This window comes from Mesorhizobium sp. M1163 (assembly GCF_040318415.1).
Lineage (GTDB): Bacteria > Pseudomonadota > Alphaproteobacteria > Rhizobiales > Rhizobiaceae > Mesorhizobium.
The window spans coordinates 225254-282924 of record NZ_JAMYMF010000002.1 but is presented as its reverse complement, the minus strand read 5'-3'; the positions used below and the strand labels follow the sequence as shown (position 1 = coordinate 282924).

Sequence of the window (57671 nt, the reverse complement as noted above, 5' to 3'; positions counted from 1 at the left end):
CCATACCGCCGGCGAGGTCGCGCCCAATCCCGGCGGCAAGGGCCTGGCTTGTCCGGTCGAGCTTCAGTTCGACCGTCGTAAAACGGCTCGTCGGATCGGCCCCAGCGAGAATGGTCCCCAGCCAGCGCCGGTCAAGATAGAATGACAGCGTCTTAGCGCGGCCTCCCTGAGGTAGCGAGACGCTATGAGATACAAACGGCGCGATGAGCGTAGCCCAATCTTGATCGAACCCGCCGCGTTTCGACGCTACACTTAGCTCGACCGGGTCCCCTTCGAGCCAGACGCTGAGATTGGCCATCGAGTGCGCGTGCTCGGCTAGCGGATCCGAAAGCTCCAATACGCTCACATGGCCGAACGAGCCGTAGTGAAGCTCATAGATCAAGGACACGGCTTCCTCCCAAGGCGTGACCGATTGCTTCGCAATCAATCTATTCGTCTATTCTTGAGCGAGCGACCAATAATAGGATTGACTCGGCAGCGCAAGTGATTGTTTATCGATCGACAAACAAAGTGCACGAGGAGACCATGATATGAACACGATGAAGGGGCCTGGCCTGATGCTCGCCCAATTCAGTGCCGATGCCGCACCATTCAACAGCCTCGAGGGCATTGCCGACTGGTGCGCCAATCTCGGCTTCAAGGGTGTCCAAATACCGGCTTGGGATCGGAGGCTGTTCGACGTGGAAAAGGCGGCGGAAAGCCAGGCCTATTGCGACGACATCAAGGGTATGCTCGCTGAGCGTGGCATCGTCATCACGGAACTCGCGACCCATCTTTTTGGGCAACTCGTCGCCGTGCACCCGGCCTATGACGCGATGTGCGACGGCTTTGCCCCAGAAGCTCTGCGCGGGAAGCCCAACGAGCGAAGCGCGTGGGCCGTGCAGCAGGTGAACCTAGCGGCAAGGGCTTCGAGGAGGCTCGGGCTTAGCGCGATGGGAACATTCTCGGGAGCGCTACTGTGGCCCTATTTTTTCCCTTTTCCTCAGCGTCCGGAAGGGATCGTAGACATTGCATTCGAAGAATTGGCGAAGCGATGGTTGCCAATCCTGGACGCTTGCGAGGAATCAGGCATCGACCTCTGCTACGAAATTCACCCGAGCGAAGACCTGCATGACGGCGAAACCTTCGAAATGTTCCTCGAAAAGGTCGGAGGCCATCGGCGCTGCAACATCCTCTACGATCCGAGCCACCTGCTGCTGCAACAACTGAAATACCTGGACTACATCGACATTTACCACGAGCGCATCCGGATGTTTCACGTCAAGGACGCGGAGTTCAATCCCACCGGTCGACAAGGCGTCTACGGCGGATATCGGGGCTGGACTGACCGGGCGGGCCGCTTCCGCTCGCTGGGAGATGGCCAGGTCGCGTTCCGACCGATCTTCTCAAAACTCGCGCAATACGGGTTCGAAGGCTGGGCGGTTCTGGAATGGGAATGCTGCCTGAAGAATCAGGAAGATGGAGCTGCCGAAGGTGCTGCGTTCATCCGTGACCACATCATCAGGGTCACCGACGAGGTCTTCGACGACTTCGCCGGAACGGGTGCCGATCGGGATGCCAATCGCCGGATGCTCGGGCTGGGCGTGTAGGAGGAAGTCATGCAACGCACAACTGTAGAGAACGACTCTGAGGCCGGCTTCGTTCACGGCTACAGCGAGGTCGGCGACGTTCGCCTGCACCATGTCTCGGTCGGCGATGGACTGCCGGTCCTGCTCATCCCCGGCTGGCCCCAGACCTGGTATGTCTGGCGGCATGTCATGAAAGGCCTCGCCGAGGCGGGTTTCAAGGCTATCGCGGTCGATCCCCGCGGCATCGGGCAGTCGAGCCGGCCGGCTCGAGGATATGATACCGCGACCGCAGCGGCGGATCTGCACCGCTTGATGCGTTTGCTCGGATATGCGCGGTTTCAGGTCGTTGGCCACGACATCGGCAAGTGGATCGGTTACGCGCTCGCAGCCGATTTCCCGGATGCGGTGGAGCGCGTCGCTCTCATGGATGCGAGCATTCCGGGGATCGCTCCAAATGCCGAAATCTTCGGCCCTGTCGAGAAACTCAAGTTCCGCTGGCATTTCATGTTCAACCAGCTCTCTGACCTCCCAGAGATGCTGATCCAGGGTCGCGAGGCGCAATACCTCACCTGGATGTTCGAACAGTGGTCGGTTCAGCGCGAGGCGGTCGCAGTTGACACCTACATCGCCGCCTATTCAAGCCCGGGCGCCCTCAGGGCGGGCTTTTCATACTATCGAGCTATCCCGGAAACGATCGCCCAGAACACGGAGCGCCGGAAAACTCGACTGAAGATGCCGGTTCTGGCGATGGGCGGGGAGTTTTCCGCCGGCGACGGATCGCGCGCGATCCTCGTCGACGTGACTGAACAACTGCGCGGCGTCGTCTTGAAAGGTAGTGGCCACATCGTTCCGGAAGAGGCGCCGGAAGCCGTGCTTCGCGATCTTGTTCCATTCCTTGCGGGTACCGACTGAAATCTTGGGAATCCCTTTGGAGTCCCTTGAGGCCGGTCAAGAGCGAGAGGTGCCGATACGATGAATCCTTCTGTTGGCGGTGTCGGTCGGCCATATTGGGGCCTCTCGATGGAATCAAGTTAGCATGTCCTTTAGCCGATAATAGGTGCCTACATCGGCAGGAACCACGGCCTGCCGGTATGCAGCGGGACTGCATTCCAGTGCATGCCATCGATTGGATTGGTATCCGTGCGGCCCATTGCAATGTCTGCTAAAACACTTCCGATCAGCGTCGATAATTGCGCGCCATGCTCCGAATAGCCCATGCCGTAGATCAGGCGGCACCGAGTAGCTGGGGGCTGGCGCCACCGGCCTCCGGAGCACGATGCCCGATGCTGGTCAGCATGTCGGCGAACCCATGCGCAAGGCCGGCTTCGTCACGCAGATCGCGTAGCGATGTTGCATCGACCGTTCCAGGACCTTGAGGAAGTTCATGTGCCGCGCCTGCGCGCGATGAATCGCGCCGAGCCGGGTGTCGACCACAGGTATTTCGAAGCCAGCCTCGACGAGAAGCGCGCAGACCTCGTCCGCTTTGGCGCCGTGCGAAAAGTGGAGCCGTGACAGGATGCTGCGATGGCGGCCCACCATCGCCTGATCCACTCCGTGGACTGGCCCGACTGTCCGGCCAACAGCCCTTTCCAGGACTTGTCGCAGAGGGGTTACCCAGGTCCTACTGACGAAATCACCATCAATGATCAGCAGCCGTCCGCCAGGCTTAAGCAGCGAGAACCATTCGGCGAACGCCGCTCGCGGATCCACCAACGTCCAGACGAGATGACGGGTGACGAGGACGTCGTAGCTTTCTCCTTTTTCAAGGGTGCGCTCGGCGTCGCCGATCAGAAACCGGATGCCGCTTTCCCTCTGCGTCGCCTTTGCACGCGCGCGGGCAAGCATGGCCTCTGACCAATCGAGCCCGGTCACGGCATAACCCAGGTCGTGCATGAGATGGGATACAACCCCGGTGCCGCAAGCGAGGTCGAGCGCGCGACGCCCATCCCCGGGGCCCAAGTGCTTGAGCATCAGCCTGTGCCAGGCCATGCGTTCCCGCTGTGAGAAGATTTCATGCCCCACCGAAAGGTCGAATGTTTCGGCGCGCGTCGACCAATAGTCGCGTATCTCGTCCCGCAGCGAATAATTGGGCTCGCCCGCCATTCCAGACCCCTTGTCGTCGTACCAGTCTGGAATTGCTCTAAAAGATATTTCTTGAGAATTGAAGTCATCTTTTATAAGGCACCTCTGGCTAATCCACTTCAAGAGAGGGCGCGATGAATTTCGGAAAGGTCCCAGCAGGGACAATGGCGGCCGCTATCGTCGCCCTGTCGATGACGCTGGCCGCCAGGGCCGAAATGGTTGCAGTGATTGACATCACGGGCCGCCAGGTCGAGGTGAACATCCCGGTCGAGAGGGTAATCCTAGGTGAGGGCCGGCAGGTCTATCTCGTCGCGGCGCTCGACACCGAGGACCCGTTCAAGCGCATCGCTGGCTGGCGCGAGGATTTTAGTCAAGCGGATCCGGACAACTACGCCGCCTATCTCGAAAAATTCCCCAGGATGGCGGAGATCCCCACCTTCGGCGGTTTCAAGGACGGCACTTTCGACGTCGAGCAGGCGGTGTCGCTCAAGCCCGACGTCATCCTGATGAACATCGAGTCGAAGCAGGCCACGGAAGACGCCAAATATATCGAGAAGCTCGCCGCCGCCGGCATTCCGTTGGTCTATGTCGATTTCCGCGAGCGTCCCTTTACCAACACCGAACCCAGCATGCGCCTGTTCGGCAAGCTGTTCGGCAAGGAGGAGCGCGCCGAGGAATTCATCACCTGGCGCGCCGCCGAGATCGCGCGCGTTACCGACTTCATCGAGAAGGCCAAGCCGGAAAGGCCCAAGGTCTTCATCGAACGCGCCGGCGGCTATTCGGACGATTGCTGCATGAGCTTCGGCGACGACAATTTCGGCAAGTTCGTCGAGATGGCGGGCGGCGACAACATCGCCAATGACATCATCCCCGGCACGTTCGGCACACTCAATCCCGAACAGATCATCGCCTCCGACCCGGATCAGATCATCGTCACCGGCGGCTCGTGGGAAGCCTATGTGCCGGGCGGTGCCTGGGTCGGCGTCGGCCCCGGCCGTGATGAGGCAGAGGCGCTGCGCAAGCTGAAGGCGCTGACCGAGCGGCCGGCGCTGACCGGCGTGAAGGCCGTCGAGGACGGCGCCGTGCATGCCATCTGGCATCAGTTCTACAACAGCCCCTATCAGTTCGTCGCCATCCAGCAGATGGCGAAGTGGCTGCATCCGGATCTTTTCGCCGATCTCGATCCCGAGGCGACCTTCAGGGAGTTGCACGAGAAATTCCTGCCCGTCGCATACAGGCCCGGCCACTGGGTCTCGCTGACCGATGTCGATTGAATCGACGGCCATCAGCACCGCGCTCGCCAGCACCGATGGACGAGGGCGTTACCGCGCTCTCGTCTGGCGGCGGCAGTTGATCCTTGCCGGCCTCGGCGCTGCCCTGCTCTTCAGCCTGTGCGTCGACCTTGCGGTCGGTCCCGCCCGCTACGGACTTGCCGAGGTCGTGCGGGCGCTTGTGTTTCCCGACACGGTGCCGCAGCAGGTGCGCGTGGTGCTCTGGGACATCCGCATGCCGGTAGCCCTGATGGCCATCGTCGTCGGGGCGGCGCTCGCCGTGGCCGGCGCACAGATGCAGACCATCCTCAACAACCCGCTGGCGAGCCCCTTCACGGTCGGCATATCCGCCGCCGCGAGCTTCGGCGCCGCGCTTGCACTTGCCTTCGGGGTGAGGCTTATCCCCGCCGCAGTCGAATATGTAGTGCCGATCAACGCCTTTGTGATGGCGATGCTGGCGGCCTTCCTCATTCACGTGCTGAGCGTAAAGCGCGGCGTCAGCGCGGAGACCATCGTGCTGCTCGGCATCGCGCTGGTTTTCACCTTCAATGCGCTGCTCGCGCTCGTCCAGTTTTTCGCGTCGGCGGAAGCGCTGGCGGCGGTCGTCTTCTGGACAATGGGCAGCTTCACCAACGCCACCTGGCCCAAGCTTGCAGTCACCACATTCATTCTCCTCGCAGTCTTACCCATTTTCGCCCGGCGCACCTGGGCGCTGACGGCGTTGAGGCTTGGTGAGGACAAGGCGGCCAGCTTCGGCGTCAAGGTCGGCCGCCTGCGGCTTGAGACGCTGATTCTGGTGAGCCTTCTCGCCGCCATCCCCGTTGCCTTCGTCGGCACCATAGGCTTTATCGGACTTGTGGGCCCGCACATCGCGCGCATGGTCATCGGCGAGGACCAACGCTTCTTCCTGCCCGCCTCGGCCCTGTCGGGTGCGCTCATCCTGTCGGCCAGTTCGGTCGTCAGCAAGTCGCTTATCCCGGGGACGGTCTTCCCGATCGGCATCGTCACCTCACTCATTGGCATCCCGTTCTTCATCTCGCTCATCCTGTCTAGCACGAGGCGCTCATGGTGACGATCCGGCTCGAGGCGCTCGGCGCGCGCTACGGCACGAGCCTCCGGCTTCGGGATGTGACGACGCCAGCGTTCGAGGGCGGAGACATCGTGGCGGTGATCGGTCCGAATGCCGCCGGGAAGTCGACGCTCTTCAGGCGCATCGCCGGCCTCCTGCACGGACCGGGAGCAATGCATGTCGAGGGGGCCATTCGCGGGAAGAGCGGCATCTGCTACATGCCACAGGAAACGTCCGCCAACGCGGTGCTCACCGTCTATGAGTCAGTGTTGCTCGCCCGCAAGCAGGGTATGGGCTGGTCTGTGAGCGACGATGATCTGGCTCGCATCGACGAGACCCTGGCGGCGCTCGGCATCGCCGATATCGCTTTCCGCAACATCGGCGAGCTTTCCGGCGGCCAGCGGCAACTCGCCAGCCTGGCACAAACGCTTGTGCGCGAGCCGGAGATCCTGCTGATGGACGAACCGACATCAGCACTCGATCTGTCGCGGCAGGTGGAAGTGCTCGGTCTCATGCGGGAACTTGCTCAGGCGCGAGGCATGGTCGTGCTGATCGCCCTGCACGACCTCAATCACGCCCTGCGCTTCAGCGATCAGACAATGGTCATCGCGGACGGCCGGCTGGTCGCATGCGGGTCATCGCCGGACGTCATCACATCCGATCTGCTGCGGGACATTTATCACCTCAACGCGCGCATCGAGCCGTGCTCGCGCGGCATCGGCCACGTCATCGTGGATGGCGTGGCGGATGGGCGTCGGACGCTCATAATGCCGGCAGCGGAAACCGAATCCGGGATTAGGGGCAGATTCGAAGCGGCAGCCGTTCCGGCCGCGTGACGGCAACCGCATTATGCCGGTTGATCGACGCGCGCACTGATCGACCTGATCCTCTGGCCGCTGGTTGAAGGCGACAGTGTGCTTGCATTCAACTCAAGGCGTGGCCGGCCAATCCATAGACCCAAGGCCCATTGTCTTCCCGGTTCAGAAAGCGGTGCCCTTTGGACATGGTCGTAACGGTCTCGGCGATGCCGAGGCCGCACTGCTGGAGAAACGCGGCAAACACGCCATCCTTCTCGCGCGTATCGACGCGGGCGAACCGTCCTGCCAGTTCCTTCAGATGCACGGCTGTGAGATGGACCGCGTCTAGATCGTTGCGCGCGACCATGGGGCCGATCACGTGGCCACGCCCGAACTCGCGACACATGGAATAGCCGACGATCTCGCCGCCACGGCTCAAAGTGCAGATTGAGGCATCGGCCGCGAGCAACGCGAGCAGCCTCTCGCGGTTTGTCCCAAACGCGCGCGTATCCAACGCCGTGATCTCCTTCAGCCTGTCGCTCGATAGCGCCTGCAATTGACCGTCCAGGGCCGGCATTGTTGGGGGTGTCTGTGGGACCTCCCCCTGGCGCATGTATACGATCGCCTCGGTCGTGAAACCGAGTGAGACATAAAGAGGATAGGCAGCATGGGTAGCATTGAGTGCCAAGTTGCGATCGCCGCATTGCTCGAGCACCAAGTCCATGAGCCATCGGCCGCCTCCTTGCGCTTGCGTGCGCGGCGTTGTGATCACTACGCCGATGGTGGCGAAATCGTCCCCGTGGGGAAACCACATCGCGCTCCCGAAAACGCGTCCAATACCATCAACGGCAACAATGCCGCGGCCGGCGCGGCGCAGAAAGTCCCAATCCTTCGGCCGATGAGGCCAGCGGACTGAGATCGACAGCGCGTGCAGTAGCTTGACGTCGACATCATCAATGTCCCGCGCGACCAGTTCGAAGGATTTCAGGCGTACTGATCTCTGCATCTCAGTCGATCCGGTCCTTCAACGAATGCGCAAGGCACGCGGTGCTAAGGCTCCGATTGCCATGTTTGCGACAGGCCTCTTTTGCAGCATCTTTACAGGGGAAAGCCAGCAGGTTTCGCTGGTTTGAGGTGCTTTTTCGCAATCTTCGGCCAAAGCACGGCGCGATTCGGCAGGGAACACTTCTCCATACGGGTAGGCTGGTCGCGACCGGTGATAGTGTGCAAGCAGAGCGACCGCCATGAACGTGGAAGAAATCCTCGCGACTCTGGTTGCTTTTCCCTCTGTTGTGGGCACGCCAAACAGCGCGATCGTCGATTGGATCCGCGACTACTGTCAGGCGGCAGGAGCCGAGGTGACAGTTCTCCCCGGACCCGAGGGTGACCGGTTCAACCTCTTCGTCACGATCGGCCCGCGCCAGGCTCGGGGCTATATCATCTCTGGACATATGGATGTCGTGCCGGCCGGCGAGCCGGAATGGAGCTCGGATCCGTTTGTCCTGCGCCGCGAGGGCGGCAGGCTTTACGGCCGCGGCACCACCGACATGAAGGGCTTTCTCGCCTGCGCATTGGCCGTGCTTCCCGAACTTTTGGCGATGAATCTGCGACAGCCAGTTCATCTCGCGTTCTCCTATGACGAAGAGGCGGGTTGCCGTGGCGTGCCGCACCTCTTAGCGGCGTTGCCGAGCTTATGCGAGAAGCCGCTTGGCGCGATTATCGGCGAGCCGAGCCGGATGCAGCCTGTGCGCGCGCACAAGGGGAAGGCGGCCGCACGGCTCGAGGTGATCGGGCGATCCGGCCATTCGTCACGCCCCGATCTCGGACTCAATGCGGTGCACGCCATGGCCGGTGTCATCACGCACGTCGTGGCCTATGGCCAATCCCTCGCCGACGGGCCGTTCGATGATAATTTCGAGCCCCCATATTCTTCCTTGCAGGTGGGCGTCATCGCCGGTGGACAAGCCGTCAACATCATCCCCGACCGTTGCACCGCTGACGTCGAGGTGCGTGCCGTGCCCGGCGTTTCTCCATCCTCCCTGCTTGAGCCGATCAAGGCCCGGCTTTTCGATCTGCGCGACAGTGGCTTTGATGTGGCGTGGCACGAGTTGAGTTCCTATCCCGCCCTTGCGCCCGCGAATGGGAGGGATCTAGCGGCCGTTATGACGGAGCTGACGGGGCAGGAGCCGCTGACAGCCGTCAGCTTCGGTACGGAGGCCGGGCTTTATCAGCAGGCCGGAATCGATGCGGTCATTTGCGGCCCCGGCGATATCGGCCGTGCCCATCGTGCCGACGAATATATCGAGATCGGTGAACTCGCCGCTTGCCGGAAGATGATCGAGGGGCTCGGCGCGCTTCTTGCGGCCTGAAGGAAGGGGCGGTCACCATGGCGTTTCTTTTCAATTCCGATGCCGCGCGTGCCGCGGTCTTCCGCGAGATATTTGCGCGCCAGATCCCGGATCTGGAATTCCTCCATTCCGGCGATGAAATGGAGCCAGAGAAGGTGCGCTATCTCATTACCTGGACGGTGCCGGACGAGATTTCGCGCTACCGCAATCTGGAAGTGCTGTTTTCCACCGGCGCGGGCGTCGACCAGTTCAAGCAGGACGTGGTGCCAAGCCATGTGAAGCTGGTGCGCATGGTCGAGGATGGCATCATACGCATGATGCAGGAATACGTCGCGCTCGGCGTGTTGGCGCTCCACCGGCAGATGCCCGCCTATCTCGAGCAGCAGAAAAGGTGCCTCTGGCAACCGATTGCCGGTCGACAGGCGGCCGAACGCCGGGTTGGCTTCCTCGGCCTTGGCATGCTGGCCCGCGCGGCTATCGAGCGCTTGAAGCCGTTCCAGTTTCCGCTTGCCGGGTGGAGCCGCAGCGAAAAGCGGATAGAGGCGTCGCCTGTTTTCACGGCAGGGACCAACTCGCGGGCTTTCTGAAGCAAACGGATATTCTCGTCTGCCTGCTCCCGCTCACGGAACAAACGCACGGCATGCTCGATGCAGAGTTCTTCGACTTACTGCCCGTCGGGGCGCAGCTGCTGCATGTCGGCAGAGGTCCGCAACTAGACCAGGCCGCGCTGATCAACGCGCTCGACATCGGTCATGTATCTGCGGCGATGCTTGATGTCACTGATCCAGAACCGCTCCCGGAAGACCATCCGCTCTGGTCGCATCCGAAGGTGATGATAACGCCGCATATCGCCTCGGTGACGCAACCGCATTCGGCGGCACAATGCGTCGTGGACAATATCCGGCGCCACCGCGCCGGAGAAGAACTGATCGGCCTCGTCGATCGGACACTCGGCTACTAACCAGGAAACATCACATGTCACTTCTGATCACGATCGACACAGTTCCAGACTTCGCGCCGAAGGAGGCATTACCGGCTCCGGAGCGGCTCATTTCCGGCACTCCATCCTTCAAGACCTGGGCGCAGGATGCCTCGAAAGGTGAGAAAGTTCTGACCGGCGTCTGGGAAGCGACGCCCGGCGAGACGCATTCGATCAAGGGAACTATCTACGAGTTCTGCCACATCGTTTCGGGTCTCGTCGAAATCGAGGAGAAGGGCGGTGAGACCAAGACCTACCGCGCCGGCGACAGTTTCGTGATGAAGCCGGGTTTCGTCGGCGTCTGGCGCACGATCGAGACCGTACGCAAGATCTACGTCAGCGTTTATGACTGAGTTCAGTGCTCAAGGTCCGGCCGAATAGAGCGCGCGGAGGTTCCAGAACAATCGGCTTTCCAAGTTCCGCCTGACGCGATTCGACGCCGTCGGGCGGCTCATCCTCGACCGAAAATGCGGCGGGCGATCCACTATTGTTCCGATGACGCTAGTGCGAACGAGGACCTCCATCAATGAAGACCTACAAGATAGCGCTCATCCCCGGCGACGGCATCGGCAAGAACGTGACGCAGGCGGCATGGCAGGTGCTGCAGGCGGCGGCTAAGCGGGGCGGTTTCGCCCTTGCTGACACAAGATTCCCATGGTCGTGCGCCTACTACCTGGAGACCGGTGCAATGATGCCGTCAGACGGCATCGAGACACTTCGAAACTTCGATGCGATCTATCTCGGCGCTGTGGGCTGGTCCGCAGAAGTGCCCGACTCAGTATCGCTTCACGGATTGCTCCTGCCGATCCGCAAAGGGTTCACGCAGTACGCCAACATACGACCGCACCGGCTGTTGCCGGGCGTTCAGGGGCCCCTCCGCTCCGATGGTTTCGACATCCTGTGCATCCGCGAGAATACGGAAGGCGAATATTCCGGCGCCGGCGGGCGCGTCCATTCCGGCACAGCCAATGAGGTCGCGATTGAGACAGCAATCTTCACGCGTGCGGGTGTCGAACGGATCATGCGTTTCGGTTTCGAACAGGCGCGGGCGCGCCGCAAGAAGCTGGCATCTGTCACCAAATCCAACGCGCAGAAACATTCCATGGTTTTCTGGGATGAGGTCACGCGCGAGATAGCGAAAGACTATTCCGATGTAGAGGTCTCGCACTACCACATCGACGCCATGGCTGCCCGCATGGTGCTGGCGCCGGAAAGCCTCGACGTAATCGTCGCCTCGAACCTGTTTGGCGACATCCTCACTGATATTGGAGCGGCCATCCAGGGCGGGCTGGGTTATGCCGCCTCTGCCAATATCAATCCCGATCGCAGCGCGCCTTCCATGTTCGAGCCGGTCCATGGTTCGGCGCCCGACATCGCGCATCTCGGCGTCGCCAATCCGATCGCCGCGATCTGGTCCGGTGCGATGATGCTCGGGCATCTGGGTGAGGGGCAGGCTGCGGCAGAAGTGATGTCGGCGATCGAGTCCGCAACCGCGCGGGGGATTGGCACGATCGCAGGCAAGGACAGGACTGAAACAATCACGCAGGCCGTGCTGGCAGGATTAACCTGAAAGGGCAGAGGAAAGACCATGAATGCGATGACGAAGATTGGTATGTTCAACGATTCCGACCTTTTCCGCCAGCAGGCGCTGATTGGCGGTGTCTGGTGGGATGCGGAAACGAAGGGCGTGGTCGAAGTCATTGACCCTGCCAGCCAAAGTGTTCTCGGCACCGTTCCCGAAATGGCGGAGAACGAGACGAGAGCCGCAATCGACGCTGCGGCTGAGGCCTTCAAAGGCTGGAAGAAAAGGACCCATGCCGAGCGTGCAGGATTTCTGGAGCGCTGGCACGACCTCATCCGCCAGCACGAACAGGATCTCGCGCTCCTGCTGACGCTGGAACAAGGCAAGCCGCTTGCCGAGGCGTTGGCGGAAATCCGCTACGGCGCATCTTTTGTGAAATGGTTTGCGGAGGAGGCGCGCCGGATCGGTGGCTCGACCATTCCGTCACCCACGGCCGATCGCCGCATTCTGGTGCTGAAAGAACCCGTCGGCGTCTGCGCCATCATCACGCCGTGGAATTTCCCCAACGCGATGATCACGCGCAAAGTAGCACCGGCGCTGGCCGCAGGTTGCACGGTTGTCATCAAGCCGTCGGAATTTACGCCATTCTCGGCGCTGGCGCTCGGCGTCCTGGCGGACCGAGCCGGCATCCCGGCAGGCGTTATCAACATCGTAACCGGCATGCCGGCGGAGATCGGCAAAGAGCTGATGGCCAACGAAACCGTCCGCAAGATCTCGTTCACCGGTTCGACCCGCGTCGGTGCGCTGCTCATGCGTGGCGCGGCCGATAGCATCAAGCGGCTGAGCCTGGAGCTTGGCGGCAACGCGCCCTTCATCGTCTTTGACGACGCCGATCTGGATAAGGCAATTGAAGGGGTGATCGCATCCAAGTTCCGCAATGGCGGTCAAACCTGCGTTTGCGCGAACCGGATTCTCGTGCAGGAAGGCGTTTACGCCGCTTTCGCCGAAAAGCTGAGCCAGCGCGTCACGCGGATGAGGGTTGGCGCAGGGACCGACGAGGGCACTGAGATCGGCCCGATGATCAACGCGGCCGCGATCGACAAGATCGAGCGTCACATCGCGGATGCACAGGCGAAAGGTGCGCAGATCATCGCCCAGAGCGAGACGGTGCCGGAGGGCAAGCAATATGCACGGCCCGTCGTGCTGGGAGAGGCTACTACCGAGATGCTCCTGGCATCGGAAGAGACGTTCGGTCCGGTGGCGCCGCTTTTTCGCTTCGAGACGGAGGAAGAGGCCATCGCCATCGCGAACGGTACGCCGTTCGGCCTTGCCGCCTACTTCTACACCGACAACCTCCAACGGTCATGGCGTGTTGCCGAGGCGCTGGAGTTCGGTATGGTCGGGCTCAACACAGGCATGATCTCGACCGAGGTTGCGCCTTTCGGCGGTGTCAAGCAGTCAGGAGTGGGGCGCGAAGGATCGCAGCTCGGCATCGAGGAATATCTCGAGGTCAAGACGCTTCATGTTGGCGGGCTTAACTAGTTATCTTGCAAGCAGGTGGAAACACTTGCAGCCCCTAAAGCGTTGGAACAACAAAGAAAGGGGCGGTGAAAACCGCCCCTTTCTCTATTGCGACCAGTGATTATTAACGTTTTGGGAGCACCTCAGTCTGGCGCGACTGCGCCAGCAAACAGACGTTCAGGCGAATTCCCGAACGGGCGCTCCAGTCCGACGGCGCCGGCCAGACCGCCGATATCCTTGATTTCGGTATATTCGTAGAAGGGGTTTGCAGGCTCGTGGCCGCGGTTCACCCAGACCTTGCTCTTGATACCGAGATCATAGGCGGTCATGAGATCATAGCGAAATGAGGACGACACGTGCGTAATGTCCTCCGGGCCGCAGCCGAGCTTCTCGAACATATATTCGAAGCCCTTCATCAAAGGCTTGTAGGCGCCGGTCTCCTCGGCCGTGATGACCATGTGGAACGGTGCGCCGAGTTTTTCCACGTTCGACATGATCAGGCTCTTCATGGAGTTCGATAGGATCACCAGCGGGATTTCCTTGGCGACCTTGGCCAGGCCCGCCGGGACATCCGGGTGCGGACCCCATGTCGGCACTTCCGCATAGATGCGCTGGGCATCCTCGGGCCGGAATGCGACGCCGTTGCGTTTGCAGGTCCGTTCCACAGAATTGTGCACGACCTCGCTGTACGGCTTCCAGGCGCCAAGAACCTCATCGAGGCGATAGGCCGAGAAATCCCTGATGAACTGCGCCATCCCAGCTGGGGAGAGCTGCGCGCCGTATACGCGTCTCGCCGCGCCGGCCATGTCGAAGTTGGTCAGTGTACCGTAGCAGTCGAAGGTGATGTATTTCGGTCTGAACTGGGTCATGAGCGTCGATCCTTCCAATCCTGTCGGCACAGCGTGCCTTTAACAGCAAGGATCATAGTGAGAACCGAGAAGACTAGTCGCCGCATTCGATGTGCCCTGAAGCAGATTGTTTTGTATTGCGTGAGAGCTTTGGCAGAGAGTTGCGCCTGAGTTCGTTTTCGAGCTTCGGCGGGAGCGCGACCTTTCAGCCGTGCGTCGGCATAAGATACGGCGCCAGCGGCAAAGGAAAGTCAAAACGCCTATCGCTCAGGTTCTGGTCGGGAGGAACTGCTGTCCGCGGCAGCCTATCTTGGGCCTACGAGAATTCAGGCCCGGAATGAACCATGACCGCGCAGCAGATCACGCTGGAAACGATGACAATGGCGCATCTGAGCGGTGCTGTCGAACTGTCGCGGCAGGTTGGTGGGCCGGTGGTGGCGAGAAGCAATTCCGAAGCACCGAACCTGATCTACTTCCTGCTGGCCGACAGTGCGGGCGAGTTTGTCCGTATCGACACCGAATCTACAGATCTCGGCGAATGGCTCACCCGTCCTGCCTGGCTCACGTCGTCGCTGGCATAATGATGCGACGAACCGCAGATGAGCTGAAGGACGAAACCACACCACACCGGACTTATGCTCTCGTCAGTCAGGCACTACGCTGAATCGGAGGAAGAAATGCTGGCAAACTCACTGATCGAACTCGATCGCGCACATCTGGTTCACCCGTTTTCATGCTATCGGAGCCACGAGGAGACGGGCGTGCGGGTGCTCAAATCCGCCAAGGGCGCAACAGTAACCGATGCAAGCGGGAAAACCCTGCTGGACGGATTCGCCGGTCTATGGTGTGTAAACATCGGATACGGCCAGGAAAGCGTCGTTGAAGCAGCCGCAAAGCAGCTAAGAGAGCTTCCCTATGCGACGGGATATTTCGGGCTGGGATCCGAGCCTGCCATTCGCCTTGCTGCCAGGCTTGCCGAACTGGCGCCCGGCGATTTGAACCATGTCTATTTCACGCTTGGCGGCTCCGACGCGATAGACAGTACGATCCGCTTCATTCGCTATTACTACCATGCCACGGGTACGCCGCAAAAGGACCAGTTCATCTCGGTCGAGTATGGCTACCATGGATCCTCGACGGCGGGGTCAGGTCTGACCGCGATCCCGGCTTTCCATGCGGGTTTCGGCGTGCCATACGACTGGCAGCACAAAATTCCTTCGCACTACGCCTATCGCAATCCGGTCGGTTCCGACCCGCAGGCGATCATCGACGCATCGGTCGCGGCCCTGCGGGCCAAAATCGCGGAACTCGGCGCGGGCCGCGTTGCGGCCTTCTACGCCGAACCCATCCAGGGTTCGGGCGGTGTCCTCGTTCCACCGACGGGTTGGCTGAAGGCTCTGCACGCCGTGTGCAAGGAACACGACATTCTGTTCGTTGCCGACGAAGTTATCACTGCCTTTGGCCGTACCGGCCCCCTCTTCGCCTGCGAGGAAGACGAGGTCGTGCCGGATTTGATGACCACGGCGAAGGGACTGACCTCGGGCTACGTGCCGATGGGCGCCGTCTTCATGTCGGACCACATCTACAATACCATCGCAGACGGAGCCGGCAAAGCGGCTGTCGGTCATGGCTATACTTATTCAGCCCATCCCGTGAGCGCGGCAGTCGGGCTCGAATGCCTGCGTCTCTATGAAGACAGCTTGCTCGAGAACGGGCGCAAGGCCGGGAAGCGCCTGATGGACGGCGTTCGCTCGCTCACCAACCACCCGCTGGTTGGCGACATCCGCGGTCGCGGCATGCTGGCAGCAATTGAGTTGGTCACGGACAAGGAGCGCAAAACGCCGCTGCCGGCGGCGGCCGATCCGGGGCGCCGCATCTTCGAGCGCGCGTGGGCGAACGGCCTTGTCATCCGCTCCTTCAACAGCGGCATCCTCGGCTTTGCGCCGCCGCTCTGCTGCACCGAGGACGATATTGATGGAATCCTCGAACGTACCCGAATGACGCTGGATCAAACCCTCGAAGACAAGGACGTTCGGTCAGCGATGAAGGGATGATCATTGCCATCGCCGAAGCGACCTCGGTCACTGCGGTAGACGCCTAATGCATGTCGCGCAAAAGTGTGCAGCGGTTTTGCGATAACGACATGCATCAAAACAAGAACCTAAAGAAAACAAGAACCTAAAGCGCGTCGCACGAGGCCGGTCGAACGCGACGCGCGTTAGCGGCCCCAAAGCAAATCCTCAGGTGATGCCGCCGTCTGCCAAGTGCAAAGCAATTTGCCGGTATGTGGATTCTCTTGCCGTTGCACAAGCGCAGCGAAAACAGCAACAGGGAGCGCTGGCGCGCGGCTCTCCAGGTCCAAGACTGCGGAGCAGCTTTCTCATTTGTCGAAAATGATGTCGAGAGGCAAATGGGATTTCACGATTGGGGACTTCAGCACGACGAAGCTGAAATATTTGTCGATTCCGATATCCAATTCGATCATGCGCTCCATGATCGTCTGGTACTCGCTGATGCCCGCTGTGACAAACTTCACTAGGTAGTCGTAACCGCCTGAAACCAGATGGCATTCGATGACAGAATCGACTTTCTGAATTGCGGTGAGAAATCTCGCGAAGTCGTTCTGTTGATGGTGCTTGAGCGTGACTTCGGTGAAGATCGTTAGAGTCTGTCCGAGCTTGGACACGTCGATCTGGGCGGAATAGCCGGTGATGAAGCCTTCCGCCTGAAGCTTCTTCACCCGCATCAGGCAAGGGCTCGGCGAAAGGTTGACCAGGTCGGCTAGCTCGACATTCGTGACCCGCCCGTTCTTTTGCAATTGGGATAAGATCTTGATGTCGATCTTGTCGAGCTTCATTGGAAACCTGTCACACGTTCAAACCGCGGATCGTCCGGCAGACGGCGTCCGTCACTTCCTGCGTGGTCGCTGTCCCTCCCACGTCGGGCGTCAGCACCCCTTCACTCGTCGCCGTTTCCACAGCGCTCATCAACCGGACGGCCGCTGCGCTCTCGCCCAGATGTTCGAGCATCTGGGCAGCGGTCCAGAAGGTGGCGACCGGGTTGGCGATACCCTTGCCGGCGATGTCGAATGCCGAGCCGTGAATTGGCTCGAACATCGAGGGATAGCGCCGCTCTGGATCAATGTTGGCGGTCGGTGCAACGCCGAGACTGCCCGCAAGCGCGCCTGCAAGGTCCGACAATATGTCGGCGTGAAGATTGGTGGCGACGATCGTATCTAGGCTCCGAGGTTTCAACGTCATACGCACTGTCATAGCATCGACTAGCATCTTGTCCCACGCGACGTCGGGGAATTCCCGCGCCACCTCGGCTGCGATTTCGTCCCACATTACCATGCCGTGACGCTGCGCGTTGGATTTCGTAACAACAGTCAGGAGCTTTCGCGGCCGTGACTGCGCCAGCCGGAATGCATAGCGCATGATGCGGGTGACGCCGACGCGCGTGAAGATCGCGACCTCGGTTCCGACCTCCTCGGGGAGGCCGCGATGGGCGCGGCCGCCGTGGCCCGAATACTCGCCCTCGGAATTCTCACGCACGATCACCCAATCCAGATCGCCAGGGCCAACGCCCGCCAGCGGCGAAACAATCCCGGGCAATATCCTGGTCGGCCGCACGTTGGCGTACTGATCAAAGCCTTGGCAGATCGGCAGCCGGAGGCCCCAGAGCGTGATGTCGTCGGGCAGATCGGGAGCGCCTACCGCGCCAAAGAAGATGGCGTCGAAGCGCTTCAGTTGCGCCACTCCATCTTCGGGCATCATCCGACCATGGGCCTTGTAATAGTCTGAGCCCCAGTCGAAGTGCTGGACGCGCAGCTTGAAGTCGCCGCAGCGCTGCTGCAGCACCTCAAGCGCCTGGAGACCTGCGGCAATCACCTCCGGGCCGATCCCGTCGGCAGGAATGGCGGCAATCTCATATTCGCGCATCGTTACTTCCCTGTTTTTGGTGCTGGCCGCCTCGTGACCTCAATCTCGTGCGCGACCGATTGTACCTTGGCAAGACGGTCTTCTCAGAATTCAGTGACCTGGCCCCACGCCACGGTCTTCAGGCGCTTCGGTCAACTAGGACGCGGATCGACACTGGTCTCGCTGCCCAAGCGCAGCCTAGCGTATGGGCCTCAGCCGTAAGCCGTGAACTTTGTACGAGGGCGGAACATCCTGCCGTTTGAGGCATGAAAGACGGGCAATTGTTGCGACGAATGACCGGTTGGGTCGCACCTCACCTGCGGAGTCGATCATACACTCATTGCATCGGATCGACCCCGGATGAGTATGAGGGTGACACGGTAATGAAGTTTGCTTCCTACTGGCCCGATACTTCGGTTCCATTGGCGGATCCGTGGCCGATCCGGTCTCGGGGGATTTCGAGGTGGCCGTGATTCACACCGGCAAGCCATGGTTTCCTCCCATGCCTCCCACGGTAGGCACATACTATCGTCTGAAGGATGCGGTCGCGTGACCCGGGCGGCGGAAAACGCGCAGAGTGAAATGCCAAATTTGGCCTCCTTTGCAGAAGTTCCTGCTGCCTGCGTGCTAAGTTTCAACGACTCTGCCGGCCAGAAGGGGTCACACTCATTGTCGACTAAGGTCCGTTACTCCCCGGACATCCGCCAAGAGGCAGGCAGGCTCCGCAGGGCCACGACAGGGAGGCTTGAAAGTGAGCCGGAGAGCTCACGATAGGGAACAGTTTGACCGATTGATCGCCACGAGGCGGAGATCGAAAACGCAATCCGCAGCGGGCTAAAGAGCGCGGCTGAGAAGGGAGAGGTCTCGATGATCGCCAGCATCCAAGCTGTAGCTCCTCATGAAGTTGCGCTTTCGGTGCGCGACCTGACCGTAAGCCTGCCGGCCGGCATGGAGCGGGTCCATGCGGTCGAGAATATCTCGTTTGATCTGAAACGCGGCCAGATCCTCTGCATCATAGGCGAGTCCGGATCGGGTAAGTCGGTCACGGCGAACGCGATCATGGGGCTTCTGCCAAAGGTGATCCGCCTCTCATCGGGTGTCATCCAGCTGGAGGGGATGAACATCATCGGCATGTCGCCAGACAAGCTGCGCAACCTGCGTGGACGGGTCGTGTCGATGATCTTTCAGGATCCGCTCTCAGCGCTCAATCCCCTGATGACGGTGGGCGCGCAGATTGACGAGGTCATGGCCGCGCATGGCTTCGGTACGCCACAAACCTGCCGCAACCGCGCCGTTGAGCTGCTCACTGAAGTGGGCCTACCAGATCCCCAACTCATGTATCACCAGTATCCTTTCCGGCTTTCGGGCGGGCAACGGCAGCGCGTCATGATTGCCATGGCCTTGGCGCTCGAGCCGACGGTGCTGATCGCCGATGAGCCAACCACCGCCCTCGACGTCACCACCCAGGCACAGATCCTGCAACTGATCAGCGACATTCAGCGGCGCAAGGGCATGAGCGTGATGTTCATCACCCATGATTTCGGTGTGGTGGCAGAGATCGCCGACAGCGTCGTGGTGATGGAAAAGGGCCACATCGTCGAACAGGGTAGCGCCGAGCAGGTGTTGAAGTCGCCCAAGCATCCTTATACCCGGCGCCTGATCGCGGCCGTACCGCATTTGACCGGCGAAGATCGCCCTCGTCTGGAGTCGGCCAGCAAGGAGCCGATCCTGAAGGTTGAGGGTCTGGTGAAGACCTATCGTGGTGGCAGCGCGCTGTTCGGCGCGCAGCGGACTGTGACAGCGGTGAACGAGGTCTCGTTCGAACTCGCGCCCGGCCGCACGCTGGGGGTCGTAGGCGAGAGCGGTTCGGGAAAGTCGTCGCTGGGCCGGCTGTTGATCAAACTGCTGGACAGCGACGGCGGCGGGATTTTGTTCGAGGGATCTGACATAGCCAAGCTTTCCGAAGCGAAGTTCCGCCCTCTTCGACCGCGGATCCAGATGATCTTCCAGGATCCCTTCGCGTCGCTGAACCCACGCTCAACGGTTGGCCACATCATGACGGTAGGGCCGGTGGCACACGGGATGCCTTATGCCCAAGCGCGCGAGGAAGCGCGTGCGCTCCTGGCTCATGTCGGTCTCGATGCCGGCGCCTTTGGCCGCTATCCGCACGAGTTCTCGGGTGGGCAACGCCAGCGCATCGGCATCGCTCGTGCGCTGATGTTCAAGCCGAAGCTGCTCATTGCCGACGAGGCGGTCTCCGCACTCGACGTCTCGATCCAGGCGCAGATCCTGCAGCTTCTGGACCAGATCCAGCGCGAGACCGGCGTGTCGATGGTTTTCATCACACACGACCTGCGCGTCGCCAGCCAGATCTGCGACGAAATCGCTGTGATGCAGAAGGGCCGGATCGTCGAGCGCGGACCGCCCTCGCAGATATTCCTGAACCCGCAAGCAGCCTACACGCGCCAACTCGTAGCGGCAATTCCAGGAGAGCGGCCGGGCAATGCCCGTCCAGTTGCAGCAAACGCATAAGAAATAACAAGAGAGGAACTACCATGACCAGAAATTCATCGACTACGTCCAACTACTCGAGGCGCGAAGCGCTGCGACTGATGGCGATAAGTGGGGCTGCAGGCCTCATCGCGCCCAACCTGCTGGGCAAGCCCGCCTTCGCCAAGACCCCTCCTGCGGGCCCGGCCGGTCGCGTCGTCGTCGGCCTCTCGCAAGAGCCGACCGTGTTCAATCCGTTGATGGCGCATATCGAAGTCGATGACGCGGTCCATTTCTCGGTTTTCGACGCGCTGGTCCGCATGGATCCCCAAGGTGGCCTACATCCAAACCTCGCAGCCGAGGTGCCAAGCCAGAAGAATGGCGGCATTTCGGAGGACGGTCTCAACTGGCGCATCCGGTTGCGTGACAATGCCCGCTGGCACGATGGTGAGCCCTTCACGGCCGAGGACGTGAAATTCACCCTTGAGCTCATCACGAACCCGAAGTTTCGCGCTTGGCGCACGAGCGGCCATTCGCTCGTGCAGGACATCACAGTGGTTTCGCCCACCGAGATCACTTGGCGGATGAAGGAGGCTTTTGCGCCCTATCTTTCGTTCTTGGCCGAAACCTTCATCGTGCCCAAGCACATTCTGGAGAAAGAGGCCGATCCGAATACAGCCGCGTTCAACCAGGCGCCAGTCGGCACCGGCGCATTCAAATGGAGCCAGCGCGTCGCGGGCGATCATATCGAGCTCGTCGCCAATCCTGAGTACGCGGGCGAGGGCCCCTATATCGAGCAGCTCATCTTCAAATACATCCCCGATATGACGGTGCTCTACACGCAGTTCAAGAGCGGCGACGTGGACCTGGTCGATCAGTCGTTCATCACCGCCGACCATTATACTGAAGCCCGCGAACTACCAGACCGCGTGGTGACACTGGAGACAGGAGCATCCTTGGAGTCGATCTACCTCAATTTGGGCCGCCCGCAGTTCAAGGAGTTGGCAGTGCGCCAGGCGCTCTACGCCGCGTTGGACAGGAAGGCGATCGTCGACACGATCTATTACGGCGTGGGCACTCTCACCGAGACCTTCATGCCGAAGGAGTCCTATTACTACGACCCGAACCTGCCGGTTCAGGAGTTCAATCTGGACCGGGCGCGCCAAATCCTGGATGAGGCCGGCTGGGCGCCGGGGCCGGATGGAATCCGCGCCAAGGATGGGGTGCGACTGTCCTTCTCCAACTCAACAACTTCTGGCAACAACCTCCGCGAGCAGACGCAGCAGTTCCTGCAGCAGACGTTTGCCGAGATCGGCGTCGAGATGACGATCTCGAATTTGCCGGCTGCAGTCATGTGGGGCGAGTTCTGGCTGAAGTCGCAATTTGACACCGCCATGGTGGGCGTCACCTATCTGATTGCCGCGGACCCCGACGCCACAAACCGGCTCCATACGAAGGCAATCGCCGCTCAAGGCGGACACGGTTCGAACACCGGGCAATATTCCAACCCTGGAGTCGATGCCCTGCTCGAAAAGGGTGCTCGCAGCTTCGATCCGGAAGAACGGCGCGGGATCTATAATCGCGTGCAGGAAGTGGTGCGCCATGATCTGCCCTTCCTGCCGCTGTTCGCGTACACAATCGTCCTTGGGCGCAAGAAAGGGTTGGACGGCTTCGAGCCCAACGCCAACACCCGCACCGCGTCGTGGGATGCCGCGGCCTGGCAGTGGAAGGCCTAATCCGCGCAGTTGCCGCCGCCCGATCCACTGCGGCGGCGGCAACACACTAAGATCATCAACCCACAATGGAGGACTCGGATGCGCGGCTTCCTGCTCAATCGCCTCTCGCAGAGCCTGGTGCTGCTTGTGATCGTCTCGATCATCGGCTTCGGCATTCTGAACCTCCTCCCCGGCGGCCCCCTGGCACAATTCGGACTCGATCCCGGAATGACCCAGCAGGATATCGAGCGCCTCAAGGGGCTGCTGGGCCTTGATCGCCCTATATGGATCCAATATCTGGACTGGGCATGGCGGCTGGTGCGGGGCGACTGGGGTCACTCCTTCCGCGACGGAGCGCCGGTATTGGAGATCATTGGCAGCCATCTGTTCGCCACGCTGCTGCTGATGGGGTCCTCAACCGCGATTGCGATCTCCATTGGCGCCTGGATTGGAATTCGGGGCGCCACGCGCCGCTACTCACTATTCGACTATCTCGCAACCGTTGGCGCCATGGTCGCATTGTCGGTCCCTACCTTCTGGTTCGGCCTCGTAGGCATCTACATCTTTTCCTTGAAGTTAGGCTGGCTGCCCGCGGGCAATATGTCCGAGATCGGCGATAGCTCGATCCTGGGCTATCTCCACCATCTGATCCTGCCAAGTGTCGTATTGTCGCTGGTCCATGTCGCGATCTGGAGCCGCTACATGCGGACGGCGACACTCGACGCCATTAGCCAGGACTTCGTTAAAACGGCTCGGGCCAAGGGGTTGAGTGAACGCCGGATTCTGATGAAGCATGTCGTTGGCAACGCGCTTTTGCCGATGATTACCTTGGCCGGGATGCAGCTTCCCAGCATTCTGACCGGCGCGCTGGTGACCGAAACCGTCTTTACCTGGCCGGGAATGGGACGGTTGTTCCTCGATAGCCTTGGTTACAGCGACTATCCGGTTGTGATGGGGCTACTGATGTTCTCCGCCATCCTCGTTCTGCTTGGAAACCTGATCGCCGACATTGTCGTCGCTATTGTCGATCCGCGCATTCGTCTGGCCTGAGCGCGCAACTTCCCCGACAGGAGACAGCCGATATGACCGCTCTCACCGCAAATGCAGCTCCAAGCCGATGGAGAAACAACCGCGCGGCACTTCGTTTCATGCGGCATCGCTTGGCGCTGCTCGGGTTGGCGATGATCATCTTCCTGAGCCTCGCTTGCGTCCTCGGCCCCCATCTCCTGCCTTATGACTCCCTGTACATCGATCTGCGGGCCCGCTTTGCCCCGCCGCTCACGGGTTATCACTTTCTAGGTACCGATCCGCTCGGCCGTGACCTTGCGGCAAGACTCTTGATGGCGGGACGAATCTCGCTGCTGGTGGGTTTCTTCGCCATGGTGTTGTCGACGCTCATCGGCACGCTGGTCGGCGTGATTGCAGGCTATCGCGGCGGCTGGGTTGGGGCGGCGCTGATGCGCACGGTCGATGGATTTCTGTCGTTCCCATCGATCTTTCTGCTGCTGGCGCTGGCTGCGGCACTGAAGCCCAGTCCTGTGATGATCACCATCATTATCGCCCTCACCAGTTGGATGGAGGTTGCCCGCATCGTCGAAGCGGAGGTCCGCTCGTTACGCGAACGCGAGTTCGTCCTGGCTGGCCGAATGCTGGGGCTGAGCGGCACGCACATCATGTTCCGCGAGATACTGCCCAACGCAATGGGCCCGATTATCGTCGCTTCCACCTTGACGGTCGCGCGCGCCATTCTCATGGAAGCCTACATCAGCTTCCTCGGCTACGGGATCCAGCCGCCACTGCCCAGCTGGGGCAACATGCTCAATGGCGCCCAGCAATATCTGGGCAGCGCACCTTGGCTGGCAATCATTCCCGGAGCTGCAATCACCATCGCGGTAACCAGTTTCAATTTCATTGGTGACGGACTGCGCGACGCGCTGGACGTACGAGATGACCATATTTGAGGTACCGCGACCGATCGCTTTCTTAATCCCTGGAACATCAAGAGAAGTCAGTCACGTGCACGAGCCCAAAATCGAGAAGAACACGCCCTATTGGTGGGAAGCGGCGCCCGTCATGCCGCTGCCGCGGAAGCCCCTCGCAAAAAAGCTTGACGTGGCAATTGTCGGCGCCGGTTATGCCGGGCTTTCGGCCGGGCTTGTGCTGGTGCGCGAAGGACGCTCGGTCGCAGCCTTTGATACGATGAATCCGGGCGAGGGTGCTTCTACACGCAACGGCGGAATTACCAGCGGAAGCATCCGGCCGGACTATGCCACGATCACCCGGCGCTTCGGTGAAGAGAAGGCCATGGCGATCGAGGCCGAGGGCAAGATCGCGCGCGAATTCCTCTACGACTTCATCAGGACCGAAGGGCTGGACTGCGACTTCCGACTGGTTGGCCAGTTCAAGGGCGCTTTTGGATATCAACAGTATGAGAAGATGGCGCGCGGCGCCGAGACGCTGGCGAAGAAACTGGGGATCGAGTCCTTCGCCGTTCCGCATGCTGAGCATCGAAATTATATCGGAACCGATTTCTACCGCGGCGGAACCGTTCGGATGGACATTGGCGCGCTGCACCCCGCAAAATTCCACGCTGAACTCCTGCGGGTGGCGCTCGCATCCGGGTTGACGGTCCATTCGCATACAGTGGTCAAGTCGATCGAGAGGAATGGTTCGGGGTTCCGCGTCGCGACTTCGGCAGGGACGGTGGATGCACTGCAGGTTCTGGTCTGTACCAACGGCTATACCGACGGCGCCGCTCCCTTCCTTCGGCGCCGCCTGGTTCCGGTCCGCAGCCGGATCATCGTGACCGAGGAACTTGCGCCCGATGTCATGGCGCGACTGATGCCGAAGCTGATGACGATCACCGAGAACCGGCAACTCGGTTTCTATTATCGTCCCTCGCCCGACGGAAAACGCATTCTGCTGGGGGGACGTGACAGTTCTCGCGTCGGCGACCCGGCGGCGCCGAAACTTCTCCTACGCAAGGGCCTCGTGAACCTTTTCCCGGAGTTGGAGAACGTGCGCCTTTCGCATTGCTGGTTCGGCAATGTGGCGATGAACCGAGACATGCTGCCCCGCATCTTCGAAAAGGACGGTATGGTCTATGCAACCGGCTTCTGCGGTTCGGGCGTGGTCTGGGCGCCATGGATCGGTATGCGTGCGGCGCACAAGCTGATGGGGCATGGCGAGCAGTCGCGCACGGCGTTCGACTTTCGACCGCCTTCGGCCATCCCGCTCTATCGTGGCAATCCGTGGTTCATGCCGGCGATTATCCAAGGCTATCGGTTGCAAGACCGTATCGCCTTCTGGCGCGCCAGCCGCTGATCACCGGAAATATCAGGACATTCTCCAGGTTGGATTCGGCCTGGATTGTAGCTGCCCTACCGTGGCTGGAAAGAAAGCATCACCGAACTGCGACACGCGCCCATTCCGATCGGTTTTGCGACATCCGGGGCGATCCGTGGTTCATGCGGGCAACCCTTGGCGTATCCGCCGCTGACACGACTGCAGACTCGCGCGGGACACGTTGTTGCCGGAGAGCACTCAAGCAGGGCGGAAAAATCCGTCGGGGCCGGGACCTATCGGTGCGAAGCTGATCAGGGTTGGGACGCCTTTGCGCGGATCAGCGCGTCGGCCATGTAGAGGTCCTGTAGGGAAATACCGGAACTGTCGAAAACCGTGATCTCGTTGTCGAAATGGCGTCCGGGCGCACGCTTTTCAATGACGTCGCCGATTGGTGTTACCGCAAGCACGCCGGCGTCGATCTCGTCGCGCACGTGTTGGAACTCGCCGATCTGGACGGACTGGGAAAGCAGATCACAAAACAGACGTGCCTTGGGAAACAATTCGCTCGGCAATTCGCGCTTGCCTGGAACATCCGACCCCATGCTGGCGATATGGGTTCCGGGTCCCACCCAAGCGGCATCGAACAGCGGTTCGCGTGAGGGCGTCGCAGTCACGACGATGTCGGCCGCGCGCACGGCGTCTTCGGGCACGGCAGCGCGCGCATCCAGGCCTCTTTCGCCGATCTGATCGACAAGAGCGTCGCGTCGCGACGAAGGCCGGGCGACGACCAGCACGGTTTCGATTGGGCGGACGCGTGCCAGCGCCATCACTTCGAAGCCCGCCTGGTTGCCGGCGCCGAATATCGCCAGAACCTTGGCTTGCTTGCGCGCAAGAAGATCGGCCGCGACCGCGTCGGCGGCGGCCGTCCTGTAGGCGTTGACCTTCCCGGCCTCGATTACGGCGCCGAGTCGACCTGTATGCTGATCGAGCAGCACGATGGTGGAGTTGTGGCGGGGAAGGCCACGTGTCGGGTTGCCCGACCAGAAGGAGCCGATTTTCACTCCGGTCAGGTCGTCCGACGAACCGGATTTGATTGAGAAAGTATTGGTCGCATCATGCGTGCGCCCGAGAACAGCAGGAAAGACCCAATTCTGCCGCGATGCTGATGCCACGAGAGCCTGCCGCGCCGCCTCGAAAGCAAGTTCATGCGTGACGAGGGCGGCTGACTCCTCTTCGCTGATGTAGATCATCCAAAATTCCTCCTGAGCATCAAGCGTTTCATCGCCGGGGAGTGTTGCGGCTATGCCATTGCCATTGGGGATCGTGCGGACGTGACGCCGATCGCGGGCAACCACGAAGCGGCGATTCAAAGTGCCAGGTATTCCTCGCCTGATTTGCGCGATTTGGCATGCCGAGGAACTGCTTAAAACGAACAATCCCGCTGATTTGAAGGGGCAAAACAGCAGCGAAATCTGTCCGCCGGGCGCGACTCTAAGGTCCGACTTCAATCCGACTCTGGATCAAGTGACAGCGTTGCACCTTATGACCGTTGAGCATGACAGAGATATCGTCAGCGCCCCGACCGAGCTGATGAAATTGGAAACCCGCCATTTGCCGGGCGCGCTGAAGCTGTCGCAGGAGATGGCCTGGCCCTACCGCCAGGAGGATTGGGAATTTGCCCTGATGGTCGGCAATGGCCTGGTCCTCGAGAGGGCAGGACAGGTGATTGGCACGGCCATGTCCTGGAACTACGGACATTCCTATGCCACGGTCGGGATGATCATAGTTACTGGCTCCGCGCAAGGCGGTGGCAACGGCGCCCGGCTCTTTGATGGATTGCTTGAGGCGACACACGGCCGCAACGTGCTGCTCAGCTCAACCGAAGAGGGGCTGGCGCTCTACAAGCGACGCGGCTTCACTGCCTGGGGCACGGTGCTTCAGCACCAGGGCTCGCTGACTGTCCCCGTGACGCGGAGTACCGGCGACGACATCCGTCAAGCGACAGCCTCCGACCTCACGCCGATCCAGGCCTTCGACGAATCGGCCACGGGCATGCCCCGGCTGGCGATGGTGGCTGCGCTCGCCGATGTGGGCAACGCACTGGTCATTGAGCGCAGGGGACGGATTGCAGGCTACGCTATCGCGAGGAGGTTTGGCCGCGGCTATGTGGTCGGCCCTTGTGCAGCCGAGAGCGACCAAGACGCGCGGCTTCTGATCCTGGCCCAGCTTTCGAAGCTTCACGATCAATTCGTTCGCATCGACGTCTATGCCGAGGATGGATTGGGTGACTGGCTTGAGAGCCTTGGCCTTCAGCGGTCCGGCAGTGCGACCGCCATGGTCAAAGGGCAACGGCCCGCCGTCGAGGGGCCAGCCCATATATATGCATTGGCAAACCAGTCGTTCACTTAGGAAATGAGATGATGAACAAGGTGGCGGCAAACCTGGCAGTGAGCGAGACGGCTAGGACGATCGACGCCTTGGTCACCCCGGCGCTGCTTCTGGACCGTGGCCGGCTCGAGCAAAACATCCAGGGTCTGGCTGGGCGCGCCAAGAAGCTTGGCGTGGTGCTGCGCCCGCATATGAAGACGGCCAAAAGCATCGACGTCGCCCGATACGCGTTCCACCGCGAACCCGGTCCGATCACGGTTTCGACCATCGCCGAGGCGGAGTATTTTGCGGGCCATGGCTTTCGAGACATGACCTATGCGGTCGGCATCTCGCCGGCCTCGGCCATGCGTGCCATGAAGCTTTGTCGCCGAGCCGGCGCTGATGTGAAGCTGTTGCTCGATTCCGTGGAGCAGGCCGACGCCCTGGCCGGCGTGCGCGAAGCCACCGGCATGACGCCATCTGTTTTCATCGAACTGGACTGCGATGACCATCGCGGTGGCTTGAAGCCGGACGACCCGAAGTTGCTCGACGTGGCCAGCAGGGTCGTCGCTGCCGGTGCCAACCTCGCCGGCGTCCTCGCCCATGCAGGCGAGTCCTATGGCTTGAACACGCCCGATGCGCTGGTCAAGGCAGGCGAGAACGAGCGTTCAGCCACCGTTCGCGCCGCTGAAATCCTGCGCGCCCATGGCCATGCCTGCCCGATCGTCAGCGTCGGCTCGACGCCGACAGCGCATTTCGCCGACAATCTTGATGGAGTCACCGAGCTGCGCGCTGGAGTCTACATGTTCTTCGACCTCGTCCAGCACGGGGTTGGGGTCTGCAACCGCGACGATATCGCCATTTCCGTATTGGCCACGGTGATCGGCTCCAAGCCGGAAAAGGGATGGGTGCTGGTTGACGCCGGGTGGATGGCGCTTTCGCGCGACCGGGGAACCGCAAACCAGCAGATCGACCAGGGTTACGGGGTGGTCTGCGACGAAAAGGGACGGGTGCTTGAAGATGTGATCGTGGCCCAGGCCAGCCAGGAACACGGCATCCTCGCCATTCGTGCCGGTTCTGGAAAGTCCATGCCCGAGTTGCCGCTCGGGTCTCGGGTCCGGATTCTGCCCAATCATGCGTGTGCGATGGCCGCCCAGCATGATTTTTACAGCGTCGTCAACGGGGACAGCCCCAAGATTGAAGCGCGCTGGGAGCGGATGCGCGGCTGGTAGGCGCGCGCAACTATGCCTCGGATGTCGCCCCACTCCAATCAGCACTGGTGGTTAAGAAAATGAAGTTTACTTCTTACTGGCTGGATACGTCTCAGCCGTTCAGTGAACGATCGTCCAAACCGCTCGAAGGCCACTACGACGTGGCGATTGTGGGCGGCGGCCTGACCGGCTCCTCCGCCGCGCTGGCCATTGCCAAAAAGGGCGCCAGGGTTGCCCTGTTGGAGGCCGAAACGATCGGCAACGCCGCGTCCGGCCGCAATGGCGGGATGTGCAACAACGGCTTTGCCCAGAATTATGCAATCATGGCTGGCAAGCACGGCAAGCCCGCCGCAAATGCGCTCTACAAGGCTTTCGACGCTGGCGTCGATATGGTCGAGCGGTTGGTGCAGGAAGAAAAGATCGACTGCAGCTTCTCCCGCGTCGGCAAGCTCAAGCTTGCCGCCAAGCCCGAGCATTACGACATGCTGGCGCGCAGCCAGGAACTGCTGGCGGCCAATGTCGATCCCGAAACGAGGATGATCGCGCGCGACGACCTGCGAACCGAAGTCGGCACCAACCGCTACCATGGCGGGCTGCTCTTTCCCAAGAGCGCGGGCATGCATGTCGGCCGGTTCGTCCGGGGCCTCGCGACCGCCGCTGCCCGGCGTGGCGCAGACGTCCATGAACGCTCGCCCGTAATGGCGATGCGCAAGGTTTCAGGCGAGCATGAGGTAACGACGCCAAAGGGCAAGATCGTCGCGCGGCAGGTCCTGTTGGCGAGCGGCATTTCCCAGGTTGGTCCGCTCGGCTGGATCCGCCGGCGCATGATCCCGGTCGGCGCATTTCTGATCGTGACCGAGCCGCTATCGCCCGACCACCTTAAGCGCCTCATGCCGACCGGGCGCATGGTCGTCGACACGCGCAATCTCGTTGTCTACTGGCGGCTCACGCCGGACAATCGCCTTCTGTTCGGCGGGAGGGCGCGCTTTGCCGTGTCCAACCCCCAATCCGACGAAAAAAGCGGCCGGATACTCAAGGCGGCGATGGTCGAGGTCTTTCCGGAACTGGCCGGCACCCGCATCGGCTACTGCTGGGGCGGCATGGTCGATATGACCCGCGATCGCCTGCCGCGGGCCGGAGAGCGCGATGGCATCTATTACTCGATGGGCTATAGCGGACACGGGACCCAGATGTCGACGTTGATGGGCACCATCATGGCCGACGTCATGGACGGGCGCCCCGAGCTCAATCCCTGGAAGGATTTCGACTGGCCAGCGATCCCCGGTTATTTCGGGCGCCCCTGGTTCCTGCCGATTGTCGGCGCCTACTACCGCATGAAGGACCGTGTAGGGTGATGACGCCTCTCGAACACCTGGTCCGCAACGGCCACCTGGACAAGTTCTTCATCGACGGTCAATGGGTTGAGCCGAGCGGCACCGCGACGGGCGTCGTCGTCAATCCCGCCACAGAAGAGGTTGTGAGCCAGTTTCCGCTTGGAAATGGCAAGGACGTTGACGCGGCCGTTGCAGCGGCCCGCCGGGCATTCGCCACCTGGAGTCGGACCACGCCAGAAGACCGCGCGGGTCTGCTCGATCGCCTGCAAGCGCTGCTCGAGGCGCGCGGCGAACTGCTGGCTCAATGCCTGAGCCTCGAAATGGGCGCGGCGATCGGCTATGCGCGCAGCTCGCAGGTGCCGCTGGCGATCACGCATGTTAAGGTCGCTCGCGATGTGCTGACAGACTTTCGCTTCGTCAAGCAACGGGGGCAAACCGCCGTCACCCACGAACCGATCGGTGTCTGCGCCTTGATCACTCCGTGGAACTGGCCACTTTACCAGATCACCGCCAAGGTTTCGCCGGCGCTCGCTGCAGGCTGCACGATCGTGCTGAAGCCGAGTGAGCTTTCTCCCTTGGACGCCCTGCTGTTCGCCGAGGCAATCGAGGAAGCCGGCTTCCCTGCCGGGGTTTTCAACCTCGTGCAAGGTGATGGTCCAGGCGTGGGTATGGGTCTCGCCTCCCATCCGGATGTCGACATGATCTCCATTACCGGGTCCACCCGCGCGGGCATTGCGGTGGCCCAGGCGGCAGCGACGAGTGTCAAGCGCGTCGCGCAGGAGCTGGGCGGCAAGTCGCTGAACGTGATCCTGCCGGACGCAGATCTCGATCGCGCCGTTTCTCTGGGCGTATCCGCCGCCTTCCGCAATCTCGGCCAGTCATGCAGCGCCCCGACGCGCATGATCGTGCCACGCTCGCGGCTCTCCGAGATCGAGGCAATCGCCAAAAGGGCCGCAGCCCATATTGTCATTGGCGATCCTCTTTGCGAAGCCACAACTCATGGTGCAATCGCAAACCGTGCCCAATTCGACCGCATCCAAACCATGATCGGCGTCGGCATTTCTGAGGGCGCCAGGCTCCTCACCGGCGGACGGGGCCGTGCGCACGATCTGAACGTCGGGTTCTATGTGAGGCCGACCATCTTTTCCGACGTGCGCACGACCATGCGCATTGCCCAGGACGAGGTCTTCGGGCCAGTTCTCTGCATCATCCCTTATGACACAATCGAGGAAGCCGTCACCATCGCCAACGACACGGTCTACGGTCTGGGGGCTCATGTGCAGGGCCAGGATGTGGACGCCGTCAAGGACGTGGCCTCGCGGATCCGCTCCGGCCAGGTGCATCTCAACTACCCGGCCTGGGATCCGCACGCCCCGTTTGGCGGTTTCAAGCAGTCCGGAAACGGACGCGAATATGGCATCGAGGGCATGTTGGAGTATCTCGAGGTCAAATCCATCCTCGGCTATTTCTAGGCAGGCGGGCCTACCGTTGCGAAAAGGTCGCTACCGTCGCGCTGCCGGGCCGGGGCAACACAATCGCGGCAGCGCCGCAGCTGGCGGCATCTTGCTGGAGTCCACGATTTCCCCATTGAGCCTGCCAAGGACCGTGGGAAAGACACGAGGCGCAGCGATTTTTCGGCAGTCCACGGAGCACCAGGACAGTTCGAGTGGGAAAACTGACACTACGAAAGAAGCGCGCGTTCCGTGTCACGATATTCGGCGCAAAATACCGAAAATCGGCGCCAGTCGGAGCATTTCTGCGGCACCAATCGCCGATACTGCTAGCTCCATTGATCGCCGAGGCCGCCATGTCCCCTGTTATCCACCAAATCAGTAGCGATAAAGCGCTACCCGAGTCAGGAGACGTCGTGGTGGTCGGCGGCGGGATTGTCGGCGCCAGCGCAGCCTATTTCCTGGCGCGGCGCGGCCTGTCGGTGGCGCTTGTCGAAAAGGGGTATGTCGGCTGCGAACAGTCGAGCCGGAACTGGGGCTGGTGCCGTCGGCAGAACCGCGATGCACGTGAGTTGCCGCTTGCCAATCTGTCGATGCGCCTGTGGGAAGAGCTCACCAAAGAGATTGGGCACGACCTTGGCTTCCGCCGTTGCGGGCTCACCTATGCGACGAACGATCCGAAGCGGCTCGCCGAATGGGACAAGTGGCGCGAGGTTGCGCGGCGGTTCGACGTCAATACGCGGATGCTTACCGCCGACGAGGCTGCTGCCGCCGTTCCAGCGGCGGGCGGCAAATGGCTGGGCGGCGTCTACGCAGCAGACGATGGCAAGGCCGAACCCTGGCTTGCCGCCCCTCGGATCGCCGAGGGCGCGCGCAAGCATGGCGCGACTATTCATCAGAACTGCGCGGCACGCGGCCTGGATATCACCAATGGGCAAGTGAGCGGCGTCGTCACCGAGAAAGGCCTTATCCGCACCAGCGCGGTGCTATGTGCCGCCGGCGCCTGGGCTTCTGCTTTCCTGCGCATGCATGCGGTTTCGCTGCCGCAGGCCAGCGTCCGTCAGACCGCCTTACGGACCGCTCCTGCACCGGATTTTGGCGAGGCTGTCTATACTTCCGACTTTGCCATGACGCGCCGGCTCGATGGCAGCTACACGATCGCGGTCAGCGGCAGGGCGACCCTCGAGATCACGCCGCAGGGGATCCGCTATGTCCGCCCGTTTCTGCCGATGTTCATGAAACGGCTGAAGGCCGTCGAGATCGGCATAGGCCGCTCGCTCTTCCAGGGCCCGGAAACACTCCGTCGCTGGCATCTCGACAGGCCGACCCCCTTTGAGCGAATCCGCGTCCTCGATCCTGCGCCGGACAAGCGGATGGTGGCAACCATTATGACGCGGGTAAAAGCCCTGTTCCCCACCGTTGCCGATGCCGGCGTCGTGTCCTCTTGGGGTGGATATATCGACTCCACACCGGACGCCGTACCCGTGATTTCACCGGTGGACAGCATCGGTGGAGTGTTCGTCGCCGCAGGCTGTTCCGGACACGGCTTCGGCGTCGGCCCTGGAATTGGCCATCTGGCGGCGGATCTGGTCGCAGGTGACGCGGCAAGCGTCGACCCGACTCCATTCCGCTTGTCGCGCTTCACGGACAAATCGAAAATTCAAGTTGGCGACTTCTGAGCGCAATCTGAACCGTTTCGTGATCGCTCTGGCCGATGCGGTCGCACAGGTGCATCGCAAGGAGCTCGCGCTGCAGGAGCTGACGGTCGCGGATACGTGCGGCCAGGTGATCAGAGGATGGGCGAGATGATCCGTGATCTTCCTTGCAACTATGCCGCGGTCCTTCTGGCAAATCACGGCTCGGAATTGCAGCCCAAGACCTGGAGCGCGCCGTCGACGGAGCCGAGGAACTGGAAGAAACCGCCAACGTCTGTTGCAAGGCGCCGGAAGAGGATTCTCACGCGGGACCAGGTTGATGAACTGGTCCAAACATCCAGTTCCGCCGCCGATCCATGTGACGAGTGCGCCCGATCGTGCAAGGGCAATTCGTGAAATAAGCGCGACTGCAATGGTGCTAGGCAAGCCCGACCGCGTGTCGGGAGGCAGTTGTGAAAGTTGCGATCATCGGACCAGGCTCGCTCGGCAAGGCCTTGGCGAAATGTCTTGGCCTCGCCGGGCACGAAATTCATCTCAGCTTCAGTCGCGACGAAGGCAAGTTGCGGGCAATCGCGGCAACCCTCCGTGTCGGCTTCGGTGCCCCTGACGAAGTAGCGAGATGGGCCGACGTAATTGCCCTGGCGACGCCATGGCCGGCTCTCGAGTTGGCGATGGACGCGCTTGGCGATTTGTCCGGCAAGATCGTCTGGGACAATACGAATGCAGTCGCGCCTGACCTTTCCACGATGCTGCTAGGCACTACGACGTCGGTAGGCGAGGAGGTTCAGAGGCGCGCGCGGGGCGCGCTTGTCGTCAAGTGCATTCCGACCTTTGCCGAATTGCTTGACAGGGGTGATCCGCGTCTCAACGGCGATCCGGTGACGAGCTATGTCGCCGGCAATGACGCAGATGCCAAGGCGGCGATTTGCCGGCTTCTCGCCGATCTACCGACAATGCCGGTCGATGTCGGCGATCTCACGGCCTCGCGCCTGATCGAGCCGATGATGCTGCTATTGGTCCAACTCGCCTATCGGCGCGGGATGGGGCCGAGAATTTCCTTCAATCTCATTCGACAGGACGGACCGGTTCATGACTGATTATCTACCCGCGCGGCGCAAGGCGATTCCAGTAGAACGTCTGCTGATCGATGGCCAATGGCGCGATGCTGTCAGTGGCGAGACGTCGACGACTTTTGATCCGACCACGGAGGCGGCGATCACCAATATTGCGAAGGCTGGCGTCACCGACACAAGCGATGCCGTCGCGGCCGCGCGGCGGGCTTTCGAGCAAGGACCCTGGGCGCGGATGCATCATGAGGAGCGCGCGAAGGTCCTGTTCCGCATCGCCGATCTGTTGGACGAGCGCGCCGAGGATTTCGCGGTGCGCGAGGCGATGGACATGGGTATGCCCTATCGCGATTTCCGCGATATCATCATGCCGCACTGCTCGGGACTGTTCCGCTTTCATGGCGGGCTCGCCATGAGCGCAATGGACGGCGCCTATCGTACCAGCTACGAACCAAATATCAGGATCCTGACGCGGCGTGAGCCGCTCGGCGTGGTCGCTGCGATCACCCCGTTCAATTTTCCCCTCGCGTTGTCCTGTTCGAAAATCGCGCCGGCACTCGCGGCGGGTAACACGGTCGTTCACAAGCCTGCGACCGACACGCCCCTGACGGCCCTCGCCTTGGCGCAAGTCATCCTCGACGCGGGCGTACCGCCAGGCGTCTACAATCTCGTCACCGGCCCGGGCGGCACCATCGGCGACGCGCTGGTCAACGATGCCCGCGTCGACAAGATCGCCTTTACCGGGTCGACCGCCGTCGGCCAGGGCATCATGCGCAACGGTGCCGGGACGATGAAACACCTGACGATGGAGCTCGGCGGCAAGAGTCCCAATATCGTTTTCGCCGATGCCGATATCGATGCCGCGATACAGGCAGCCTTCTGGGGCATCTTCTGGAACAAGGGCGAAGTCTGCGTGGCCGGATCGCGCCTGCTGGTCGAACGCGCCTGCTATGACGAGGTCGTCGAGAAGCTGAGCGCCATGGCGAAGTCGGCGACGCTCGGCGATCCGCTGGACCCTGCGACGATGATCGGGCCGATCGCGTCGCGCGGCGAGTATGACAAGGTCTTGAGCTATATCGAAGAGGGCAAGCGCACCGCGCGACTGACCGCGGGCGGCGGCACCCGCCAGGTCAACGGCAAGGGCCTTTTCGTCGAGCCGACTATCTTCGCCGGTGCGACCAACGACCTAAGGATATCGCGCGAAGAGATTTTCGGCCCCGTCCTGCCGGTGATTCCATTCGACAGCGAGGAGGACGCGATCCGGATCGCAAACGACACGAGCTACGGGCTCGCCTCGGGCATCCAGACCAGCGATCTCGGCCGCGCCTTGCGGCTCGCCGACCGGATCAAGGCAGGCACGGTCTGGCTGAACTGCTGGCACAAGTACCATCCTAATGCGCCGTTCGGAGGCTTCAAGATGAGCGGCTATGGCCGCGAGCAGGGCCGCGAGGCGTGGGAAAGCTACACCCAATACAAGACGATTTGGGCGAATCTTGGCGAACCAGTCGAGATGGCGCGATGAGCGTGCGTGATCCCAACCCACTCGACCCGCTGCATCCAAAGCGGGTCGCGATGGTCCTTTCAAACCCGGCTGTATCAACCGCCACAGGCTGGCCGGTCGGGTTTTGGTGGAGCGAGTTAACTCATCCCTGGCTCGCCTTCACGGAGCGCGGATACCAAGTCGCGATCTTCTCGCCTGAGGGCGGCAAATGCGAGGCGGATGCGTTGAGCGACCCGCGTGATCCGTCCGGCTATTCGGATACGGATCTGATCTCGCTCGGTTTCCTGTCGACCCCGAAACTGGCGGCGCTGGTGGAGACGACCCGGCCCATCGCAGAGCTGTCGTTCGACGCGTTCGACGCGATCGTCGTCGCTGGCGGCCAGGCGCCGATGTTCACCTTCCAAGGCGCGACTGAGTTGCAGCGGCTGTTCGTCGCCTTTTTTGCGGCCGGCAAGGTCGCGGCCGCCTTGTGTCATGGCGTCGCGCTGCTGCGCTACGCGCGCCTCTCAACCGGCGAGCTGCTGGCCAAAGGGCGCACTGTCACAGGTTTCGCCAATGTCGAGGAAGACTTCGCCGATAATGCCGTCTGGGAGATGGGCGCGCTGCCGCACGGTACGCATCTGATGCCATGGCGGATCGAGGATGAGATGCGTGCGCTCGGCGCGAACTATATTCAGGCCGGGCTGTGGCGCGATTTTGCCGTGCGCGACGGCAATTTGATCACCGGCCAGCAGAACTTCTCCGGAGCGGCGACCGCCCGTCTTGTCATCGAGGCGTTCGGTGGCTGAGGACCAAAGGCCGCTCCTGTGGGTGAACTTCGGGAGTCAAACTCGCGGTCAGGACAGCGATGCCAAACGACATCGGCTCAATAGATTCGGGGTCCGTCCAAGAACTCCACTTCAAACAACCACTATCAGCAGCGAGGATGAACCATGGCCGTAGTGACGACACTTGATATTGCCGGCCTGACGGCCGAAGATTATAGCCGCATCCTCGATCGGATCGGCGTGGAGAAACGGCCCGCTGGCGGCATCTACCAGCACATCGCGCATGCCACCGACGATGGCTATCGCATCATCGAGATATGGGACGACAAGGCAGGCCTGGAACTCTTCTTGCAGGACACATTGTTTCCCGCCGCACAGGAACTGCAAATTCAGCGTGAAATGACCATTATGACCCAGACACTGCACAACATCTTTGTGCCCCGGATCGGTGACCTGACTGCCCTGGCAAATGATGCCCCTGGTGGACCAGTCAAACGGGCAAAAGTGTAGGCGTCAAGGATCGAGGATGCGGCGATCGATCATCGAAGTCCTGGAGGAACTTGCGTCCGGACGCCCGGTACAACGATGGTGACCGCGGCAAGTGCAAAGAGGTTGTTCTTTCCTGCCGGCGACTATCGCCATGCACCGGCCGGAGTCGTTCAGCTGCGTGTGATTCGCAGCGGTTCATCCTATGCAGAGATCGATCTTGGCCGCGGGCTGCGGCGCGTCTTCACGCGCCCCGGTGATCTGCTGCTCAGTCTTCCCGAGCGGGCCACGCGGTTCAAGATCGAGGAGCCGCGAGAGCTGACGATGATCACCGTTGACTCCGCGCTGGCGTCAAAGCTCCTGGTATCCGCAGCCGGGACCCTTGAGGACCTGGTGATCTTGACCGATCGACCGATACGCGATTCGCTGGTGGCCGAGTTGTGCCGACGCCTCGAAGGCGACCCGCCAGCCAATGCCATCGTCCGTGAATGGACGCTGGGCCTGATTTTCGTGAACCTGCTCCGTCTCGGGCATGCACGCCAGCGGCGGCAGAAATCTCCGCTCCTGACCTCGCAGCGGTTCGACCGGGTCCTCGCTGCGATTGACGGCGATCTGGAAAAGGGGGTCTCGATCGACCATCTTGCCGGAATCTCGGGAATGCCACGACGCGCCTTCACCGCCGCCTTTCGCGAGGAGACGCAATTGCCGGTACATCAATTCATTTTACGCCGCCGCGTTGATCGCGCGGTCGAGCTTTTGGAAAATAGCGATCTGCCGCTGGCCGAGATTGCTCAACATGCGGGTTTCACTCACCAGGCCCATATGAATCGCGTCGTGACCCGATTGAAAGGGCTGTCGCCAGGCCGGCTGCGGTCTCGCAGGCGCGAGGGCTGACTTGTGATCTATTCCAGCATCAGGATTCGAATAGCGGAGACGTGATTTGCTGAAACGTCCGTTGGCTAAAATGCCCGACAGTTTGCGTGCAGAGCTCGAGGCCGCAAATCTGATGCCTGCTTTCAAGCAACGGCCTCCCTATCAGCGCAATGATTACTTGCACTGGATCGCGCGCGCCCGTCACCCAGAAACACGCCGAAAGCGCATAAATCAGATGATTGACGAGCTTACGAAGGGAGGAATCTACATGGGCATGCAATAAGAGCTGGCATCGCCACGAAGCTAGCAGGTCGGTCAACGATCATTTTCCAATCCGTCGCTTATCGAGATCTGATGCTTTCCGGATTGATCTTCACCGGTTTCCCCACGACTTTGCGTAGAGGGTGCAGAGAGCCAATAGTGACAATCGAACCTATCCTCCATTTTCGTTTGCGGCAGGTGGCCTTATGATCGTGACATCGCAAAGCAGCAACGTGCTTGGCAGCACGTCGGGAAGGTGGCGCGTCTGGTCGCTCTCGGACGGTTACATCGAGATGCCGGCGGACCTTCTGCGGGATCCGCAGGATAATCCGGTGCCGCAAGCTGCGCAGGCAGGGGCGCTTCGCCTGTCTGTCAATTGCTTCGCCCTTGCAGGTCCAGGCGTTGACGGCGTTCTTATCGACAGCGGAGGAGGGGGCTGGGCCCCGACAGTGGGGCGTCTTGAGCAGGCCATGGCGGAAGCCAGGATTGACCCGGCTTCGATCACGGTCTTGGCGCTCACCCACGCCCATCAGGATCATGTGCACGGACTTTTGACCCCCGACGGCCGAGCGCTCTTTCCAAACTTGAAGGCGATCGTAATTCCCGAGGCGGCTGTGGAGAGCTTTTTCGCTTACGCGCACCTTGCGCAGTTCCGGCCCCTGCTGAAGCCCGTCCAGAATGGCGACCAGGTGGGTGAGCGATTGAGGGTGGTCGCCCTGCCCGGTCATGCTGCCGGCCATACCGGCTACGCGTTCGACGCGGACGAGGACCGTTTCCTATTCTTCGGGGACATCGTTCATGTGCCGGCCTTGCAGTTCGGCAATCCCGCGTTCAGTTGGAGCTATGACGACGATCAGCTGACCGCGCGCGCAACCCGCCTAAAGGTTTTCAGTGACGCGGCCGAGGCGGGGACGTGGATCGCCGGCGCGCACCTTGGCTGGCCGGGCATCGGTCGCGTGGTGCGTAAGGGCGAAGCATACGGCTATGAGCCGGCTCGAGCGATGCCGCCGCGTTCAAAATGATACCGCATCTTTCCCGTCGCGCTGTGCCTTGGCTAAACCTCGATCCCTGGCCATGAAATGCTCTATCACGGAGGAATGCGCTTGATGGGACGGGAGACGTGTTTGCCTGGCTCCAGCGCAGGACTTCAGCATAAGTGACCAACGCCGATGCACCGCCGCCGAAAGCTCTTGCGTCACCTTCATTTTGGCACACGAAAAGGTCAATTAAATCAACGGCAGCGGCATCTCGTCCGGCCCACCAAAGTATTCTTGATCCACTGCGGCCGATCGACACCTGAGGCTTACCGGAACGGCGTCTCGCCACGAAACAGCGGCTGGTGCGCCCGCATCAAGGCGACAATCCGGTCGGCGACTTTTCGTACCGGCGGCGAGTGACGTTCCTCGTGATGGGTGACGATCCATTGGTCGGTTTCGAGTTCGGGGATAGGCTGAGCGACGCGAACCAGCCGCGGATCACCGTCACCGACGAAGCACGGAAAGATCGAAAGGCCGGCGCCGGCGGCTACCAGTTCGCGCACCGAATGGGTGTTGTTGCCGCGAACGGCGATGCGGTCGCCGTGATGGGCTTGCAGCCAGCGCGCCGAGGCAATGTTTGCCCCTTCGCCGGTGACGCCGACGAACAATCCGGCGGCGATGCCATTGATCAGGTGGCGTCCGGAATAAATGGCGTGGGCGACCTTGCCGCTCAGACGGCCGGCCAGCCACTGCTCGGTCGGGCGCTCGCTGCGGATGCCGATGTCGGCGGCGCGGCGGCCGATGTCGACCCGGTCGGTGGTGGTGACGAGTTCCACCCTTATGCCATCATCGACCGTCCAGATCTCGCCGATATGGGCGGAAACGAAGGCCGAGGTCCATGGCCCAGCCGAGACGCGGACAATGCGGTCGGGCAGGTTTCCCTCGCGCCAGCGGGTCAGCGACTGCATTGCTACCTCGACGTCTTCGGCGCGCCGCAGCAGTTCTTCCCCGACCGGGGTCAGCCGGTAGCCGGTCTGCTGGCGCACGAACAGCGGTTCGCCAATCTGCTTTTCGAGCGCGGTGACGCGTCGTCCAAGGGTGGCTGCGCTGAGGCGCGTGGTTCCCGTCGCTGCGCTCAAGCCACCCAGCCGCGCAACGTCGAGAAACAACCTCAGATCGTCCCAGCCAATATCCATTTTGCAGAAATGAAAAACTCCTTGCGACCGTGGCTGTAGCGCGAAGCGGGCATCGCGCGCAAGTATGCAGGAATTGGAGGCGTTGAATAATCTTGCCTGACGGGACAGGGATAAGCGCCTCGGCTGGCCAAGAAGCGAGCGCCATCTTTTCGATCGAGCATGCGATTCGCGCAGATGCTTTGCGCTTTCGATCAACCTAGGCGCGCGGGCATTCTGCGCGCCAAAGGAGACGACCATGTTGTATGAACTTCGATACCGTTTCACCCGCTGGATTGCCTATCGCCAGACGCTTGCGAGCTTGAGGCAGGCCCCGGACAGCACACTGGTGGATGCCGGCATTTCCCGCGATGAGATCCGCGAGCGTGCCCGCCACGCCAGCCTGCGCCGTTGAGGAAACGGGCATGGAGATGATGGAGCTTTGGGATGGCCGATCGGTGCCCCGCATCGGGATCGGCACCTGGGCGGCGGGTGGCGCCGCGCGCTGGCGCGACACGGCGACAATCTATGGCGAAGTCGACGATATCAGGTCGCAAGCCGCGCTGGCGATGGCCTATGACATCGGCGCGCGGGTGTTCGACACGGCTGCCGCCTATGGCGCCGGCAATGCCGAACTAATCCTCGGGCGGGCGTTGAAGGGCAGGGACGAAGCCGTCATCGTCACCAAGGTCGGCTATTTCGGCGATCCCGAAACGCGCAAGATCGCTCCCGAGGATGCCTCTGCCGCGGCGATCCGGACATCGATCGACAATTCGCGGCAGCGCCTGCAGCGCGATTTTATCGACGTCGTGCTGCTACACATCAACGAATATCCGATCGAACGCGCCGGCGAGGTGTTCGATACGCTCGACCTGTTGCGCCAGGAGGGCAAGATAGGCGGCTTCGGCTGGAGCACCGATCACTGCGAACGGCTTGCGGCCTACGCGCCGCGCGAGGGTTTCGTCGCCGTAGAGAACGACTTCAATGTGTTTACCCCGGCGAACGAGCTGATGGCCGTTGCGGCGCGCGAGCACCTCGTCTCGTTCAGCAGGCTGCCGCTGGCAATGGGACTGCTCACCGGCAAATACACGCCGGCCATAAGGCTGCCCACCGATGACGTGCGCGGCGGGAATGCCGATTGGATGGTGTTTTTCAGGGATGGCGCCGCCAACCCGCACTATCTGTCAAGGCTCGCGGCAATCCGCGACCTGCTCACCTCGGGCGGACGCTCGCTTGCGCAGGGCGCGCTCGGCTGGATCCTCGCCAAGTCGGCAATCGCCTTGCCGGTTCCCGGCTTCACGCGGCCCGAGCAGGTCGCGGACAATCTCGGTGCGCTGGAAAAAGGGCCGCTGCTGGCAGCGGTGATGGCCGAGATCGACGCCGTGCTGAAAATTGCCGAGACCGCTTAGTGTTGCGAATCCGAAATTCGCATTGGTGATGATGCCGACCAACTTCGATCTCTCCGATGTCCGCCGGTATCTTATCTTCCCTTGGCCAAGCTTCCGTGGCGCAATTGGAACAAAGACGGAGCGGCGGACCCGACTCCATTTGAAGGTCCGCCGCTCCGGGTTTTCAGATCACAAAGACTGATGCTGCCACGGGAAATGGGTAGCGAGCTGCGCTTGAGCTGCGCCGCCGAGGGCGTCGCCGTCGATGGAGAGCGATCCGGTTGAACTGTCGAAGATGACATGGTGGGAACCATCATCGGCAGCCACACCGGCAGAGGAGGCGTGTGATGAATGCCCTCCCGACTTGAGCTCGGCAAGAGCGGCGTGATCGAGGTGGAGTCTTTCCTGGAGCTTGCTGAAATCGAAGGCATCGTTGCCTCCGTGCTGACCGGACAGGATCTCGGCGGCGCCGCCGTTTCTTGCCTGGGCGCCGACATTTTCACCGCCCTGGACGGTCTGGGCGAACCCGTGGCCGGTCAGGTTGGTTGCAGTTCTGTCGGAGTGGTTGTTGGTGGCGAGAAACTCCGAGCCGGCCGAAAGAGCATGGCTCAACGCAGCCAACACCCGGTCAACGCCGCTGCCCAAATCGTCCATCTTGTTGCCGCTAGTGTCGGCATGGGAGGCGTCGTTGCCGCTATGGCCCGCTATTTTGTCGGCGCTTGCACTTGCATGGGAGGCATCACCGATCGCTTTTCCGTGACTGGTCGTGCGGTCAGAAGTCGCGGCTCCAGCAGAACTACTATCGTTGGTGCTAGCGTCGGAAGGCGCGGTGACGGTAGCAGTCGCAGGAGACCTGCCATGGCTGGTGATGGGGTCGGAAGCCGCCACAGCAGAGCCATCGGTAGTGGCGGCGCCGGAAGACACAGTTGCGGTGGAACTGCTATCGCCGCTGGTGGCCTCGGCATGGCCGGCGGCAGTCGAGGCGCCATCGCTGGGGGTGGCCTCGGCAGGCGCAGTCGAGGCGCCATCGCTGGGGGTGGCCTCGGCAGGCGCAGTCGAGGCGCTATCGCCGGTGGTGGCCTCGGCAGGGGCAGTTGAGGCGCTATCGCTGGGGGCGGCTTCGGAAGGGGCGGGGGCAGTCGAGGCGCTGTCGCTGGGGGCGGCCTCGGCATGGGCGGCAGTCGAGGCGCCATCGCTGGGGGTGGCCTCGGTAGGAGCGGTCGAGGCGCTGTCGCCGGTGGTAGTCTCTGCAAGGGCGGGGGCAGTTGAGGCGCTATCGCTGGGGGTGGCCTCTGACGGGGTCGTGGCAGTCGAGGCGCTATCGCCGGTGGTGGCTTCGGAAGGGGCGATGGCAGTCGAGGTGCCATCGCTGGCAGTGGCTTCGGAAGGGATGCTCGCTGTAGAGCTGGGATCAGTAGCCGCGGCTTCGGAAGGAGCAGTCCCGGCAGTGCTGAGATTGTGTTCCCGGAAAACGGCCTGCAGTTCCGAAGAGCTCTCCAACGCTGTGTCGCCTCGCTGCGAACCCCAGGCGTATGCGTAGTCGAAGGCGGGTGACGGAACCAGCTTGGCCCAGTGGTCCATCATGGTTTCCATCTGGGTGGCGGTGGGCACGACATATTTGCCACCCATGTCGGTGTTATAGTCGCCACCTCCAAACGTCTGGTAGCCTGGAATGATCTTGCTTGTCGGGATGCCCGATGCCTGAGCGGCGGCGACGAATTTGTCGATCATGTTGTAGTCGACCGCGCCATCCGTGCGGACAGGATAGACATCCACGCCGTAGTAATCGATACCCGTATTGGCGGGATTGTAGGTGTTCGAAAAATCTGGATTCGCCGACGTCCCCAGGCTCATCATCGTGATATAGGTCTTGGCATCCGGCACATTGGAATGAATCCAGTCGGATTCTGCCTTCAGATTTGCGGCAGAGGCGTAGGTACCCCATTGGCCGGTGGGATCCGGCTCGTCAACCAGGAAGAATCCGAACAGCTTTGGATTACCGATGAAGGGCGTGACCTTGTCGACAAAGGAGGAGGTTACTCCGTCGGTTTCGTTCAGATAGACCATGCCTTTCATACCGTCCGGCAGCGCATTGAGTTGGTCAACGGATGAAACGTCAGCCAGATTGAATCCGGCTTGAGCAATTTCCGTGCCCGATCCACCTGACGTGTAATGCAGAGTTGTCATCCAATATTCCTTTTTCTGTTTCGACAGCGCCCTACCTACAGACTGCGTATATTAGCGCCAAATCACATACCGGCACCCCGTGAGAGAAACTTTGATCGTAAGTTGATACACACAGTGCGACCTTCTCCCCGATAAGCCCTTCGATGCGGTGCCAGGTCGCAAGAGAGTCCTGCGCCATGTGCCGGACCTGGCGTGCGCTATTTGAAGTGCGCTTCGCTGCTCTTGAAGCCTCGTCATGCGGGGTGCTGGGGAATCGGCTGAGCCGTCAATGAAACCGGAAGCGGGACACATCCAGTGTGCCGTACAGCGTGCCAAGCCCGGATACCCCGGTGTTTCGCGATTAACGCGAATCTTTCTGGGACACCCGCCGAGCGCCTCTGATCACGATGTTCGTGCGGACGAAGTTGGCCGGATTGGCTGCGAGGCTGGTGCAAGGCGATATATCCCAGACACCAGAGCGCGAACGAGCGGCTTGCGTACCGGCGTCTCGATGAAGCGCCAGACGAGAAAAGAGGCAAGAAGAGTCCCGGCAAAGACAACGAAGAATGCGGCGTTCTTTCCGACATGCGGCGCCAGCGCGTTAAGCGAGATGTAGCCAATATACTGATGCAAAAGATACAGCGGATAAGTCAATCCTCCGAGCATCATGACAACCTTGGATGGAGCAATCACCGAGCGGAGCAGTATCGCGCCAGAGAAGACTCCGTAGACCACTATATTGGCAGCGAGGAGAGCAGGATACGAAATGGCAGCGCCAAAGTGCTCATGCATCCAGTTGTGAGAGAAGATTATGGTCTGGCAAGACACCAGGAATGCGACGGCAAGAAGCAGGAACGCAGCCGGCGAACGGCCCCTTGCAACGATGTCTTCCGCGAGGATGCCGGCGGCAAACAAAGGCGCATAGTTTGTAATAAAGAGAATGCGTATCACCGCGTTCTCAAAGAAGAACTCGTTGCTTGCCGAAATTGCGAGCCAGATGGCAGCGATAGGTATTTTCCAGCGCTGAAAGGCACCCGCAAAGATCAGCACTGCAACCCAGCCGTAGAACAGGATCTCGAGCATGATCGACCAGTAGGCCCCATCCATGGATGGTCTGCCGAAGAGGCGGGCGAACATAGAGAGATTGGCTACATAGGTCGCAATATCGGTCGGAAAACGCTGGTCTTTGGCGACGACGAGAACAACAAAAGTTGCGGTCATGCAGACGAGGAATCCGGGATAAAGCCGGGCGAACCGGGCGACCGCGAATTCCTGCCAGGTTCGACCTTCGGCCGACCACGCGATGACGAAACCGCTGATCAGGAAAAACAGATTGACGCCGAGATAGCCATAGATGGCGTAAGGTGCTGCGGCAGCATATTCCACATCGAGACTTCCGGCGATCGCGCCACCAAAAAGATAATGATAGAGCACGACCGCGAGGGCTGCGGCCAAGCGCAGCAGGTCGAGTGATGCCATGCGCGCCGGAATGGCCTTGCCTGCCGGTTCCACAGCCACCTCCCGTCGCCGTTTCAGCTTTTGACACCCATCAGCGGCTTGATCCGCAATGCCAGTGCTAACGCAAAGGCTGCAAACCGGCGGCAGGCCATGCCTTTACCTTCTCAAGTACGAACAGCTGCTCGCAGGACAGGAACCGGAGGACGCTGAAAGAGCGTACCAGTTCGAGCCCCGCCTCTGCGAAATCCTGTCGTGCAACGTTAAGATTGACGGGATGAGGCGCCGACAGCCTTCCGGTGATTATCTTCCGCAGCCTTAGTCGCATTCTCTGGAGGTGGGTGCCAACGCCGTAGGATACAATCAGACGACGGCTGGCAACGCGCGCGAGCTCCATGATAATGTCGCGCCTGAGATGTGGCGGGATAAGATGGATGAGGCGAAGACAGACCACCGTGTCAAAGCTTTCGTCAGCGAACGGCAGTTGCGTCACGTCACATCGGATGAATCCCCGAAATCCGGGCTGACCTTCATATGCTGACTTAGCCAGGGCCATCATTTCCATTGAAATGTCTGCAGCCAGCACCTGACAATCATGCCGGCCCAGCACGCCAGCCAGCTTCCCGGTTCCGCATGGGATATCGAGCACCTGAGATGGAGGCGGGCTGCACCTCTCCAGCGCCTTGGCGATGCAGCGCTGCTCCCGTCGCGCAATGACGTAGGATGCAATTGTAGACAGCTTCAAGCGGCCTGCATATCCGTCCAGGTACCAGCTCGCAAAGCTCGGATCCTGATATCTCTGCTTTGTTGGGAGATCATAGGCCGCGGCCGCGACTTCGGCGTCGTAACTAGTAGGCATAGCGGCCGTAGCCCCTGCTGACGGATATGACTTGAGGTCCTCGCTCATCTGCCCGCTTTCATACGATTTCTCCTGAGATGGAATCGAAGATTTTTTGTCCAACATATTCATTGGATGCCCCACCAAGCTGTTCTATTGGCGATAGAGGCGGCAAAAGATCAGTTCTGATGGGTCCATCGCAGAGGTAAGGTTTCCAGAAGGCTGGGTGTCTCGCATCCCCCGAACGGATGAGACATGCCGAACTTATGACTGCTGAGCCCCGTGGAGGTGCGCTGGGGCATAGGGCTACTGCACAGCCCTGTCGGGGACGGAACGGCAAACGGATGGAAGGGCAATCGGGAAGGATAGTGACCGAAACGCACTCCTTCCATTCACGATTATGGCCTTCGTCATATCCTAACGTGACCACACCGTCATTCATACGGATGGCGCGAATTCCTGGCTCGTCGGCTAGACATCCCGGGAAGAGATGGGCGTTCGCTTCAGCAAATGGGCATAACATCACTGCCGGAAGGCTTCCCTCAGTCTGGATTGAAAGATGATCTTGGAGCTATTTGGGCCGTCCGGTGCTGGTAAGACGACGTTGGCGTGCGAGCTGGTGCACGTTCTGCGAGCTCAGGGCTACTCTGTTGTTTTGCAGACCGGCGACCGTCGACACCCGGTTAGAAGAGCCGCCTTCAAACTAGTTTCCGGCTTGCATTCAAAGTGGATTGGACAGCGTTCTCTCGGTGCAGAAGTGCTTAAGATCCTTCCACCCAAGAATGAGCTGTGGGCGGCTCGTCTGAACTGGCATCTTGAAGCTCTTCTACAAGCCTGGCGCGCAGCAATAGCGTCCAAGGACACGATCTCAATTTTTGACCAGGGTATGGTGCAATTCGTGTGCTCGCTGGTTTTGTTCAGCGGCATAACGGATCGTGAAAGGGTGTCGTGCGCCCTCGAGCTTCTACCCAAACCGGACCTGCTTGTCCGATTGCAGGCGCCACGAGAGATTCTAGAGGCGCGGCTGAGGGAACGCCGGCGTAATCTCGGCATCATTCAGAAGTTCCTCGAAGTTGATTTGCAGAGCAGTCTTGATCATATCGACCACGTTAATCTTATCGAGGAACAACTTGGATCGTTCCCGGTACCGACAACTTGCGTTGAAAGCTTAGATTCAGACGGGCTCGCTGCCGCCACCGAAATAATAGCGCGTGGAGTAATCGACAAGTTTGGCGCGGCCCGGGCGAAATTTAAAAGGGTTGAAGCTTAGAGAGATACGGTTTTGAAGCGTCGAGAAGAAGGTATCCAATAAAAACGGAAATCGAACTATTGAGACGGAACCGAGCGAGTTGACATGACATGCGCTTTTTTTGCTACCAAACTGTCTTGGCGTTGACGCTAGCTGCCAGCGCGACGTCCATATATATGCATGGGGCGGTGAGTGGAGAGGACGTCGCATCGACAAAGTTCATCGCGCCAGTGGCTATGGACCTGCCGGATTACCTGCACGCGGCGAAGGATGCGGCATTTGGCACAACTTTCACGCGAATAACCAAACCCGGGATCCTCGGCGCCGGCATCGCATGCGGGAGCAAATATTGCAGCCACCGCTATTCGAGCGCTCAGGCCTGGAATTCGGATCAGAGCCTTCTTGTCATCAGCAACGGCTGCGGCGGCTTATGCTTCCTGGATGGGCGCACCTACGCTCCGCTTTTTCGCCGTGTTCGATCGATCGAATGCGAATGGCACCCTCGCGATCCCGACCTGATGATCTGCGTGGGTGGTCGGAAAATCTCGACGTGGGCGCCACGCACCAATCATGAGGAGGTCCTGTTTGTTTCGACTGACAGTAGCGATCTCCAGTTCGGCCCTTATAAAGGGAATCCGAGCCGTGACGGCAGCCGTATAGCCGTGCGCGCGGTTCGCGGGGACGGCAAAGCGGTCGTCTTTGCCTACGATCTCAAACAGCGGTGGAAGTTTCCGGAAATCGATCTCGCACAGCTTGTCGGGACCAACAGCGCCTGCTCAATCTCGCCGCTAGGCGTCAACATCTTATGCATTCAGTACCTAAAAGACGAAACTGAACAGACGTTCATCTTTTCGGTTGACGGCGTTCTGCGCCAAAAATGGACCGAGCATCATCGGCCTGGCCATGGGGACATGACAGTCGATGCCGACGGCAGCGAAATCTATGTGGGGATCAGTAAATCCGATCCGGACATATTCCAGGTGATCAAGCGAAGGCTGTCAGATGGGAAAGTCACCTCGCTGATGAGATATGGCGAAGCACAGCATGCATCGCTCAGGTCACTGGACAGGCCGGGTTGGGTGTTCCTTAGCTATTCCGGCGACCCGGACGAAGTATCGAAATATCCGAATTGGGCGCCGTATGCGCGGGAAGTCATCGCGCTGCGCATCGACGGCAGCGGAGAGGTTCGACGTATTGTGCAGACGAAGAACGCTCCATTCGACTACTGGAGTGAGACCCACGCCTCGCCGTCCCCAGACGGTTCACAGGTGGTCTGGTCAAGCAATTGGGGAGTACCCGGCGGTCCGGTTTACGATTTCGTCGCCCGTATTGACTGGCCGGAACGGTCAAACACTGGCTCGAGAGCATTAACCGCGAGCGGTCTTCAATAACGCAACCTTCCGGTCACCTATCACGGTTGTCTCCGATCGTGCTTACCCATTGTGCGTTCAACACCTCACCTCCAACTTCGCCGCCACGCAGCTCCGTCCAATGTCAATTCATTCAAACAGACGACGACAGGTGGCCAAGCCTGCACCTACCGTGAAAGTGCAGTTTGCAAGGCTTATGACACTTGCCGGAACTCTACGATTTACAGAAATGACTCGAACGTCGGGTGATGGCTTTTGTGCGAAAGACGCTCGCGTCGGAGCCGAGAAAGGAATAGCAGATGGATGCGGATAGGCGAGCCGAAGAGAATGCCTCTTTCAATCCTGAGTTGTTGAAACGGTTAGTATGCCCAGTGACCAAAGGCTCACTTGCCTGGGATGGGGATCGCGACGAACTCGTATCGAAGAGCGCAGGACTTGCCTACCCGGTACGCGACGGCATTCCGATCCTGCTAGCATCGGAGGCACGGGCGATCATCTCCCGCGTGGTCAAATTTCGCGCATCCAGAGGATGAGCCAGCCGCGCAAATTAGGCGGCATTCCGACGGCAACCAGCACCAAGACAGGAAAGTGCCGCGGAGCGCGAGCCGTTTGTCAACGGACCACTCCGTGCTCGGGCATCTGGGCAGTGCCGACCTTTTTGATGCAACGCGCGGCTACCTGAACCGGCTGGGCACGGCGATCCGTTTCCGGGACACGGTGTGTGTCATTCAAACAGACGAGGACAGTGGCAAGGCCTGCCCCTACCGTGATCTTGGGCGTGATGGGTAACGAAACCAACACTATGAAAGCAAATTCAACGGCCGGCCACTTCGCGCGATCGGGCTACGGCGAACGGTCAGGAGACGCAGGATGAATCCGCACCTCGTGTGTGTTGGAGGCGAGGATCACGCCCTGCGAATCCCCTTCCTGATGTCGCTGCGAGAGAAGGGATTCCAGGTTACTGCGGTTTCGAGCGGCGGTGAAGCCGCATTCCTGCGGCATGGCATTCCGCATCGCAGCTACGGTTTCGACCGCTTTTCCAGCAGCAGCGGGGAATGGGCCGCCATCAAAACCATTCGAAAGCTGATGGCGGAACTCCGGCCGGATATTATCCAAAGCTTCGACACCAAGCCCAACCTGGCGACGCCACTTGCGGTGCGCGGGAGCGTTCCAGTCGTGCGCACAATCAACGGTCTGGGCTGGACGTTCTCGTCCCTGGAACCGCGCGCCCTGGCCCTGCGCCCAATCTTTTGCGGACTGCAATGGCTTTCGTCCTTATGGACGGCCGCTACGGTGTTCCAAAATCGGGACGATCAGTCATTCTTTGAACGCTACCGACTGATCATACGTGGCAGCGGACGAGTGATCCGCAGTTCTGGAATCGACGTCGATGCGTTCGCCATGGCAAGGCATCTTGCCCCGTCGGCGATGAAAATGCGCGAGGAGCTTGGGCTCCAATCCGCCGAGATCGTAATTTTTGTCGGCCGGCTAACTCGCCAGAAAGGCATCCCGACACTCCTCAAGGCAGTCCCTCGCATTTTGGCTGAAAGGCCCGATGCCCGTTTCGTGCTTGTCGGGCCATTGGAATCCGAGGGCCCATTTGCGGTGGACAAGGCGGAGATTGATCGACATGCGCCCCATGTCATCGCCTTGGGCCCACGACGCGACGTTCCTGCCCTGCTTGGCATGGCCGATCTGTTCGCCTTTCCGACACAATATCGCGAAGGGATTCCGCGCGTCCTGCTGGAGGCAGGGCTTGCAGGATTGCCTATCGTCGCCTCAAGGATGCCTGGCTGCAATGAGGTGGTCGAAGACGGATGGAACGGCCATCTCGTCCCACCGCACGATCCGAACAGCCTTGCATCTCGAATTATAGACCTCTTGTCCGACCGCCGGAAAGGAAGGACCATGGGCGCTCGCTCTGTCGAGCTGGTCCGGACGCAGTTCTCGCTGCCCTGGGTGGTCGAGCAATATTGCGATCTCTACGACAATGTCCTTAGCGCCAAATCCCATGGCGGCTTCGCTCGACCGGCGTCGCCCGCGTTGCTTGAAGAGGCTGCTGCAAACCGCGCATTGGGTGGAGCGCGCCGATGATCCGCGATGCGTTGCTGGCCTGCGGCGTTGCGATGTCCTATGCGGCGCAGCTCACCATTCCGGGAGTGCCACTCGGCTATGGCGAGCTGTTTCTCGCGCTTTGGATCATGCTGTCGATCGGCCGGGTGCTCGCCGGCGGTCATTTGGTAGTCAGGCCCGCCCTGATCCGTGTCGCGGGCTTCTGGCTGATCATGACGCTTGCTCTGGGGATTGGCACCATCGTCGGCTATCTGACCACGGTGCTGTACCTGTCGGTGGTGATGCACGATATGATAGCCTACCTGCTGCTGATCTGCGTCACCTGCCTAGCCGCCGCGGAGCCCGAGGCTGATCGTCATCTGCGCAGTACTGCCTGGTGGGTGGTCGCGATCGCGAATGCAGGCTTTATTGTTCAGCTGGCACTTGGATGGGGTTGGATCCACCAATCCGGCGTCGATCCGTGGTACTGGGATCGCTTCCGCGGCTGGTCCGAGAACCCGAACCAGCTCGCGCTCTATTGTGCACTCTTTGGCCCATTCGCCTTGCATCTTGCGACGACGACAAGCAATCCGTGGGCGAGATTGGCCGGGCTCAGCAGCCTTATCCTGACCATCTATATCGGAAGGCTGACGAAGAGTGATACCTATCTGTACACGACAGTCCTGGCCTGCTTGATATTTCTTGGGCTGAGGGTTCGGACATGGCTCGCAACCGGTGACGGCAAGGCCAGCTTTTCCCGGCAAGTTACCCTCCTGTTGATGATTGGCTTCCTTCCGTTGGCCTTGTCGATGACGCCCTACATTCTCACGGAAGCGGGCAGCGTCGAACAGTTCGCCTTAAGTCTCACCAAGGACAAGGGCGGCGACGCAACCGCCGAAACCGCCGCACTTCGCCTCCATCTCTGGGGAGATGCATTGGGCAAGGGCCTGACGTCAGGATCCCTGGGCCTTGGTCCTGGGCCGCATCTGGAGCGCCCGCCCATTTCCTACAGCCAGTTTCTGCCCCGGCCTTTCGAGGCTCACAACACGATTCTCGATCTATACACTCAAGGTGGTTTGATTGCGGTCCTAGCCCTGGCCTGGATTGTCGGCGCGGCGGCTTTATGCGCATGGCGTGCAAAGCTCGATGCCCTGTTCGTGCTCGTCGTGTCGATCGTTATCTTCGGGATGCCACATCTGATCATCCGCCATCCAATCGTGTGGTTTGCGCTGACCATTTGCCTTGTTGCCGGAACGCCGCGAACGGTTTCGGCAACCTCGAGCGACCGGAGGTGATGGCATGTGTGGGATTGCCGGAATTCTCCTTGCACCCGATGCAGCCAGTGCCAGGCCGCTCACGGCCATAGGGCAGATGACGACGGGCCTTCGTCATCGCGGGCCTGATGGTGAAGGCTTCTGGGTCAACCGTGAAGCCGGCATCGCCTTCGGCCACAGGCGTTTGGCTATCGTCGACCTATCGGAGGCGGGACGCCAACCAATGCATTCGGCAAGTGGCCGATATGCCATTACGTTCAACGGCGAGATCTACAATTTCCGCGATCTGCGCCGCGAACTTGAAGGCGCTGGCCATCGGTTCCGTGGCGCCAGCGATACCGAAGTCATGCTGTGCGCAATCGAGAGTTGGGGTCTCGACACCGCACTGACGCGCCTCGCTGGCATGTTCGCATTTGGATTGTGGGATCTGAAGACCAGGACCCTCCATCTCGCCCGCGACCGAATGGGCAAAAAGCCGCTCTATGTTGCTGCAACACGCGATGCGCTTGTTTTTGCCTCCGAGTTGAAGGCGATCAATCGTTTTCCAGGGTTCTGTCAGGAGCTCGATCTCGACGCGGCTGCGACGATGCTTTCGAAGGGATGGGTGCCGGGTAACAGTTGCATCTGGCAAGGCGTATTCAAGTTACCTCCTGGCTCGGTTCTGTCTGTGACGGCGGCAGATTTTGCCGAGGCGCGCAGTGCCGCATCCCTTTCGCAACGCGTCCGACACTGGTGGTCGCTGCCTGAAGTCGCCGCGAACGGTGGACTGAATCCAATCGCCGGCACCGACGAAGAACTGACCGACGAACTCGACGACCTGCTGCGACTTGCCGTTCGGGAACGCATGGTAGCCGATGTGCCGCTGGGTGCCTTTCTGTCTGGTGGCATCGACAGCTCCGCCGTTGTGGCGCTGATGCAGGCTCAGTCGCCGAAGCCGGTGCGCACATTCACGATTGCTTTCGGAGAAGGCGGGTTTGATGAGGCTCCCCACGCCGCGGAGGTTGCGCGGCATCTGGGCACCAATCATACTGAACTACACCTTTCGGCCGCCGCTGCGCGCGAGGTCATTCCAGAATTGCCGCAGATCTGGGACGAGCCGTTCGCCGACGAATCGCAGATACCAACTTTGCTGGTGGCGCGGCTCGCCCGCCAGCATGTTACCGTGGCCCTGTCAGGCGACGGTGGCGATGAATGCTTCGCCGGTTACGCCCGCCACTTCATGGCGGCGCGGTTGAAACGACAGCATGCGCTGCCGTCGCCGCTGCGTCACACGCTTGCTGCAGGGGTCGAATTGCTGGCCCGTGCGGCGCGCTACGATCTCGTCAGCAAGCTGCCGCTTTCGGCGAGTGCACGGCTCGCGCTGCGGAGCGATCGGCTGCACCGCCTCGCTCGGCTGCTCGCCGCAGCAGATGAGGACGAATTGTATCAACGGCTGACCGGAGTATCGACCGAGAGCCTCACACTCCACAAGCCGCCCACATCAATTCAAGAGTCACCCCGGCTTGATGGCCTGCTGTCCCGTCTCTTGTACGACGACATGGCCGGCTACCTGCCCGACGATATACTGGTGAAGTTGGACCGCGCCAGCATGGCCAACAGCCTCGAGGGCCGGTGCCCGCTTCTCGACCATCGGGTTGTCGAATTCGCTTGGCGGCTGCCCGCACATGCGAAGGTTCGCAATGGCAAAGGCAAGTGGATACTTCGTCAGTTGCTGAGCCGCTATCTTCCGCAACGGCTGATCGACCGGCCGAAGCAGGGTTTCGATGTTCCCATAGCGGTCTGGCTGAGAGGCCCGTTGCGCGACTGGGCCAGCGATCTGGTCGCCGATATGCGCCTCTCCGGAGATGGGATCTTCGACTTTGCGAAGGTCGCGATGTGCTGGCGCGACCACCTTGACGGAAGACAGGACCATTCTCGTGATTTGTGGCCCGCATTGATGTTCCAGGCCTGGCGCAACGAGGCCGGGCGGCCCCCAGGGCCGGCAACGGGCATGTCTACAGTGCTCGAACTGACAGGAGTATAAGATGGAAGGTTCCATAGTCAGCCGCATTCACCTTCCGCGCGCCACTGAAATGCACGTGCCGACGCGCGAGATCAACCCGCGCATGAGGCCATTCCTGCGCGAACAGATCGACGCGCAGACCCCCTTCCATCAACTCCTTATTACCGTCGCGAGGAGAAAATGGTTCCTGCTTGCAATGGTGATTTTGGGCGGTGTGTTGGCTGGGCTTGCGGGTTTTGCGCGTCCCGTCCTGTTCGAGTCGACCGCACAGGTGATTGTCGATGCTCCTGGCAGGAATGCGGCTCCCGGAGGCGCAGATTCTGCGCAGGAGATGCTGGATGCGAGCATTGATGACCACTTAACCATGCTCTCTTCGCAGGGGCATCTGCGTCGCGTGGTGGCAGCCCTGCGCAAGACAGAGGTTGGTAACATTGCTGAGCAAGGGGATGTCGTAACCGGAAATTCACGCCCCGCTCCGGCCGGCGGCGACTTGCAGAACATACGCACCTTCGCAGCCGGTCTGCTGGAAAGCATTTGGCCGCAGGGCAAGCCGGCGGCCGCCGATGAAGACGAACTCAAGGCATTACGGAAGGGCATGAGGGTTGGACAGGAACTGCGATCAAGAGTGATCACGGTCGGCTTTACCGACAACGATCCGGCGCGAGCCGCCCTTGTGGCCAATACGTTCGTCCAAGTATACATCGACGATCTCGCACAGAAGCGCAGGGCGTCAGACAGACTGGAACTCGCCTCGATCGTCGCTAGCCTACCGGTCGTACAAAGCGACTTGGCGAAAGCAACCGACCGCCTGGAAAAGTATCGGCTGAGCCATGGCGCGGTCGATCAAGGTGCGGCGGACAACGCTGCCAAGGAGACAGCCGAGCTCAGCCAGCAGATATCTTTGTCGAAGGCGGATCTCTCCGCAACGGAATCTCGCCTTCAACACATCGAGGCTTTGCGAAAGGAAGGAGCATCGGTCGCGGCGCTCGCCGAAGCGATCGGGTCACCGGTACTGGCCGACATGGCGGCTCGCCAAGCCAACGACAATGCGGATGCGGGCCTGAGTACTGCAATCAACCGCGAGATCGAACAAGGCACTGCTCGCATTGCTGCGGAGGCGAACATCTACCGTGCCCAGATTGCGACTCTGGAGGGGCGCAAGAATGTGCTTGATGCGGTGGTGGCCGACACAGCCGGCCGGCTTTCCGGCTTGCGTGCGCTCGAGCCGCAGGTCAGCATCTTGACGCAGCGATACAACCAGCTACTCACGCAACAACAGGATCTGGTGCAGCGTATCGCAACTCCCTTGCCCGGAGTCTCGATCCTTTCAGCGGCGTGGCCGCCGACGAATCCAAAAACCCTGCCGCCCATCTTCCTTATTCCGCCCGGCATGATCGTGTTTGGTCTCATTGGCGGGATCTTCGTGATGGTCCGCAGCCGCCTCAATCAGACCTTGTGCGGCGAGGCCGAAGCTGAAGCCGCGCTCAGGGTCCCATGCCTGGGCCTGATACCGGAAGCGCCCACAATACACGCGAAACGACTACAGCAGCTGGTTCTTGGCCAACGAAAATCCAGCTACAGCCGAGCCATCACTTCCCTCCTCGTCACCGTGACACTCAACAAGGCGAGGGGCCGCGCTTCGCACGTCATCCTCGTAACGTCCAGTATCCGGCATGATGGCAAGACCGAGCTTGCATGGAGCCTGGCGTTGGCAGCTACCCGACTTGGGGGACGAGTGCTTTTTCTCGATGTTGACAGCACGGGCGCCCGCCTCACGAACGAGTTCCTGAACGAATTCGGCGCGCTCCGGCCGCATAAATCCTTTGGAGACTATATGAACGACCGTTGTCCCCTGCACGACGCGGTCACGGGAATGCCTGAAATTGGAATCGACTTCATGGCGCTGGCACCATCAGAGGATCTGCTGCCGCAGCTGTCGATGATCGACGGATCCCTGGTCACAGATGAGCTGCGCTCAATCTACAGCGTCGTCATTATAAATGGACCGCTGGGACTTGGAGGACCTGAGGCCAGGCTACTGACGGGCTGGGCTGACGCGGTTCTGTTCGCCGTTCGCTGGGGCAGGACGCGTCGCAGCATCGCGCGCGGTGTTCTGCAGCTGCTGACGGAGGACGAGACGGCTCAGGTCCCCGTAGGCAGCGTTCTCACGCACGTCAATCTACAGAAACACGCTGGCTATCGGTTTGGAGACAGCGCAGATCTCTTGCTCGAGAGAACATCATGAGTGTCACATGCGGGCTTCCGCGTAACGACCGTCGCGGCAGTCAGTCTGTCGAGCGGAAGATAATATCGAAGAGTTCGCAGACCGGAGTTGGGCCCGCCGGCGCAAGAGACATCGACGATTGCAGCGATCCGAAGCTCGCCCGCTTCCCTGCGGCCTCCGTTGCTCCAACAAATATGGTTTTGCGGCACAAGGAGGACACGGGCCGGGGTCTCGGCTATGCCAGCATCTTCGCTCTTTTGGTCTATATCGGGGGTGCGGGCTTGACCAGCTTGGCGCAGTTATTGATTGCGCGCATCGTTGGCTCCACCAGCTATGGCATCTACTCCTATGTTCTGGCCTGGACCTCGGTGCTTGCCTATCTTGCAACGCTTGGGTTCCATGTATCCTTGCTGCGTTTCGTCTCCGCCTACAGTGCCAAAGGGCGGCTTGACCTGGTACACGGGGTAGTCAGGTTTGCTCTGCAAAGGTCGCTGGCGGCAGCGACACTATTCGGCATCATTGGCGCCGCCTTGGTCTTTTTCTTTTCGGATTCTTCTCACAAGGAGCTTCAAACCAGCCAGCTGCTAGGCATGGCAGCAGTGCCTTTGGTCACCGCCTACGCGTTGGGCGCAACACTTGTTCGTGCTTTCGGCGGCGGTGTCTCGGCCCTCCTGCCGGAACGCATCGTGCGCGACGGCCTATTGTTGACGTTGCTGGGAATGGCGGTCTTATCCGGATCATGGACCCCCAACGCACCCCTGGTGATGCAGGCGGTGCTGGCAAGTTCAGCCATCACGGTCGGCCTGGTGTTCATCATGGCGGCAAAATTTCAGCCGCCCGGCTTGCGGCAGGTTCAGCCAGGCAACGAGTCGCGGGAATGGTGGTCCGCGGTTCCGCCAATGATGCTCATGGCCGGGCTCGATGTTTTCATCAGCCGGGCCGGGGTCATGGTGCTGGGCTGGACGCATCACATTCGCGAAGCGGGCATTTTCGCCTTGGGATTGAACGTCGCATTGCTTGTGAGCCTTTCCCTGGTCGCTGTCTCGACGATGTTTGCGCCGACAGCGGCCGCCCTTCATGCCCGAGGCGATCGGATGGCTCTGCAGCAGCTTTTTT

General features: G+C 60.8%; 50 protein-coding genes and 2 pseudogenes (2 of these 52 running past the window's edge). 40 read left to right on the top strand and 12 right to left on the bottom strand.

Features of this window, described 5'->3' with window-relative positions; translation table 11 throughout:
• Window positions 1–382, bottom strand: partial view of a helix-turn-helix transcriptional regulator gene (locus tag NKH43_RS03365; RefSeq protein WP_352856593.1) — the beginning only. The gene continues 434 nt to the left of window position 1, outside the view; 382 of the gene's 816 nt are visible here — the first part of the coding sequence; it begins with the start codon at window positions 380–382; its stop codon lies off the left edge, out of view.
• A 148-nt stretch (window positions 383–530) separates the two neighbouring features.
• Here NKH43_RS03365 and NKH43_RS03360 point away from each other — a divergent pair, with 148 nt between their 5' ends.
• Window positions 531–1589 carry a sugar phosphate isomerase/epimerase family protein gene (locus NKH43_RS03360; RefSeq protein WP_352856591.1) on the top strand — a complete coding sequence of 353 codons (1059 nt, stop codon included), beginning with the start codon at window positions 531–533 and terminating at the stop codon, window positions 1587–1589.
• A gap of 9 nt (window positions 1590–1598) precedes the next feature.
• A complete protein-coding gene (locus NKH43_RS03355) occupies window positions 1599–2480 on the top strand; it encodes an alpha/beta fold hydrolase (RefSeq protein WP_352856589.1) in 882 nt (293 codons plus the stop codon).
• Window positions 2481–2594: 114 nt separating this feature from the next.
• On the opposite strand, the pseudogene NKH43_RS03350 reads toward NKH43_RS03355, so the two are convergent.
• Together NKH43_RS03350 and NKH43_RS03345 are read right to left on the bottom strand one after the other, a co-directional pair.
• Window positions 2595–2797 (bottom strand): annotated as a pseudogene (locus tag NKH43_RS03350) (FAD-dependent oxidoreductase); the annotation flags it as partial.
• 61 nt (window positions 2798–2858) lie between these two features.
• Window positions 2859–3671 (bottom strand): class I SAM-dependent methyltransferase, encoded by an 813-nt coding sequence (locus tag NKH43_RS03345; RefSeq protein ID WP_352815128.1) that lies wholly within the window; start codon window positions 3669–3671, stop codon window positions 2859–2861.
• A 143-nt stretch (window positions 3672–3814) separates the two neighbouring features.
• Here NKH43_RS03345 and NKH43_RS03340 point away from each other — a divergent pair, with 143 nt between their 5' ends.
• Genes NKH43_RS03340 through NKH43_RS03330 form a run of 3 tightly spaced genes read left to right on the top strand, consistent with a single transcriptional unit; the run spans window position 3815 to window position 6826 of the window.
• Window positions 3815–4924, top strand: a complete 1110-nt coding sequence (locus NKH43_RS03340) for an ABC transporter substrate-binding protein (RefSeq protein ID WP_352856588.1) — start codon at window positions 3815–3817, stop codon at window positions 4922–4924.
• Window positions 4914–5993, top strand: coding sequence for a FecCD family ABC transporter permease (locus NKH43_RS03335; RefSeq protein WP_352856586.1), 1080 nt, complete (start codon window positions 4914–4916; stop codon window positions 5991–5993). Before NKH43_RS03340 ends, NKH43_RS03335 begins: the two co-directional genes overlap by 11 nt.
• Window positions 5987–6826, top strand: coding sequence for an ABC transporter ATP-binding protein (locus NKH43_RS03330; protein ID WP_352856585.1), 840 nt, complete (start codon window positions 5987–5989; stop codon window positions 6824–6826). The genes NKH43_RS03335 and NKH43_RS03330 overlap by 7 nt, the downstream gene beginning before the upstream one ends.
• Window positions 6827–6914: 88 nt before the next feature.
• Here the strand turns inward: NKH43_RS03330 and NKH43_RS03325 are convergent, their stop codons facing one another.
• Window positions 6915–7793, bottom strand: a complete 879-nt coding sequence (locus tag NKH43_RS03325) for a GNAT family N-acetyltransferase (protein WP_023718606.1) — start codon at window positions 7791–7793, stop codon at window positions 6915–6917.
• Between the two features lie 238 nt (window positions 7794–8031).
• On the opposite strand from NKH43_RS03325, the gene argE reads away from it, so the two are divergent.
• The 5 genes and pseudogenes from argE (at window position 8032) to NKH43_RS03300 (ending at window position 13178) form a co-directional block, all read left to right on the top strand.
• Entirely contained in the window at window positions 8032–9156 is a 1125-nt protein-coding gene (argE, locus tag NKH43_RS03320; RefSeq protein ID WP_352856583.1) for an acetylornithine deacetylase, read from the top strand.
• 17 nt (window positions 9157–9173) lie between these two features.
• Window positions 9174–10096: pseudogene (locus NKH43_RS03315) on the top strand (2-hydroxyacid dehydrogenase).
• Window positions 10097–10110: 14 nt separating this feature from the next.
• Window positions 10111–10467 carry a cupin domain-containing protein gene (locus tag NKH43_RS03310; protein ID WP_023718603.1) on the top strand — a complete coding sequence of 119 codons (357 nt, stop codon included), beginning with the start codon at window positions 10111–10113 and terminating at the stop codon, window positions 10465–10467.
• 173 nt (window positions 10468–10640) lie between these two features.
• Window positions 10641–11684, top strand: coding sequence for a tartrate dehydrogenase (locus NKH43_RS03305; protein WP_352856581.1), 1044 nt, complete (start codon window positions 10641–10643; stop codon window positions 11682–11684).
• A gap of 18 nt (window positions 11685–11702) precedes the next feature.
• Entirely contained in the window at window positions 11703–13178 is a 1476-nt protein-coding gene (locus tag NKH43_RS03300; protein WP_352856579.1) for an NAD-dependent succinate-semialdehyde dehydrogenase, read from the top strand.
• 122 nt (window positions 13179–13300) lie between these two features.
• Here NKH43_RS03300 and NKH43_RS03295 read toward each other — a convergent pair whose 3' ends face one another.
• A complete protein-coding gene (locus tag NKH43_RS03295) occupies window positions 13301–14026 on the bottom strand; it encodes a haloacid dehalogenase type II (RefSeq protein WP_352856577.1) in 726 nt (241 codons plus the stop codon).
• Window positions 14027–14349: 323 nt separating this feature from the next.
• Between NKH43_RS03295 and NKH43_RS03290 the strand changes: the two genes are divergently transcribed.
• On the top strand, window positions 14350–14586 hold the full coding sequence (locus tag NKH43_RS03290) for a hypothetical protein (RefSeq protein ID WP_352856575.1): 237 nt from the start codon (window positions 14350–14352) through the stop codon (window positions 14584–14586).
• A gap of 96 nt (window positions 14587–14682) precedes the next feature.
• Window positions 14683–16059 carry an aspartate aminotransferase family protein gene (locus tag NKH43_RS03285; protein WP_352856573.1) on the top strand — a complete coding sequence of 459 codons (1377 nt, stop codon included), beginning with the start codon at window positions 14683–14685 and terminating at the stop codon, window positions 16057–16059.
• 326 nt (window positions 16060–16385) lie between these two features.
• Here NKH43_RS03285 and NKH43_RS03280 read toward each other — a convergent pair whose 3' ends face one another.
• On the bottom strand, window positions 16386–16862 hold the full coding sequence (locus NKH43_RS03280) for an Lrp/AsnC family transcriptional regulator (protein WP_023718597.1): 477 nt from the start codon (window positions 16860–16862) through the stop codon (window positions 16386–16388).
• Window positions 16863–16872: 10 nt separating this feature from the next.
• Window positions 16873–17946, bottom strand: a complete 1074-nt coding sequence (locus NKH43_RS03275) for a tartrate dehydrogenase (RefSeq protein ID WP_352856571.1) — start codon at window positions 17944–17946, stop codon at window positions 16873–16875.
• An 846-nt stretch (window positions 17947–18792) separates the two neighbouring features.
• On the opposite strand from NKH43_RS03275, the gene NKH43_RS03270 reads away from it, so the two are divergent.
• The 5 genes from NKH43_RS03270 to NKH43_RS03250 all read left to right on the top strand — a co-directional run bounded on the left by NKH43_RS03270 (window position 18793) and on the right by NKH43_RS03250 (window position 25454).
• On the top strand, window positions 18793–20457 hold the full coding sequence (locus NKH43_RS03270) for an ABC transporter ATP-binding protein (protein WP_023718595.1): 1665 nt from the start codon (window positions 18793–18795) through the stop codon (window positions 20455–20457).
• Between the two features lie 23 nt (window positions 20458–20480).
• Window positions 20481–22151, top strand: coding sequence for a peptide ABC transporter substrate-binding protein (locus tag NKH43_RS03265; RefSeq protein WP_352856569.1), 1671 nt, complete (start codon window positions 20481–20483; stop codon window positions 22149–22151).
• A 78-nt stretch (window positions 22152–22229) separates the two neighbouring features.
• Window positions 22230–23180: an ABC transporter permease gene (locus NKH43_RS03260; protein WP_023718593.1), complete on the top strand. Its 951-nt coding sequence runs from the start codon at window positions 22230–22232 to the stop codon at window positions 23178–23180.
• 32 nt (window positions 23181–23212) lie between these two features.
• The gene (locus NKH43_RS03255; protein WP_031193877.1) at window positions 23213–24091 is read left to right on the top strand and encodes an ABC transporter permease; all 879 of its coding nucleotides are present in this window, start codon (window positions 23213–23215) and stop codon (window positions 24089–24091) included.
• 112 nt (window positions 24092–24203) lie between these two features.
• Window positions 24204–25454 (top strand): NAD(P)/FAD-dependent oxidoreductase, encoded by a 1251-nt coding sequence (locus NKH43_RS03250; RefSeq protein ID WP_502906451.1) that lies wholly within the window; start codon window positions 24204–24206, stop codon window positions 25452–25454.
• Between the two features lie 272 nt (window positions 25455–25726).
• Here the strand turns inward: NKH43_RS03250 and NKH43_RS03245 are convergent, their stop codons facing one another.
• Window positions 25727–26665, bottom strand: coding sequence for an ornithine cyclodeaminase family protein (locus NKH43_RS03245; RefSeq protein WP_352639343.1), 939 nt, complete (start codon window positions 26663–26665; stop codon window positions 25727–25729).
• 121 nt (window positions 26666–26786) lie between these two features.
• On the opposite strand from NKH43_RS03245, the gene NKH43_RS03240 reads away from it, so the two are divergent.
• The 13 genes from NKH43_RS03240 (at window position 26787) to NKH43_RS03180 (ending at window position 39410) form a co-directional block, all read left to right on the top strand.
• The gene (locus tag NKH43_RS03240) at window positions 26787–27824 is read left to right on the top strand and encodes a GNAT family N-acetyltransferase (RefSeq protein ID WP_352856565.1); all 1038 of its coding nucleotides are present in this window, start codon (window positions 26787–26789) and stop codon (window positions 27822–27824) included.
• A gap of 11 nt (window positions 27825–27835) precedes the next feature.
• Entirely contained in the window at window positions 27836–29014 is a 1179-nt protein-coding gene (locus NKH43_RS03235) for an alanine racemase (protein WP_352639480.1), read from the top strand.
• A gap of 59 nt (window positions 29015–29073) precedes the next feature.
• Complete coding sequence (locus NKH43_RS03230; RefSeq protein WP_352639344.1) at window positions 29074–30348, top strand: NAD(P)/FAD-dependent oxidoreductase; 1275 nt, start codon at window positions 29074–29076, stop codon at window positions 30346–30348.
• Window positions 30345–31799, top strand: a complete 1455-nt coding sequence (locus tag NKH43_RS03225; protein WP_352856563.1) for an aldehyde dehydrogenase family protein — start codon at window positions 30345–30347, stop codon at window positions 31797–31799. Before NKH43_RS03230 ends, NKH43_RS03225 begins: the two co-directional genes overlap by 4 nt.
• 335 nt (window positions 31800–32134) lie before the next feature.
• Window positions 32135–33457, top strand: a complete 1323-nt coding sequence (locus NKH43_RS03220) for an NAD(P)/FAD-dependent oxidoreductase (protein ID WP_352639482.1) — start codon at window positions 32135–32137, stop codon at window positions 33455–33457.
• Window positions 33444–33587 (top strand): hypothetical protein, encoded by a 144-nt coding sequence (locus NKH43_RS03215; RefSeq protein WP_352639346.1) that lies wholly within the window; start codon window positions 33444–33446, stop codon window positions 33585–33587. Before NKH43_RS03220 ends, NKH43_RS03215 begins: the two co-directional genes overlap by 14 nt.
• 298 nt (window positions 33588–33885) lie before the next feature.
• On the top strand, window positions 33886–34530 hold the full coding sequence (locus NKH43_RS03210; RefSeq protein ID WP_352856562.1) for an NADPH-dependent F420 reductase: 645 nt from the start codon (window positions 33886–33888) through the stop codon (window positions 34528–34530).
• A complete protein-coding gene (locus NKH43_RS03205) occupies window positions 34523–36022 on the top strand; it encodes an aldehyde dehydrogenase family protein (RefSeq protein ID WP_352856560.1) in 1500 nt (499 codons plus the stop codon). Before NKH43_RS03210 ends, NKH43_RS03205 begins: the two co-directional genes overlap by 8 nt.
• The gene (locus NKH43_RS03200) at window positions 36019–36789 is read left to right on the top strand and encodes a type 1 glutamine amidotransferase domain-containing protein (RefSeq protein WP_352856558.1); all 771 of its coding nucleotides are present in this window, start codon (window positions 36019–36021) and stop codon (window positions 36787–36789) included. The genes NKH43_RS03205 and NKH43_RS03200 overlap by 4 nt, the downstream gene beginning before the upstream one ends.
• Window positions 36790–36933: 144 nt before the next feature.
• Entirely contained in the window at window positions 36934–37278 is a 345-nt protein-coding gene (locus tag NKH43_RS03195; RefSeq protein ID WP_023718579.1) for a hypothetical protein, read from the top strand.
• Window positions 37279–37353: 75 nt separating this feature from the next.
• Complete coding sequence (locus tag NKH43_RS03190; protein ID WP_352856556.1) at window positions 37354–38148, top strand: helix-turn-helix domain-containing protein; 795 nt, start codon at window positions 37354–37356, stop codon at window positions 38146–38148.
• 70 nt (window positions 38149–38218) lie between these two features.
• Window positions 38219–38410 carry a YdeI/OmpD-associated family protein gene (locus tag NKH43_RS03185; protein WP_352856643.1) on the top strand — a complete coding sequence of 64 codons (192 nt, stop codon included), beginning with the start codon at window positions 38219–38221 and terminating at the stop codon, window positions 38408–38410.
• Between the two features lie 184 nt (window positions 38411–38594).
• Window positions 38595–39410 (top strand): MBL fold metallo-hydrolase, encoded by an 816-nt coding sequence (locus tag NKH43_RS03180; protein ID WP_352856554.1) that lies wholly within the window; start codon window positions 38595–38597, stop codon window positions 39408–39410.
• Between the two features lie 281 nt (window positions 39411–39691).
• Here the strand turns inward: NKH43_RS03180 and NKH43_RS03175 are convergent, their stop codons facing one another.
• A complete protein-coding gene (locus tag NKH43_RS03175; RefSeq protein WP_352856552.1) occupies window positions 39692–40561 on the bottom strand; it encodes a LysR family transcriptional regulator in 870 nt (289 codons plus the stop codon).
• A gap of 235 nt (window positions 40562–40796) precedes the next feature.
• Here NKH43_RS03175 and NKH43_RS03170 point away from each other — a divergent pair, with 235 nt between their 5' ends.
• Complete coding sequence (locus NKH43_RS03170; RefSeq protein ID WP_352494508.1) at window positions 40797–40952, top strand: YjiS-like domain-containing protein; 156 nt, start codon at window positions 40797–40799, stop codon at window positions 40950–40952.
• A 10-nt stretch (window positions 40953–40962) separates the two neighbouring features.
• Complete coding sequence (locus NKH43_RS03165) at window positions 40963–41946, top strand: aldo/keto reductase (protein ID WP_352856549.1); 984 nt, start codon at window positions 40963–40965, stop codon at window positions 41944–41946.
• Window positions 41947–42114: 168 nt separating this feature from the next.
• On the opposite strand, the gene NKH43_RS03160 is transcribed toward NKH43_RS03165, so the two are convergent.
• From NKH43_RS03160 to NKH43_RS03150, 3 genes are all read right to left on the bottom strand, one after another.
• On the bottom strand, window positions 42115–44112 hold the full coding sequence (locus NKH43_RS03160) for a calcium-binding protein (protein ID WP_352856548.1): 1998 nt from the start codon (window positions 44110–44112) through the stop codon (window positions 42115–42117).
• A 381-nt stretch (window positions 44113–44493) separates the two neighbouring features.
• Window positions 44494–45603 carry an acyltransferase family protein gene (locus NKH43_RS03155; protein ID WP_352856546.1) on the bottom strand — a complete coding sequence of 370 codons (1110 nt, stop codon included), beginning with the start codon at window positions 45601–45603 and terminating at the stop codon, window positions 44494–44496.
• 64 nt (window positions 45604–45667) lie between these two features.
• The gene (locus NKH43_RS03150; protein WP_352856544.1) at window positions 45668–46453 is read right to left on the bottom strand and encodes a class I SAM-dependent methyltransferase; all 786 of its coding nucleotides are present in this window, start codon (window positions 46451–46453) and stop codon (window positions 45668–45670) included.
• 490 nt (window positions 46454–46943) lie between these two features.
• Between NKH43_RS03150 and NKH43_RS03145 the strand changes: the two genes are divergently transcribed.
• The 8 genes from NKH43_RS03145 to NKH43_RS03110 all read left to right on the top strand — a co-directional run.
• Window positions 46944–47654 (top strand): AAA family ATPase, encoded by a 711-nt coding sequence (locus NKH43_RS03145; RefSeq protein ID WP_023718570.1) that lies wholly within the window; start codon window positions 46944–46946, stop codon window positions 47652–47654.
• Between the two features lie 89 nt (window positions 47655–47743).
• Complete coding sequence (locus NKH43_RS03140; protein WP_502906448.1) at window positions 47744–49024, top strand: hypothetical protein; 1281 nt, start codon at window positions 47744–47746, stop codon at window positions 49022–49024.
• A 278-nt stretch (window positions 49025–49302) separates the two neighbouring features.
• Window positions 49303–49536, top strand: coding sequence for a Trm112 family protein (locus NKH43_RS03135; RefSeq protein ID WP_352856542.1), 234 nt, complete (start codon window positions 49303–49305; stop codon window positions 49534–49536).
• Window positions 49537–49873: 337 nt separating this feature from the next.
• Window positions 49874–51097 carry a glycosyltransferase family 4 protein gene (locus NKH43_RS03130; protein WP_352856540.1) on the top strand — a complete coding sequence of 408 codons (1224 nt, stop codon included), beginning with the start codon at window positions 49874–49876 and terminating at the stop codon, window positions 51095–51097.
• Entirely contained in the window at window positions 51094–52350 is a 1257-nt protein-coding gene (locus NKH43_RS03125; protein WP_352856539.1) for an O-antigen ligase family protein, read from the top strand. The genes NKH43_RS03130 and NKH43_RS03125 overlap by 4 nt, the downstream gene beginning before the upstream one ends.
• Window positions 52351–52354: 4 nt before the next feature.
• Window positions 52355–54352, top strand: a complete 1998-nt coding sequence (asnB, locus tag NKH43_RS03120) for an asparagine synthase (glutamine-hydrolyzing) (protein WP_352856640.1) — start codon at window positions 52355–52357, stop codon at window positions 54350–54352.
• A 1-nt stretch (window position 54353) separates the two neighbouring features.
• Window positions 54354–56576, top strand: coding sequence for a GumC family protein (locus tag NKH43_RS03115; protein ID WP_352856537.1), 2223 nt, complete (start codon window positions 54354–54356; stop codon window positions 56574–56576).
• On the top strand, window positions 56573–57671 hold the 5' portion of the coding sequence (locus NKH43_RS03110; protein WP_352856535.1) for a lipopolysaccharide biosynthesis protein. The gene runs 443 nt beyond the window's last position; only the first 1099 of its 1542 coding nucleotides appear in the window; it begins with the start codon at window positions 56573–56575; its stop codon lies beyond the right edge, outside the window. The genes NKH43_RS03115 and NKH43_RS03110 overlap by 4 nt, the downstream gene beginning before the upstream one ends.

Excerpts from the sequence above, each read along its gene's own strand:
- NKH43_RS03360 (WP_352856591.1), top strand. The coding sequence starts at position 531 with ATGAACACGATGAAGGGGCCTGGCCTGATGCTCGCCCAATTCAGTGCC.
- NKH43_RS03355 (WP_352856589.1), top strand. The coding sequence starts at position 1,599 with ATGCAACGCACAACTGTAGAGAACGACTCTGAGGCCGGCTTCGTTCAC.
- NKH43_RS03345 (WP_352815128.1), bottom strand. The coding sequence starts at position 3,671 with ATGGCGGGCGAGCCCAATTATTCGCTGCGGGACGAGATACGCGACTAT.
- NKH43_RS03340 (WP_352856588.1), top strand. The coding sequence starts at position 3,815 with ATGGCGGCCGCTATCGTCGCCCTGTCGATGACGCTGGCCGCCAGGGCC.
- NKH43_RS03335 (WP_352856586.1), top strand. The coding sequence starts at position 4,914 with ATGTCGATTGAATCGACGGCCATCAGCACCGCGCTCGCCAGCACCGAT.
- NKH43_RS03330 (WP_352856585.1), top strand. The coding sequence starts at position 5,987 with ATGGTGACGATCCGGCTCGAGGCGCTCGGCGCGCGCTACGGCACGAGC.
- NKH43_RS03325 (WP_023718606.1), bottom strand. The coding sequence starts at position 7,793 with ATGCAGAGATCAGTACGCCTGAAATCCTTCGAACTGGTCGCGCGGGAC.
- argE (WP_352856583.1), top strand. The coding sequence starts at position 8,032 with ATGAACGTGGAAGAAATCCTCGCGACTCTGGTTGCTTTTCCCTCTGTT.
- NKH43_RS03310 (WP_023718603.1), top strand. The coding sequence starts at position 10,111 with ATGTCACTTCTGATCACGATCGACACAGTTCCAGACTTCGCGCCGAAG.
- NKH43_RS03305 (WP_352856581.1), top strand. The coding sequence starts at position 10,641 with ATGAAGACCTACAAGATAGCGCTCATCCCCGGCGACGGCATCGGCAAG.
- NKH43_RS03300 (WP_352856579.1), top strand. The coding sequence starts at position 11,703 with ATGAATGCGATGACGAAGATTGGTATGTTCAACGATTCCGACCTTTTC.
- NKH43_RS03295 (WP_352856577.1), bottom strand. The coding sequence starts at position 14,026 with ATGACCCAGTTCAGACCGAAATACATCACCTTCGACTGCTACGGTACA.
- NKH43_RS03290 (WP_352856575.1), top strand. The coding sequence starts at position 14,350 with ATGACCGCGCAGCAGATCACGCTGGAAACGATGACAATGGCGCATCTG.
- NKH43_RS03285 (WP_352856573.1), top strand. The coding sequence starts at position 14,683 with ATGCTGGCAAACTCACTGATCGAACTCGATCGCGCACATCTGGTTCAC.
- NKH43_RS03280 (WP_023718597.1), bottom strand. The coding sequence starts at position 16,862 with ATGAAGCTCGACAAGATCGACATCAAGATCTTATCCCAATTGCAAAAG.
- NKH43_RS03275 (WP_352856571.1), bottom strand. The coding sequence starts at position 17,946 with ATGCGCGAATATGAGATTGCCGCCATTCCTGCCGACGGGATCGGCCCG.
- NKH43_RS03270 (WP_023718595.1), top strand. The coding sequence starts at position 18,793 with ATGATCGCCAGCATCCAAGCTGTAGCTCCTCATGAAGTTGCGCTTTCG.
- NKH43_RS03265 (WP_352856569.1), top strand. The coding sequence starts at position 20,481 with ATGACCAGAAATTCATCGACTACGTCCAACTACTCGAGGCGCGAAGCG.
- NKH43_RS03260 (WP_023718593.1), top strand. The coding sequence starts at position 22,230 with ATGCGCGGCTTCCTGCTCAATCGCCTCTCGCAGAGCCTGGTGCTGCTT.
- NKH43_RS03255 (WP_031193877.1), top strand. The coding sequence starts at position 23,213 with ATGACCGCTCTCACCGCAAATGCAGCTCCAAGCCGATGGAGAAACAAC.
- NKH43_RS03250 (WP_502906451.1), top strand. The coding sequence starts at position 24,204 with ATGCCGCTGCCGCGGAAGCCCCTCGCAAAAAAGCTTGACGTGGCAATT.
- NKH43_RS03245 (WP_352639343.1), bottom strand. The coding sequence starts at position 26,665 with ATGATCTACATCAGCGAAGAGGAGTCAGCCGCCCTCGTCACGCATGAA.
- NKH43_RS03235 (WP_352639480.1), top strand. The coding sequence starts at position 27,836 with ATGAACAAGGTGGCGGCAAACCTGGCAGTGAGCGAGACGGCTAGGACG.
- NKH43_RS03230 (WP_352639344.1), top strand. The coding sequence starts at position 29,074 with ATGAAGTTTACTTCTTACTGGCTGGATACGTCTCAGCCGTTCAGTGAA.
- NKH43_RS03220 (WP_352639482.1), top strand. The coding sequence starts at position 32,135 with ATGTCCCCTGTTATCCACCAAATCAGTAGCGATAAAGCGCTACCCGAG.
- NKH43_RS03205 (WP_352856560.1), top strand. The coding sequence starts at position 34,523 with ATGACTGATTATCTACCCGCGCGGCGCAAGGCGATTCCAGTAGAACGT.
- NKH43_RS03200 (WP_352856558.1), top strand. The coding sequence starts at position 36,019 with ATGAGCGTGCGTGATCCCAACCCACTCGACCCGCTGCATCCAAAGCGG.
- NKH43_RS03195 (WP_023718579.1), top strand. The coding sequence starts at position 36,934 with ATGGCCGTAGTGACGACACTTGATATTGCCGGCCTGACGGCCGAAGAT.
- NKH43_RS03190 (WP_352856556.1), top strand. The coding sequence starts at position 37,354 with ATGGTGACCGCGGCAAGTGCAAAGAGGTTGTTCTTTCCTGCCGGCGAC.
- NKH43_RS03185 (WP_352856643.1), top strand. The coding sequence starts at position 38,219 with ATGCCCGACAGTTTGCGTGCAGAGCTCGAGGCCGCAAATCTGATGCCT.
- NKH43_RS03180 (WP_352856554.1), top strand. The coding sequence starts at position 38,595 with ATGATCGTGACATCGCAAAGCAGCAACGTGCTTGGCAGCACGTCGGGA.
- NKH43_RS03175 (WP_352856552.1), bottom strand. The coding sequence starts at position 40,561 with ATGGATATTGGCTGGGACGATCTGAGGTTGTTTCTCGACGTTGCGCGG.
- NKH43_RS03170 (WP_352494508.1), top strand. The coding sequence starts at position 40,797 with ATGTTGTATGAACTTCGATACCGTTTCACCCGCTGGATTGCCTATCGC.
- NKH43_RS03165 (WP_352856549.1), top strand. The coding sequence starts at position 40,963 with ATGGAGATGATGGAGCTTTGGGATGGCCGATCGGTGCCCCGCATCGGG.
- NKH43_RS03160 (WP_352856548.1), bottom strand. The coding sequence starts at position 44,112 with ATGACAACTCTGCATTACACGTCAGGTGGATCGGGCACGGAAATTGCT.
- NKH43_RS03150 (WP_352856544.1), bottom strand. The coding sequence starts at position 46,453 with ATGAGCGAGGACCTCAAGTCATATCCGTCAGCAGGGGCTACGGCCGCT.
- NKH43_RS03145 (WP_023718570.1), top strand. The coding sequence starts at position 46,944 with ATGATCTTGGAGCTATTTGGGCCGTCCGGTGCTGGTAAGACGACGTTG.
- NKH43_RS03140 (WP_502906448.1), top strand. The coding sequence starts at position 47,744 with ATGCGCTTTTTTTGCTACCAAACTGTCTTGGCGTTGACGCTAGCTGCC.
- NKH43_RS03135 (WP_352856542.1), top strand. The coding sequence starts at position 49,303 with ATGGATGCGGATAGGCGAGCCGAAGAGAATGCCTCTTTCAATCCTGAG.
- NKH43_RS03130 (WP_352856540.1), top strand. The coding sequence starts at position 49,874 with ATGAATCCGCACCTCGTGTGTGTTGGAGGCGAGGATCACGCCCTGCGA.
- NKH43_RS03125 (WP_352856539.1), top strand. The coding sequence starts at position 51,094 with ATGATCCGCGATGCGTTGCTGGCCTGCGGCGTTGCGATGTCCTATGCG.
- asnB (WP_352856640.1), top strand. The coding sequence starts at position 52,355 with ATGTGTGGGATTGCCGGAATTCTCCTTGCACCCGATGCAGCCAGTGCC.
- NKH43_RS03115 (WP_352856537.1), top strand. The coding sequence starts at position 54,354 with ATGGAAGGTTCCATAGTCAGCCGCATTCACCTTCCGCGCGCCACTGAA.